Here is a 57,671-nt window from a genome sequence, read left to right as displayed (position 1 = left end):
GTCGCACGCCTCGCCGATGGCCCGGCACAGCTGCTCGGAGGAGGTGAAGCCGGTGCGTGTCCGCCAGTCACGGTCCACGGTGACGGCCATGACATGGACCGCGGTCTCCGGGATCATCCAGGACGCGGCGATCGGCAGGCCCTTCTCGCGCAGATAGTGGGTCCAGCGGGCGGAGTGGGTCAGCCCGATGAGCGTGTGGTCCTCGTCCACCGGCTTGCCCGCGCACACCACCGGCATGATCGGGTCGTCACGGTGGGTGATGGCGGTGACGGTGTACGCGGGCAGCTCCACCGACCAGTCGGGGATGTAGCCCGCGAACTCGCCCATCGGGCCTTCCGGTATCCGCTCGTCGTGGTTGATGTACCCCTCGATGACGATCTCGGCGGTGGCGGGCACCTCCAGGTCGACGGTCCGGCAGCGGACCAGCTCCACCGGCCGCCCGTAGTAGGCGCCGAGGTAGGCGGCCTCGTCCACCTCCTCCGGCAGCGACATGGTGGACACGAACGGGACGGCGGGCTCGGCGCCGAGGACCAGCGCGAAGGGGGTGCGCTCGCCGCGTTCGCGCCACATGTCGTCGATGAGGCCGATGTGCTGCGGCGAACCGGTGAAGGTGGCCATGCGGTGCGCGTCGTGCAGCATGGCCCGCGCGATGCCCCAGTTGGTCCAGCGGCGGTCGGGGCTGCGCAGCACGAAAGTGCCGATGGTGTTCACGTACCGTCCGCCGTCGCCGCGGTGCAGCAGCGGGAACGGGAAGCGGGTCAGGTCGGCGTCCGCGCCGAGCAGGACGTTCTCCTGGCAGGGCCCCGATGCCACCGTGACGGGCGGGACGGGGTCGGCGGCCTGGGCGGCGACCAGCCCGTCCAGCAGCTCCAGCGGCCGGGTGGCCGGGTCGAGCCCGAGGGAGAGCGCGACCCGGGCGTACGGGCTCTCGGGCACGCTGCTGTACGCGGCGGGCGCCGTGAGCACCCGGAAGCCGGGCGTGAACCCCCGGACGCGGGACAGCAGATGGGCCGGGGCCCGGTGCTCGGTGGCGTAGCGGGCGATGGCGCCGATCTCCAGTTCGGCGTCCACCTCGTCGTCGACGACCCGCAGGTCGTCCAGCTTGGCCAGGGCTCCCAGGTAATCGCGCAGACTGGTCAGGTGGTTCATGACTGTTCGTCCTCGCCTCGGGGTCGGGGTCGGGCGTGTTGCCGGGCGTCGCGCATCCCGTTCCAGCGGTACGCCTTGGGCGTGTCGATGCCGAACTGGTCGAGCACCCGGGTCACGGTGTGGTCGACGATGTCGTCCGCCGTGGCCGGATGCTGGTAGAAGGCGGGCATCGGCGGCAGTACCACCGAGCCCATGCGGGACAGCGCGAGCATGTTCTCCAGATGGATCTCGCTCAGCGGGGTCTCCCTGGGCACCAGCACCAGCCTGCGGCGCTCCTTCAGGGTGACGTCGGCGGCGCGGGCCACCAGGCCGTCGGCGAAGCCCATGCGGATCGCCGCGAGGGTCTTCATGCTGCACGGGACGATGACCATGCCGTCCGTGCGGAAGGAGCCCGAGGAGATGGCCGCGCCCTGGTCTTCCGGGTGGTGGGTGACGTCGGCGAGCGCGGCCACCTCGCGGACGCTCATCGAGGTCTCGTACTCGATGGTGGAGCGCGCCCAGCGGCTGATCACCAGGTGGGTTTCCACCCCGCCGTGCTCGCGCAGCCGCTCCAGCAGCCGCACGCCCAGCACGGCCCCGGTGGCGCCGGTGATGCCCACCACGATCCTGGCGGGTGCGGGGTCGTCCATCGGCAGCGCCATCACGCCTCCTGGCCGCGTCGGAGCACGAGGGCGTCCACGCGGTCGCGGTAGGTGTCGAGGAAGTGGGCGGACAGCTCGTCCACCGATTCGGCGTCGAAGAGGAGGGTCGGCGAGACGTCGTCGAAGTCCTCGCGCAGCGCGTTGGCGAGTTGCAGGACGAGGATCGAGTCCATGCCGTAGTGGATGAGCGACACCGACGGATCGACCTTCTCCGCCGGGATCTTGAGCGTGGCCGCGGCCTTCTCCCGGAGGTACGCCACCATCGTCTCGGCGCGGGCCTCGTCGGAGGGACCGGCAGGCTCGGGCTCATCGGCAGGCGCGGACGCGGTGGCCAAGGGCTGATCGGGAGCGGGGGCGGGCGCGGGCACCGGCCGCCGGGCGATGCCGTCGCTCTCGGCCGCGATGATCTGCTGCCCGAGCGCCCGGGCCTGCGGCAGTACGAGGACCACCGACGGGAACCCCTCGCCGTGCAGGACGTCCCGCCAGCTCTCGGGCGACAGGGCGGGCGAGCCGGGGATGCGCAGCGGCGCGTCCTCGAACAGCCACCAGCCCTCCAGCAGCCCGAAGGTGAGGTGGCTGAACACATCGAACGAGCACAGTTCGTTCAGCAGCAGCCAACCGCCGTCGCGCAGCGCCGACTTGGCGTTGCGCAGGGTGGTGCGGGTGTCCCGGGTGGCGTGCAGGACGTTGGCGGCGACGACGAGGTCGTAGCCGCCGACCTCGATGCCCTGCGCGGCGAGCGGCTGTTCGGCGTCGAGGCGGGCGGTGTCGAGGTACGGCACGTCCGGCCCGTACTCGCTCTGCGCGTGGTTCAGGAACGCCTTCGACAGGTCGGTGTACGTGTACGTCTCGATGTGGTCCTGGTAGGGCCGCAGCGCCGCGAACAGCCCCACGCTCGTGCCACCGGTACCGGCGCCGATCTCCAGGACGCGCAGCCGCGCGCCGGGGTCGCGGCGCAGCCGCTCGGACACGACGCCGACGGCGGCGTCCGCCATGGCGCGGTTGAAGGTGTCCGCCACGCGGTTGTTCTTGTAGCAGCCCTCCACGAGTTCGACGGAGCCGCGCGGGAACATGATGTCGGTCGGCCGGGTGCGGCCGGTCAGGATGTCCGGCAGGGCGCCGAGCGTGGCGTCGACCAGCCGCAGTTCGGCCCGCTTGTCGGGGTCGGCGGACCACTCGGCGCAGCGCTCCTTCCACTCGCGGTTCAGCGCGTCGAGCGGCGGTGCCTCGTCGGGCATCGTCCGCAGCGCGTGGTCCAGCCAGGTGGTGTAGCGGTCGAGGATGCCGCCGCGTTCCCGGAGCGCGGTGAGGTCGGCGGCGGTGTCGTAGGTCTCGCCGTCCCGTACGACGCCCATGGCCGTCAGGTGGCCGCGGGTCATGCGGCCGAGGAGGGCGTCGCGTTCGGCGCGCCAGTCGGCCACCGTGCGCAGGATCTCCTGGCTGTCGGCGAGGCCGGAGCGGGCCATCAGGGCGTCGGCGGGGATGCGGGTGGCCGGGTCGCGTTCGTAGACGGTCAGGCGGGTGGCCGGGTCGATCGGCTGAAGCGCGGCCGGGTCGGTGAGCTTGACGAAGCTGAGCTGCTGCTGCGGGCCGCCGACCAGGGTGTCGAGCGCGGCCATCCCCTCCGGCGGTTCGATGGAGAGCAGCCCCCAGCGGGCCATGCGCTCGCGGTGGAAGTCGGAGGCGACGCTGCCGATGCTGCCCCACCAGCCCCAGTTCATCACCTTCACCGGTCCCCGCCACTGCCCGGACAGGGCGTGGGCGTACGCGTCGGCGAAGGTGCAGCCGGACGCGTAGTTGCTCTGCCCGGCCGCGGTCGTGAACGACTGGATCGAGGAGAAGAAGAGAACGAAGTCGAGGTCGTCGTCGGCGAACACCGCCGCCATGGCCGCGCTCGCGTCGACCTTGGCCGCCAGGCTCGCGCGGAACGTGCCCTCGTCCATGTTGGCCAGGCTCTGGTCGCGGAGCACCAGGGCCGCCTGCACGACACCGTCGATACGCCCGTACCGGTCGATGATCTCGGCGCGGGCGCGGGCCAGCGCCGCGGGGTCCGTGGCGTCCGCGGCGAGGTAACTCACCTCGCCCCGGCCCCGGATGGCACGCAGCTTGGCGTCGATCTCCGCGTCGCGTCCGCGGCGTCCGATCCACACGACCCGCGCGCCGTAGCGCTCGGCCACATGCGCGGTCCAGGCCGCTCCCAGGCCGCCCGCACCGCCGATCACGACGTAGACGCCGCCCTCGCGGTAGCACTCGGTGCCGGTGGCCGCCGCGTCGCACGGGGCCAGTCGGCGGCCGAGCCACTGGCCCGCGCGGCGCACCCAGGTGTCGCCGTGGGAATGCGCGGGCAGCGCGGTGAGATCCGTGGGCCACTCGGTGTCGCCGTCCAGGTCGAGGCGGCGGACGGTCCAGTTCGGGTACTCCTGCCCCAGCGATCCGAAGAGGCCGTGCAGCCCGGCGTGGACGGGCCGGATCTCATCGGTGGCATGGGCCGGGACGGCGCGCCGGGTGACCAGGGTCAGGCCGAGCGGCCGGGTGTCGTGCTCCGTCCGCAGCAGCGCCTTGACCATGCGGAAGGCCGCGAGGACACCGTCCTGCTGGGCGGCGACGAGACCGGCGGCGTCGGTGGTTTCCAGCCCGGTGTCGGGTGCGATCCACACGAGGTGGCCGAGCGGTCCCGCGGCCCGCAACGCGCTGGTGACCTCGTCGGTCGACGCGTCCGGTGCGAGGCTCCACACGGTGGTGTGCGGGCTCTGTGCGCTGATGGCCGTCCGCTGTCCGGCGGTGCCGCCGACGACCAGGACGCGGTCCGCGGCGGACGGTACGGGGGCGCCGAACGCGGTGGCCGCCAGCGGCTCCCATACGGGCGCGTACAGCGACGGCACCGGCTCGGGCACGCGGCGCGAGGTGTAGCCGGTCATGGCCACGCACACCGCGCCGGTGTCGTCCACGAGATCGATGTCGAGCCTGCTGAGCGCGGTCACCGGCTGCGCGCCGTCCGCGACGCGGACGACGGCCCACATCGCCGGGGTGCACGGGGCGAAGAGTTCGAGCCGGTCGAGCGCGAAGGGGATCGCGGTGTCCCGGGGGCCCTCCCCCTCGGCCAGATGCAGCGCCATCGATGCCTGGATGGCCGAGTCCATCATGGCCGGGTGCAGGACGTACGGCCCGTCGTTCGCGTGGTCGGCCGCGTCGGGGAGGGCGAGGCGGGCGACGACGACGCCGGGGCCGACGTACGCCTCCTCGATCGCGCGCAGCGACGCGCCGTGCACGATGCCCATGCCCCGCAGCGCGTCGGCGACGCGTGCCGCGGACACCGTGGCCGGGCAGTTGGCGCGCAGGGCCGCGAGGTCGAGGGGCGCCGGGCGCGGGGTGTCCGACCGCGCGACGCGGCCTTCGCTGTGGACGGATGCCTCGGAGGTGTGGGAGGTGGCATCGAAGGAGACACCGCCGTCCCGGACCGGCCTCACCCGGACCTCGACGTCCACGGGCGCGCCCTCGACGGCGAGCGCCTGCACCCAGGTGACGTTGCGCATCCGCAGCGGGGTGGTGGCGTCGGCGCCGAGCGCATGGGCCGCGGTCGCCCGCGCCATTTCGAGGTGCGCCACCCCGGGCAGGATCCGGCGGCCGTGGACCGTGTGGTCGCGCAGATAGGACTCGTCGCCGGTCAGCGTGGCCGTGGCACGGTGGCCTCCGTCCGCGTCGGCCGAGGGCTCGGGGATCATCGGGTGGCGTACGGCGGGGACTTCGGGGGCGGTCGGCGCCGCCTCGGGCATCGTCGGCCAGTGGCGCTCGCGGGCGAACGGGTACGTCGGCAGCGGCACCCGGCGCCGCGCGCTCTCGGGGAACACCGCGGCGTAGTCGAGCGCCGCGCCCTGGACGAACAGCTCGGCGAGCAGTTCGAGATCCGTGCGGTACGCGAGCGGCGCGTCGGTGTGCTCCGTGCCGCCGGAGCAGCGGCGCAGCGTCTCCTCGCCGAGCCGGGTGCCGTCCGTGCCGTCCGCTTCACCGCCCCGCGCCACCGTCTCCCCGGTGAACGCGCGCGGCCCGCCGAGCCCTTCGTCCAGCACCCGGACCAGTTCCTCGCGGTCGCGGACGACGCAGGCGAAGCGGTGCGCGAAGTGTTCGCGCCCGGCGAGGAGCGTGTGCGCGATGTCGCCGCAGTCGAGCCCGGGTTCGCGCCGGAGGTGGGCGGCCAGCCGGGTCAGCTGCTGGGCGAGCTGGTCGCGCGAGTGTGCCGAGAGGGCGACGAGATACGCGGGCCGCGGCGCCGGAACGCGGACGGGAGCGGGCCCCTCGTCGATGACGAGATGCGCGTTGGTGCCGCTCGCGCCGAACGAGCTGACGACGGCGCGGCGCGGCATCCCCGGGGCCGTCTCCCAGCGGTGGGTGCGCGTGCTCAGGTAGAACGGGCTGCCGTCGAGCGCCACCGCCTCATTCGCGGTCTCGAAGTGCAGCGACGCGGGAATCTGTCGGTGCTTCAGTGCAAGCAGCACCTTGAAGACACCCGCGACACCCGCCGCGTGCTGGGTGTGGCCGAGGTTGGTCTTCACCGAACCCAGCGCGCAGTAGCCCGACTTGTCCGTGCCCTCGCGGAACGCCCGGGTGAGCGCCTGGAACTCGATCGGATCGCCCAGCCTGGTGCCCGTGCCGTGCGCCTCGACCAGCTGGATGTGCTCCACGTCGATGCCGTACGCGTCGTACACCTCGCGCAGCAGGCTCTCCTGGGACGCGGAGCTGGGCGCGGTGATGCCGTTGGTCGCGCCGTCGTGGTTGACGCCCGACGCGCGGATCACGCCGTGGACGTGGTCCCCGTCGGCGAGGGCGTCGTCCAGCCGCTTCAGCACCAGCGCGCCGACCGCCTCACCGGGGACGAAACCGTCGGCGCGCTGGTCGAAGGTGTGGCAGCGGCCGGTCGGCGAGAGCATCCCGGCGCGCCCGGCCAGGTCGTACAGCCGGGGTGTCGACTGGACGTACACCCCGCCCGCGAGCGCCATCGTGGTCTCGCCCGACGCCAGGTCCTTGCAGGCCAGGTCGATGGCGACGAGGGAGCTGGAGCAGGAGGTGTCCACCGCGATGGCGGGACCCTTGAGGTTCAGGAAGTAGGAGATCCGGCTGGGGATGAACGACGCCGTGTTGCCCCAGAATGCCTGGGCGGGGGCGTCCTCGCCCAGCAGCTCCTGGTAGTCGCCGTCCCAGCAGCCGACGTAGACGCCGCAGCGGACGTCGTTCATCCGGTGGCCCGCGTATCCCGCGTCTTCCAGGGCCTTCCAGGACTCTTCGAGGAGCAGCCGCTGCTGCGGATCCATGAGGGCGGCCTCGACGCCGGAGATGTTGAAGAACAGCGGATCGAACGCGTCGATGTGGTCGAGGAAACCGCCGCGTGTGCAGCGCTTCGCGCCGCCGTTCCGCGTGCTCTTCAGATCCCAGCGGGTGGCCTCGCCGACGAGGTCATGGCCCGCCGCGAGGTGTTCCCACAGGTCGGCCGGGGAGTCGGACCCGGCGAACCGGCCGCTGATCCCGACGATGGCGATCGGCGGCCGCGGGGTCGCGGGGGCGGTGCCGCTCGGAACCGGCCGGGGCTCGGTGCGGGTGACGACGGGGCGGTGGGCGCCCAGGATGTGGGCGATGAGGCGGTCCGCCGTGCTGTGGTCGTAGATGACGCTCGTCGGGAGGTCGAGCGCCAGGGTCTCGTTGAGTTCATGGACGAGGCGGACACCGAGGATGGAGTCGAGCCCGTAGTCGGCGAAGGCGTGGCCGCCCTCGACCTCGTTCTCCCGCATCGCGAGCGCCTTGCCGAGCTTGTCGCGCACCACGCGGGCCACCTGGGCGTCGGGGGATGCGTCGGCCACGGTGGCCTGTGGCACGGGCGGCGCCGGGGTTACGGACGGCACGGTGCCGCGTGGCGCGTCCGCCACCGGTACCGGATCGAGGTCCCCGATCCAGTACCGGTCCTTGGCGAACGGATACGTGGGCAGCGCGATCCGCCGCCGCGCCGCCGGTGCGTGCAGCACATGCCAGTCGGGCTCCACGCCCTCGGCCCACAGGGCCGCGAGCTTGGCCGCCTTCCCGGCCCGGGCCCAGCGCTGGACCAGCAGTTCCCGCAGGTCGTCGTCGGCGGCGAGCTCGGCGAGGGCGCCTTGCGCACGGCCCGCGGTGGCCCGGTACACGCCCGGAATCCCCTCGGCGTAGCCGCCGTCCGCGTACGCACGCAGCGCCTCGCGCAGTTCGGGCACGGATGCCGCCACCACCGCGAGCCGTTCCTTCATTGCCTCGCGCCCGACCTGGAGGGTGAAGGCGAGATCGGCCAGCCGGACGTCCTGGGTGTCGAGGAACGTGGCGAGGCGTGCGGCCGAGGTGTGCAGCTGCTCCGGCGTACGGGCCGAGAGGACGACGATGTGCTCGGCGCCGTCGGCCGCGCCCGTGGGAGGCGGCTGCTCGGTGGCGTACTCCTCCACGATCACATGCGCGTTGGAGCCGCCCGCGCCGAACGACGAGACGGACGCGATGCGTGGCCCGTCCGGCTCCCACGCGCCCAGCTCGCGCTGGACGAAGAACGGGGTCCGCTCGAAGGCGATGTTGGGGTTCGGCTCCTCGGCGTGGAGGCTCGGCGCGAGCTGTCCGTGGCGGAGCTGGAGCACGGCCTTCGTCAGCCCGGCGATGCCCGCCGCGGCCTCCAAGTGGCCGATGGACGACTTCACCGAGCCGAGCGCGCAGTACCGCGTGTCCGCCGTGTCCTCTTGGAAGGCGAGGGTCAGGCCCTTCACCTCGATCGGGTCGCCCAGCTCCGTTCCGGTGCCGTGCGCCTCGACGTAGCTCACCTCGCGGGCGGACACACCCGCGCGGGTCATCGCGTCCCGGATCAGCTCGGCCTGGGCGCCCGGGTTCGGCACGGTGTAGCCGTTGGAGCGGCCACCGTGGTTGATGCTCGTCCCGCGGATCACCGCGAGCACCCGGTCGCCGTCCGCGACGGCGCGCGAGAGCGGCTTCAGCAGGACGCAGCCAACGCCCTCACCGGGTACGAAGCCGTCGCCACCGCTGCCGAAGCTCCGGCAGTGCGCGTCGGCCGACAGCATGGTGGAGCCGCACAGTTCGATGTAGTCCCGCGGATGCAGATAGAGGTTGACGCCACCGGCGATGGCCACTTCGCACGCGCCCTGGTGCAGATGCTCGCACGCCTCGTGGATGGCGGTGAGCGACGCGGAACACATCGTGTCGAGCGTCAGGCTCGGCCCGCGCAGATCGAGAACGTACGAGGTACGGGCGCTGAGGGAGGCGAAGGAGACCACGGGGGCCGCCGTCTCCCCCGAGGGCAGCCGCGCCACGCCGTGCCGGGCGTGGCCCGTCTTGGTGACGCCCGCGAACACCCCGACCCGGCGCTGGTGGCGGCGCGCCAGCTCCTCGCGTGCGTACCCGGCGTCCTCCAGCACTTCCCACGACGCCTGGAGGAACAGGCGCTCCTGCGGATCCATGGCGTACGCGTCGCGCGGCGCGATCTGGAAGTGGAGCGGGTCGAACGCCGCGAAGTCCTCCAGGAAACCGCCCCACTTGCTGTAGCTGCGGCCGGTGGCGACGGCGGTCGCGCGGTCCGGCTCGTAGAAGCCGTCCAGCGGCCAGCGGTCGGCCGGGATCTCGCTGACGCAGTCGCGGCCCGCCTTCAGGTTCTCCCAGAAGGCGGTCAGGTTCTCGGCCCGCGGGTAGCGGCCGCTCATGCCGATGATGGCGATGGGCTCACGCGCCCCGGGCGAGGGGGCGGCCGAGAGGTCGGGCCGGCGTGCGGGGTCGGGTGGTGTCACGGTGGTCTCCACGGGGGCTGTGTCCACAGGGGCGGTGTCCTCGGGGGCCGGTGACGCATGCTCCGTCGCGAGGTGTCCGGCGACCGCGCGCAGCGTCGGGTGTTCGTAGAAGAGGGTCTTGGAGACATCGCCGTACACGGCGGAGAGCTCCTTGTTCAGCTGCACGACCATGATGGAGTCGAGTCCCGTCGCACCGATCGGCTCATCGGCGTCCACGGCATCGCGCGGAACCTTGGTGACGCGGGCGAAGAGGTCGAGGAGGTGGTGCAGCGCCTCGCGCCCGGCGCGCTGGGCGTGTCCGGCGCGCCTCGGCAGTGGCCGCAGGACGGGGGTGGTGGCGGTGTCCGGGGTGCCGGGGGTGGTGTCCGGGGTGCGGAACGTGGCCGAGTACAGCGCCTTGTCCGGGTCGCCGTGGTGCACCCACACCCGCTCCGCGCCGAGCCGCCAGGCGCGGACGAGGGCGGCGAGCCCGTCGACCGACTCCATGGGGACGAGGCCGCGGCTGTGCCAGAGGTACGCGCGCGTCGCCTCGTCCACCGCCATCCCGCCGTCCTTCCACAGCGGCCACGCGATCGACAGGGTGCGCCCGGAGCGCTCCCCGGCGGCGACGCGGGCGGTGCGGAGCGTGGCGTAGGCGTCCAGGAAGGCGTTGGCGGTGGCGTAGTCCGCCTGGCCGGGATTTCCGGTGAGGGCGGAGCCGGAGGAGAAGGTGAGGAGGAAGTCGAGCGGTTCGCCCGCGGTGGCGCGGTCGAGGTGGATGAGGCCGTCGACCTTGGGCGCGAGGACGTCTTCCCACTCCTGTGCCGTCTTCTTCGCGAGCCTGGCGTCGCGGATGACACCCGCGGAGTGCACGATGCCGTGCACCTCGCCGATGTCCTCACGGACGCGTGCGACCAGGTGACGGACCTCTTCCCAGCGCGAGATGTCGGCGCGTGCGTAGCGGGCCACGGCACCGGCGGAGCGCAGTTCGTCGAGGAGCGTGTCGATGTGGCCGTCCCTCGCCCGCCTGCCGACCAGGACGAGGGTCGGGCGCTCCACACCGTGGGCGATGTGGCGGGCGACGATGGCGCCGATGCCGCTCGCCCCGCCCGTGATGAGGTACGTGCCGCCCGCGCGCCACGGGATGCCCGCCGCCGCGTTCGGGGCCGGGACATCCCAGGTCTGGACGGTGCGTACGCCGTCGTCGTAGCGGATGACATCGCCGTCCGTACCGCGTGCGTTGTCCGCGACGGCGGTGGCCGTGGCGTCGTCCGTGGCGGCGCCGTCCAGGCCGATCACCTGGCCCATGAACCGGGGGGTTTCGAGCGCCGCCGTGCGCAGCAGGCTCGCCAGCGCCAGCTGGGTCGAGTCGTCGCCGTCCGTCGGGACCACGACCTGCACGAGGGTGGCGCCGGGGCCTTCGGCAGGCTCGGCGGCCAGTTCGCGCACCGCCTCGAAGACCTGCCGTGAGAGGTCCCTGAAGCGGCTGTCGAGGCGCTGCTTGGCCGTGGTGACGGTGTGGCAGCGGGCGCCCGGGACACGTCGCTCGACGGCGGCCCGCGCGGTGGCCGTCGCCCCGCACAGGATCACCAGGTGGCGGGCGTAGGTGTGCTCGGTGCCGGCGCCGTCGTCATCGCCCGGGGACGCGGGCTGCGGGGTCCACATCGGGACGAGCAGGGTCGTCCCGATGACGGGCAGGAGGCTCTGCGCCGAGGTGTCGGTGTCGGTGTCGTCCTCGGAGGGCTTGTTGCCGGGGGCTTCGGTGCCGGGGATCCAGTAGCGCTCGCGGGCGAAGGGGTACGTGGGCAGGCGGGCGCGGAGCGGGGTGTCCGCCCCGTACAGCGTGCGCCACTCGACGGTGTCGCCCTCGGTCCAGCGGGTGAGCAACCCACCGAGGTCACCGCCCGGCGCGCCGCCGCGCTCACCGTTCTCCACGAACACCCTTAGCCTGTCGGCGAGTTCCTCCCGCGAGGCCACCACCCAGCCGGCGCGCCGCTCCATCGCCTCGCGCCCGGTTTGCAGCGTCCAGGCGATGGAGGGCAGTGCGTCCGACCGGCCGGGGTCGCCGAGGTGCGCGAGGAGCCGGCCCGCGACCTGCCGGAGCTGTTCGTCCGTACGGGCCGAGATCGGGACGATGACGCGCGCGCCCTCCTCCGACGGTCCGCCATCGCCGCGTGTGACGGCCTTCGGCACGTACTCCTCCACCACCACATGGCAGTTGGAGCCGCCGAAGCCGAAGCTGCTGACGCCCGCGCGGCGCGGCGCGGCCACGGGGCGCGGCCACGGCTCGTTCTCGCGCACGATGTGGAAGGGGCCGTCGTCCAGCTGGATGAACGGGTTGATCTCCGCGCAGTGGCGGGTTGCCGGGAGCACTCCGTGGCGCAGGGACAGGATCACCTTCAGCAGCCCGGCGATGCCCGCGGCGGCCTCCAGATGGCCGATGTTCGACTTCACGGATCCGAGTCCGCAGGTGGCCGAATCGCCGCCGCCCGCCCGCCGGAACGCGGACTGCAGCGCCCGCACCTCGACGGGATCGCCGAGCGCGGTCCCGGTGCCGTGCGTCTCGACGTAGCCGATGGTGTCCGGGTCGAGGCCGCCCAGCGCGGCCGTCACCAGCTCGGTCTGGGCATCGGCGTTGGGCGCGGTGAGCGAGTTGGCCCGGCCGCCGTGGTTCTCGGCGCTGCCGCGCAGCACCGCGAGGATCGCGTCGCCGTCGCGTTCCGCGGCGGCCAGGGGCTTGAGGACGACGGCGCCGACGCCCTCGCCGCGTACGTAGCCGTCCGCGTCCCGGGCGAAGGTCTTGCACCGGCCGTCCGGGCTGAGCATGCCCGCGCGCTGCGCGCTCACGAACGTGTCGACGCTGAGCAGCAGGTTCACCCCGCCCGCTATCGCCACGTCGCACACGCCGGTGCGCAGGGCGTCGAGGGCGCGGTGGACCGCGATGAGCGAACTGGAGCAGGCGGTGTCGACCGGCTGGCTCGGACCGCGGATGTCAAGCACGTACGACACGCGGTTGACCAGCATCGAGTGCGCGTTGCCGGTGGAGGTGAACGCGTCCGGCTGCACGCCGTACGTGGTGAGCAGCGTGGCGTAGTCCGTCCCCGACACGCCCAGGAACAGCCCGGTGTTACGGGGGAGGTCCGCGCGGGTGTGCCCGCTGTCCTCCAGTGCGCCCCACACCGTTTCGAGGGCCAGCCGGTGCTGCGGGTCCATCAGCTCGGCCTCGCGCGGGTAGATCCGGAAGAACCCGGCGTCGAACGCGTCCACGTCGTCGAGAACGCCCGCGTGGCGCGGGAAGTCGGCCTCGTCCACGACGCGTTGGTAGGTCGCGTCGTAGCGGTGGGCCGGGAACTCCGCGACCGAGTCCTTGCCCTCGATGAGGTTCGCCCAGTACGTGTCGAGGTCGGGCGCGCCGGGGAAGCGTCCCGCCGCGCCGATGACGGCGATGGGTACGGGGCCGTCGTCTTCGCCGGACGGGACGGGGGTCGCCGCCTCGGATCGGGGCTGCTGTGCGGCGTGTGATGGCTTTGGCGTTTCGTGTGCCGCGCGGACCGGCTCCTCGTACTCGGCGGCGAGGTGGCGGCCCAGCGCGTCGAAGGTGCGGACGTCGAAGAAGACCGCCGGGCTGACGTCGATGCCGAACCGGTCGTGGATGCGCTTGGAGAAGGTGACCAGCGAGATCGAGTCGAAGCCGAAGGCGTCGAAGCCCGTGTGCACGTCCAGTTCGTCGGCGTCGAACTTGAGGATGTCCGAGGCCATGCCACGCAGTTCGTCCACCACGAAGGCGACGGTCCCGCCGTTGCTCGGTGTGTCGCGCCGGGGTGCCTCGTGCTGGGGTGCCTCGTGCCGGGGTGTGTCCTGCCCGGGTGTGTCGTGGTCCCCGTAGCGCACGCCCGTCAGCTCCATCGCGACCTCGCCGCCCGCCCCGAGCAGCGTGACGCTCCCGGCCAGGGCGCCCGCTTCGGCGGCCAGGTCGAGCACGGCGTACGCCACCTCCGGGGCAGCGGCGTGCAGGCGGACGTCGGCGGTGTGCCGCCAGGTCTGCCGCTCCCAGTGCGGCATCCCCGCGCTCTTCGCCACGAGGTGCGCGCCCTGGTCGAGGGCCGCGAGAACGTGCGGGGGCAGGGTGACGTGGGGCTTGGTGTGATCCCGCTGAAGCTCGGGCGCGGTGACCGCGAGCACCAGCCGTCCGTCCCGCAGCCAGCTCGCGCTGTCGATCCCGCACAGCATGGGCTCGTAGTCGAGCCCGCCCTCGGCGAGTTCGGCCAGCGTCTGCGGCTGGTCGAGGGTGCGTACGGCGTCGAAGCGGACAGCTGCGCGGGGCGGCACCGGGCCCGGCGTGCCGTCCGTGGTGAGGTCGAATTCGATGACCGGTGTACGCGTCCCCGACGCGTCCTCGGTGAAGACCGCTCCCCGAGCCGCCTCGGGGCGTGTCGTGTCCAACGTGGTGATCAGGCGCTCGGTGGCGGTCCACTCGATGGCCCCGACGACGCGGAAGTCCCGTACCCGCGAGGTCTGGAATCCGGAGATGCGTGCGGTGGCGAGCGCTACATCCAAGGCGAACGCCGGGACGATGTCCCGTTCCCCGCTTCGCTGGAATCCGTAGTCGAGCAGGTCGTCGAGGTGGACGTCGAGGGTGTAGCGCAGCCCGTCGACATCGGATTCGTTGCGGCCCAGGAACGGGTGGAGCTTGTCGCGCAGGGCGAGCGGGGCGAGCACGCTCGGCGCGCCGGGCTCCGGGGTCACCCAGCACGACACGCGGTCGAAGGGGTAGGCGGGGAGCGAGACACGCCGCAGCCGGCGCGGGTCGCCGAGCCGCGCCCAGTCGACCCGCTTGCCGCCCGCCCAGACCGTGCCGAGGTCGCGCGCGGCCGCCGCTCGCGGGTCGTCGCAGCTCAGCGCGGTGGTGAGGTCGCGGTCGCCCGCCAGATAGCGGTCGATGGCCTCGATGGCGCCGTGCGTGTCGGAGGCGAAGAAGGCCCACCGCCGCGGGAGTTCGTTCTTGCCCACGCGCAGCGTGAACGCGATCGACGGCAGCTCGGACTCGTCCGCCTCGGTCAGATACGCGCGGAAGCGGGCGAGGGAGGTGTCCAGCGCGGCGTCGGTCATCGCCGAGAAGACGAACAACTCGTCGCGTCCGTCGCGGACATCGTGCGCGTCGCCGGTCCGTCCCGCGTACTCCTCCAGGATGATGTGCGAGTTCATCCCGCCCGCGCCGATCGAGGTGATTCCGGCGCGCCGGGGCTGGGTGACGACACGCCCGTCGGCCTCCCTGACCGCGACCGGATCCCAGGGGGCGAGTGCGCGCTGCACGCGGAAGGGCGTCCCGCTGAAGTCGATGTCCGGGTTGAGTTCGTCGCTGTGCAGCGAGGGCGCCAGCTTGCCCTTGCGGAGCTGCAGGATCACCTTCGCGAAGCCGATCATTCCGGCCGCGTGCAGCAGATGCCCCAGGTTGGACTTGGCCGAGCCGAGGGCGCAGAACTGGGTGTCCTCGGTGTGCTTGCGGAACGCGTCGGTGAGCGCCTTGACCTCGATCGGGTCGCCCAGCGACGTACCCGAGCCGTGCCCCTCGACGTAGCTGATCGTCCGCGGGTCCACGCCCGCGTCGTCGATCGCCTTCTCGACCGCCCGCGTCTGCGCTTGGGGGCTGGGCACGGTGAAGCCGTTGCGTACGCCCGCGTTCGTGAGCGCGGTGCCCTTGATGACCGCGTACACCTGGTCGCCGTCGCGCTCGGCCTCGACCAGCGGCTTGAGGACGACGGCCCCCACGCCCTCCCCCAGGATCGTCCCGTCCGCGCCGAGCCCGAAGCTGCGGATCACATCGGAGGTCGCGGTGGTGAAGTGTTCCTGCGAGGAGGAGATGAGGTTGTACGGGTGGAGGAGAAGGTTCACCCCACCGGCCACGACCATCTTGCACTCACGGGCGCGCAGCATCTGCACGGCCTGGTGTACGCAGGCCGAGGACCCGGAGCACATGGTGTCGAGGAAGATCGACGGCCCGGTGAGCCCGTAGAAGTACGAGAGCATGTTGGGGAGCGTGCCGGTGTAGCTGCCGCTGGCCGAGGAACCCCGGGTCAGGCTGTTCTGGAAGCCGTAGAGGCCGTAGTGGTTGCTCATCGCCCCGACGAGCACACCGACGTCGCCCTCGTACTGCCGCTGAATGGTTTCCCGCGAATACCCCGCGTCCTCCAGCGCCTCCACCCCGGTCCGCAGGAACAGCCGGACCTCCGGCGACATGTGCTCGGCGTCGCGCTTGGAGACACGGAAGTAGCGGGGGTCGAAGGCGTCGATGCCGCGCAGGAACGTGCCCGTGCGGATGGAGCTCTTGCCGAGGACGGCACGGTCGCGGCTGTAGATCGCGTCGTGGTCCCAGCGGTCGCGCGGGACCTCTTCGAAGGCGTGCCGCCCCTCTTCGAGCAGCGACCACAGCTCGTCCATGGTGTCGGCGCCGGGGTAGGTTCCGGAGATGCCGATGATGGCGATGTCGTGGTAGTCGTCCTCTTCCCGGCGCGGGTGCGACGCGGAAGCCTCGGCCACCACGGCCGTGGAGACGGCCTCGGTCGAAGTTTCCGTGGGCGCTTCGACGGGGGCCTCCCCGCCCAGGATCGTGTCCAGCGTCGCGCGGTGCGAGGCGAGGAAGTAGCCCGCGACGCCTTCGATGGTGACGTACTCGAAGAAGACCGTCTTCGGCAGCGGGCCGAAGAGCTCTTCGAGGCGCGCGGTGGTCTCCAGGATGGCGAGCGAGTCGATGCCGTACTCGACCAGGTTGACGGTGGTGTCCATCGCGTCGGGGTCGTGGTGCAGCACCTCGCCGAGGATGCGCTTCAGCAGCGCCTCGGTCGGCTCCGTCAGATCGCCACTGGTCGTGACGGGCGGGGGCGCGGCGGGGGCGGCCGGTCGCTCGTCGCGGCGCGCGAGCGAGAGCGTGGGGTCCGCGCCGTACGCGACGACGACATGCCCGGGCGCGTCGCCCAGCACGCGGCCGAACACGCGCAGTCCGTCCTCCGTCGGCAGTGGTTCCCAGCCGCGCTGTGTGCGCATCGCTTCGCGGGTCACGGCGTCGGCCGTCATCCCGCCGTCCGCCCACAGCGGCCAGCTGACGGCGACGGTCCGCCCGGTCCGCTCCCCGACGTCCACCAGCGCCTGCCGATGGTGCGCGAAGGCGTCCAGAAAGGCGTTCGCCGCCGCGTAGTCGGCCTGTCCGGAGTTGCCGTACACCCCGGCGACGGACGAGAAGACGGCGAAGAAGTCGAGCGCGAGGTCGCGCGTGGCGGCGTCGAGGTTCACCGCGCCGCGCACCTTCGGCTCCAGTACGGCGGGCAGCTCGGCCGCGTCCTTGGTGAGCAGGTAGCCGTCCCGCAACACTCCTGCGGCGTGCACGATCCCGTCGAGCGAGCCGTGGTCGCGGGTGATGGCGCGGACGGCCTGCTCCACGTCCTCCCTGCGGCCGACGTCGACGGCCCGGTAGTGCGCGTCCACGCCCGCGGCCCGCAGTTCGTGCAGGGCCGCGTCGCTCGCGGCCCCGGCCGCCGACCGGCCGCTCAGGACGACGGTCACCCGGCCGGAGCGCGCGAGGTACCGCGCGAAGTGCCGTCCGAGCCCGCCGAGTCCGCCCGTCAGCCAGTACACCCCGCCGTCCTTGAGCGGCGGTGCCTGCGGCCCCTCGCCCAGCTCGACGTCCACGGGCCGCCACTCCTGGCGGGTGCCGTCGTCGGCGTACCGGACCTCGCCGACACCCACGGGGGCGGCGGCTTCGGCGGCCATGACGGCGGCGACACGCTCGGGGGCGGCCGTGTCGAGCCCGGCGATACGTACGACACGCCCGGAGACCAGGGGGTTCTCGGTGGCGGCGGTCTGGAGAAGACCGGCGAGCGGGGCGTGGAAGTGGCGGGGTACGCGGTCGTCGACGAGGACGAGGACGCGGTGTGCGTGCTGGGGACGCGACCGCATCAGCTCCTGAACGCGGGCGAAGACGACGCCCAGGGCGGCGTCGATGCCGTCGGCGACGCGAACGCGGGTGACGTCGGGCAGGCGCGTGAGCAAGCCGTCGGCCACGCGCGCGGCCGGGCTGTCCCCGACGACGAAGCCGTGCACGGTCGTCCCCTGCCCGGCGGGGCCGCCTTCGCTCTGGCCCGACGCCGTCACCAGCGGGGTGTCCACCCATCGGCAGGTGGCCGTGACGACACGGCCCTCGCCGGGGGCGGCCGAGCGTGCCGCGCCCGGCGTCTGCGCGCTGTCGGGCGCGACAGGGGCCCGGCGCTGGACCAGGCCGCGCAGCCGTACGGCGACGGCGCCCTCCGCGTCGCACAGGTCGATGTCGAACGTGTCCAAGGCCCCGCCACCGGCGCGGCGCCGGACCCACGCCCAGGTGTCCTCCGGGCAGGGGCGGTGGACCTCCACGGCCTCCACGGCGAACGGGAGCGCCGGGCCCTGAGGCCGTACGCCACCGCCGCCCGCCTCCCGCAGCAACAGCACCGATCCCTGAAACGCCGCGTCCAGGACGCTCGGCGGCAGGACGAGGTCCGTCGCCGCGCCCGACGGGGCGATGCGGGCGACGAGTTCGTCCGTGCCGACGTGGATCTCGGCCAGGCCGCGCATCGCGGCGCCGTACTCCAACCCCTGGTCATGAAAGGCGGCGTAGACGTCGTCAGGGGCGCGCCGCGTGGGGCACGCCGTGCGCCGCGCCGCCAGATCGACCGGCTCCGGCGTGTCGAGCGCGCCCACCTCGGCGGTGCCACGGCTGTGCATCACGTACGCCGGGTCCTGGGGGGACGCGCCCGTGTAGAGCTGGTAGCCGAAGCTGCGCCCATCCCCCGCGGCGAGGCCCACATGGACGTCGAGCGACGGGCCGTCCGCCACCACGGGGCGCAGGAAGGTGACATCGCGCAGCCGAAGGCCCGTCGCCGCCCCGGCTCCCGCGGCCTGCGCCACCGCCGCTCGGGCCATCTCCAGATGGGCGGCGGCGGGCAGCACCCGGGCGCCCCGCACCTGGTGTGCGGCGAGGAAGGGCTCATCTCCGGTGAACGTGGCGCTGTAGCGCTGCTCGCGCGCATCGGAGGTGTTCCGCCGGACGAGCGAAGCAGGCGGCTGCGGCGCACCGCCGTCACCCTCCGCCGACGCCTCACCGGCCCGGAACCAGTGGCGCTCGCGCGCGAACGGGTACGTGGGAAGCCGTACGCGCCGCCCGTCCCCGTACCCGCCACGCACCGCGGCCACGTCGACCGTCTCCGTCTCGCCCTCGGCCCAGCGCGCCGCCGCGCGCAGCAGCTCGGGCGTGTCGTGGGCATCCCCGTGCACGGCCGGCTCGGCGAGTGCGCCGTCCACGAACGCGGCGAGCGACGCGCCGAGTTCGGACAGGCTCGCGACGACGAACGCGACACGCGCGGCCATCGGCTCGCGGCCGGTCCGCAGCGTGTAGGCGATGTCGGCGAGCCGCCGCGCCGCGCCGTCACCGGTGTGCGGGGTGCGCAGATGCGCCAGCAGCTCCCGGGCGACGTCGCGCAGCTGGTCGGGCGTCCGGGCGGAGAGCGGCACGACTTCCGGGGCCGCTACGTGGTCGACACGCTCGTGCTCGTCGTCGGTTACGCCTACGTACTCCTCCAGGACCACATGGGCGTTCGTACCGCCGAAGCCGAACGAGCTGACGCCCGCCCGCAGCGGCCCGTCCTGCCGGTCCGGATCGCCCCAGGGCTGGGTGTCGCCCACGATGAAGAAGGGGCTGCCGTCCAGCTTGATGAGCTTGTTCCGCGTCTCGAACCCGGCGGTGGCGGGCAGCGTCCGGCCCGCCAGGGAGGCGATCACCTTGGCCATTCCGGCGACGCCCGCGGCGCCTTCCAGATGTCCGATGTTGCTCTTGACCGAGCCGACTCCGCAAGTCGCCGGGAGCGCCTCGGTGCCCTGCGCCGCATGCAGGTTCTGGAACGCCCGCTTGAGCGCGATGATCTCGATCGGGTCGCCGACCGGGGTACCGGGCCCGTGCGCCTCGATATACGTGACGGTCTCCGGGCGGATTCCGGCGCGGGTGTACAGCCCCTCGATCAGCTGCGCCTGCGCGACGGGGTTGGTGACAGTGAGGGAGCTGGTCCGGCCGCCGTGGTTGGTCGCGATGCCCTTGATCACGGCGTGGACGGGATCCCCGTCCTCGACGGCCCGGGCGAGGGGCTTCAGCAGCAGGACGGCGCCGCCCTCGCCGCGCACATAGCCGTCCGCGTTCTGGTCGAAGGCGCGGCTGCGGCCGGTGCGGGAGAGCATCCCGGCCTGGCTGAAGGCGACGAAGTGCTTGGGCGACCAGCACAGGTTGACGCCCCCGGCGAGGGCGAGCCCGCATTCGCCGCGCTGGAGGGCGGACACGGCCTCGTACACGGACACCAGCGAGCTGGAGCAGGCGGTGTCGTTGGTGATGCTCGGGCCCTGGAAGTCGAAGAAGTAGGAGACCCGGTTGGAGATGATGGAATAGGCGGTGCCGGTGGGGAAATAGGCGTCGGTCTTCGCGCGGTCGCGTTCCATCAGCTCCGCGTAATCCGCGTGGCACACGCCCATGAAGACGCCGGTACTGGTCCCGGCGAACTCGCTCGCCCGGTATCCGGCGTCCTCGATGGCCTTCCAGGCGAGTTCGAGCGCGAACCGCTGCTGCGGGTCCATGCTCTCCGCCTCGCGCGGGGAGATGCGGAAGAAGGCGGCGTCGAAGCAGTCGGCGTTGTCGAGGAAGCCGCCCCAGACGCTGCTGGTCTTTTCGGCACCGCGCCTCGGGTCGCCGAAGTAGCGCTCCTTCGACCACCGCTCGGGCGGCACCTCGGAGATGAGCGAGCGGCCCGCGGTCAGATGCCCGAACAGCTCGTCGAGGGTGTCGGCGCCGGGAAGCCGCAGCGCGAGCCCGATAACGGCGATGTCATCGGCAACGGGGTTCGGCGTGGCAGAAATCGGCTTGGCGGCGGAATTCATCGCGTACCTCCGACGGACAGCCGGGACAGACGGTGGTCGACAACGGTCCGTATCTCCATGCGCGCATCGGGCTCCGCGCCCCCACGGTCCTCCGTGTTCCGCACGTACTGGTGATGGAGGACCGCGGTGGAGAGCAGATAGACGAACGCCTGATCCTCTTTGGTGCTGATCTCGGGATCGGGCGTCGACATGACCTTGTTGACGAGCTTGCGCGCGAAAACCGGGTCGACGCAGTCGAGATGGGCGAGTTCGGCGTCGGAGAGCAGCAGTTCCATGTACTCGGGGCGCCGGTCCTTGAACGCGGCGGCACCCGGTGCGCGATACGGCTGTTTGGGCCGGGTGAGGCTGGATTGGGGCAGTTCGCCGCGGAACGCCTTCTTGAGGATGGCCTTCTCCTGGAATCCGTCGTCGTACTGGAGGTTCACGGACGCGGCCGCCCGCACCACGGCCGGGTCGAGGAACGGGCAGCGGTTCTCCACGCTGTGCGCGAGGCTCATCCGCTCGCCCTGGGTGGACAGCAGATAACCCGCGAGGAGGGTCTTGTATTCGAGCCACTGCGCCTTCTGGGTCGGCGACAGCGCGTCGTAGCCGGGGGTGGACCCGACGAGATCGAGGACGTCCCCGAACGGCTCGTCGCGCTCCTTGAGCAGCCGCACCGCGAACCGCCCGTTCTGGTAGCGGAGTTCGTGCGAGAAGAGCCCCTGCAGCCGCTCGGTGGAGAACTGGCTGAAGAGTCCGGTCAGATGCTTCCGGTGACCGGGTCCGAAATGGCCGAGTTCGGGGTAGAGGCCGCCGAGCTTGGCCGCCTTCTCCTCGTCCGACAGCTCGTGCCACGACGTACGCAGCAGGGTCTCGCGGAACAGCGAATAGCCGAGGAACGCCTCATCGGCCCCCTCGCCGCTCAGAATCACCTTGATCCCGGCATCCCGCACATGGCGCGACAGCAGATACATCGGAACGAACGCGGTGCGGAACGCGGGGACTTCGGCGTGATAGACCGCCGAGGGGAAGTTCTCCACGATGTCGGCGCTCGATATGGCGAGCGACGAGTGGAGCGTCCCGAGGTGCGAGGCGACGCTGCGCTGACTGCCCGACTCGTCGAAGGTCTTGTCCTCGAACTCGACCGAGAAGGTGCGCACCTGGTTGCGGGAGAGGTCGGTGGCGAGCTTGGTGACGATGGACGAGTCGAGCCCGCCGCTCAGGTAGACGCCGACCTCGACATCGCTGCGCAGCCGCAGCTCGACGCTTCTGCGCAGCTCCTCGCGGACGAAGGCGGCCGCGTCCTCCTCGGTTCCGGTGAACGGCGGCGCGTCGACGCGGAGCTGTTCGTATGTGCTCAGCGTGCGCCGCTCCCCGCGGAGGGCGAGGAGGCCGCCCGGCGGGATCTGGCGGATGTCCCGGAACGGGGTGCGGTCGGGCAGCGGCGTCCAGACGGCGAAGATCGACGCCAGCTCCCGGGGGTCCAGCTCGAAGCGGAAGCCGGGGAACGCGCGGAACGCCTTCATCTCGGACGCGAAGAGGAACGCGTCGGGGCGGTCGGCGTAGAAGAGCGGGCGCTTGCCGTACCGGTCGCGGGCGAGGAAGAGTTCGCCCGTGGCCGCGTCCCGGACGGCCAGGCCGAAGGCGCCGTTGAAGCGGGTGAGGCAGGCCGGTCCCCACTGGATCCACGCCTGCAGCACGACCTCGGTGTCGGAGTGGGTGCGGAACCTCCGGCCGAGCCCGCGTAACTCGTCGCGCAGCTCGATGTGGTTGTACAGCTCGCCGTTGAAGCAGATCCAGTACCGCCCCGAGCGGTCCGACATCGGCTGTGAGCCCGCCGCGATATCGATGATCGACAGGCGGACGGCCCCCATCGCGATGCCGTCGTCGAGGTAGTACCCCGCCTCGTCCGGACCGCGGTGGTGAATGAGTGACAGCATCGAGGTGATGACCTGGGGGGCGGCATCACCCTGGAGTTCAGCGGAAAGGAAACCGGCAAGTCCGCACATGGGAGTAAGTCCTCTTACGGGGTGTCGGGCTCGGCGAGTTGTCGGGGTTACCGGGATTACCGGGGGTTCGGCTCGGCGAGTTTGCGGGCCACGAAGTCGTCGATCGAGGAGAGCGAGACGAAGACATCGGTGAGGATGTCGGCCTCGTCCATGTGGAAAGCGAACTCGTCCTCCAGGAAGTTCATGAGCTGGATGTAGCCGAAGGAGTCGATGACCCCGGCCTTGAAGAGGTCGGTGTCGGCGGTCATATCGCCGCCGAACTCGACAAGGAAGCGTTCCTCGATGTACTGCTGGATCTTCTCTGTCCTGCTCATATCAGAACCCTGTTTTCTCGGTCGGAGACAGGAACTGCGGCCGCACGGATCTTTTCCACCATGCGCCCGAGGGATTTACCGCCCACTTCCTCGCAGGCGAACCGCGGGTCACGGGCGAGCAGATGACGGACGCTGTCCGTCCAGCGCACCGGTTCGACCAGCTGTTGGCTCAGCGTCGCCACGATCGCGCCCTTTTCGTAGGGGCGCCCGGTGACGTTCGCGACCACATCGGCGGCGGGCTCGGCGAAGGAGAATTCCTTGAGATATCGCTCGAACTCCGCGCGGACGGGCTCCATGTACCGGGAGTGGAACGGCGCGCTGACCCGCAGCGGCGCGAACCGGATGCCGCGTTCCTTGAACGAGGCGTGGGCGGCGCGCAGCGCCCCGTCCGGACCGGCGACGACGAGCTGCGCGTCGGTGTTGAAGCCCGCGATGTCCAGCCCTTCGACGCCGTCCCGCCCGAGGATGTCGAACAGCCGGGGCGCCGGCGTATCCATCACGGCCGTCATTCCACCACCGGAGGCCGCCGCCATCAGCTCACCGCGCTTCTTGACCAGCCTGAGCCCGGTTTCGAAGTCGAACACTCCGGCGGCCAGTAGCGCGTTGTATTCGCCGAGACTGTGCCCGAGATAGCAGTCGGCGGGCCGGCCCTCGCGCCGTAAGCGCTCGAACATCTGCAAGGCGTTGACGGTATAGAGGGCGGGCTGGGTGTATTCCGTGCGGGACAGTGCGTCGTCCGGATTGTCGCGGCACAGGGCGACGAGGTCGTAGCCCAGTACGTCACAGGCGAATTGAGTGAGTCCGGGATACCGCTCGAAGGCGTCAGTACCCATTCCCCGGAATTGCGAACCCTGCCCGGGGAAAAGTATCGCGAAAACCATGGCGCCTTTCAGGTGGACACCAGAAGAAGGGCCGGTTAATCGACCCGGCCCTAAATCAGCATCAAGGAAACGCACCGACGCATGCAAGGGGCACCCATGTGGCGAACGTTACACTGTCGCATTTTGCCAAACTAGTGATGCCCCTAGTGCTTCCTGGACAGCGACGAAAATAAGACCGCCGTGACCAATTCGCATGCTTGACAGCATCAACGGGCCCCGGGATTACTGAATTTCATGAGCGCTCCGATTACCGACCCCTGGCTTCAGCCACTGCGGTCCGCCGATCAGTCCGCCGCCGTGACACCGGAGCACCGGGACCGGCTGGTGTGCTGGCCGCCCGCGGGCGGCTCCGCCACCTTCTTCCACCCCTTCGCCGCCGCGCTCCCGGAGGCCGACGTCTGGGCCGTCCAGCCTCCGGGCCGGGCCAACCGCCGCCGTACGCCGCCCGTCACCGAGCCCGAGGAGGCCGTGGACAGCGTCCTCGCCGCGCTCGACAAGCTCCCGCCCACCGACGGGCGACTCGTCTTCATGGGCCACAGCATGGGCGCGGCCATGACCCACCTCCTGGCCACCCGCGCGCCCGCACCCCCGGATCTCGTCGTGCTCTCCGCATGGCCGGTTCCCGGCCAGTTCGTACGGCACCCGCTCGGCAAGCCGACCGCCGAACTCGGCACCGACGATCTCTTCGCCTTCCTGCGCTCACTGGACACCCCGGGGCTGGCCGACCTGGACGAGGCCCTGGTGGCCGAATACCTTCTCCCGCCCCTGCGGTCCGACCTCCTCCTCGGCGACGGGCTCGCCGCCATGACCGACCGCGTCTGGACCAAGTCCCCGGTCCTCCTCGTCGCCGCGGACGACGACCAGGTCTTCTCCCCCGCCGAGGTCGCCGCCTGGGGCGATGTCGTGGACGTACGCGACCGGGTCCACCTCACCGGCGGGCATTTCGCGCTCGCCGCGCACTTCGGCACGGTGGCCGAGGCCATCCGGCGCGCGCTGTAGCCCGGGGGCCGGCTCCCGATCCGTGCCCCTGACACCGCATCAGGGTGTGTCCCCGGGACGCGTCAGGGAGCCTCCCGATGGCCAGGGACACCGATGGTGTCCAGGGTCGAGGACATGAAGAGATTCAGGACCGCACTCCGCCGCCGCCTCGCGTATGGAGTCGGCGCCGTCGCCGCCGCCCTCGCCCTGACCGCCGCCGCCCAGCCCCCGGCCTCCGCCGGGTCCGCCGCCCCCGCGCCCGTCCCCACCCCCGAGTCGCTCGCCCCCGCCTACGCCGACTGCCCGAAGGACCTGCCCACGGGCGCCGACCGCGCGAAGTGGCGCTGCGAGGTGTCGGTCGCGTACGGGCGGATCAAGCTCGGCGGGATCGATCTCCCCGACATCAAGCCCATCACCCTTGTCCATGCCGAGGGCCCGCTGCCCGACGGCACGTTCGGCCAGGTATTCGGCTCCGTACGCGCCGAGCCGACACCGGTGCCGGGCGCTCCGGGGCTGTCCGTCCGGGCCGAGTACGGGGGGTACGCCGACTTCCTCACCAGCGGCGCCGTCGATCTGAAGTTCCGGCTGGCTTCCCCGCTCCTCAACCGGGCGTGCTCCATCGGCACGGACGGGCAACCAGTGAAGCTCCGCCTCACGAAGGACGCGCCGAGCACCTGGCTGTCCCAGGACCCGCCGCTGATCCGCTTCCCCGCGCACGACGACACCTTCACCACGCCCGAGGCCACCGGCTGCGGTCCCCTCGGCCGTGCGCTCAACCACCGTTTCGCCCTGCCCGCCGCATCCGGCGAAAACCGGGTCACATATACGGCGTACTACACCTTCAGGACGTACGACCGTCTCCCATCCGCCTGAGCGAACTCGCCGACCGACGGCCGAGATAGTACGCACCGCCCCCGGAGCCGGGCTGCCAAGATGAGCGAATGATCTACCCAGCCGATACACCACGGTCGACTGCGGATCAGACACGGCTGTTACTGGTCGAGGACGACCGGGAGACCGCAGACATGCTGGCCGAATTATTCGTCTCAGAGGGCTACGACGTCGATGTGGCATTCGACGGCCACCGGGGGCTCCATCTCGGTCTCGGCCGACGCCATCAGGTGATGGTCATCGACCGGATGCTGCCCGGCATCGACGGCCTGGACCTGGTGAAACGATTACGGCGGGTCGGTGTCACCACCCGGGTCCTGGTGCTGACCGCGCTGGGCGAACTGGGCGATCGGGTCACCGGCCTCGACTCCGGCGCGGACGACTACCTGGTCAAGCCGTTCGAGGTGGACGAACTGCTGGCCAGGGTGCGGGCGTTGCACCGGCGCGACCTCGCGGACGCCGAAGTCCTTCCGCTCGGCGACGGGGACGGGCAACTGGACCTGCGGCGTCACGAGGTCTGTCTGGCCGACGGCAGCCGGGTCGAGCTGTCCTTGCGCGAGTTCGGCCTGCTGCACGCGCTCGCGGACGGCCCCAAGCGGGTGCACGACCGCTCGCATCTGCGCGAGCGCGTGTTCCCCGATACCTCGGCCGAGTCCATCGTCGACACCTATGTCTACTATCTGCGGCGGAAACTGGGCCGTGACGTCGTCCGTACCGTGCGGGGGCGCGGCTACCAGATGGGCACGCTGTGATCTCCCTTCCGGTCCGCGTTCCGCGCCGCCCGGCTGCCAGCCCCGAGCGGCGGCGGCTCGCCTCCGCCCAGTGGTCGATCACCCTGCGCATCTCTCTGGTGATGTCGGTGATCATGCTGCTGGTCGTGGCCATCGTCTACTCCGTCGTGCTGTTCGCCCAGCGCGCCGACGCGGAGCGCGAGACGCAGTGGGGCATCCGGCACAACACCGTCGACAGCCCTCCCGTCTGCATGTGGATCACCGTGGAGCGGGACGGAGTGCTCCGCAGCACCCGCGGCATCCCGGACGGCCTGCCCGTGATGTCCAGCCTGAAGGCGGTCCGGGCGGGCGCTCCCCCGGTGCTGGAGCGGGTGAAGCGCGGCGGGGAGCAGTTCACGGTGCGTACGGGGCGGCGCGGCGGCGAGGTCGTACAGGCGGCGTACGGCGAACGCTTCCAGCGCACGGACCGCGAGCATCTGCTGCTGGCCTTCGCGACGGCCGAGTCGATCGGTCTGCTGCTCGTCGCCGCGGCGAGCGGGATGCTCGCGCGGCGGGCGATGACGCCGCTGTCCGAGGCACTGGACCGGCAGCGGCGGTTCGTCGCGGACGCCAGTCATGAACTGCGCACCCCGCTCACCCAGTTGCACACCCGCGCCCAGCTGCTCGCCCGGCGCTCCGGCTCGGAGCGGCCCGAGCAGCTGACCGCCGACCTCCAGCGCCTGGTGACCGGGACCCGGCAGCTCGGCGACGTCATCGACGACCTGCTGCTGTCCGCGCGGCTGTCCCGGTCGCCGGGCTCGTGCGATCCGGTGGACCTCGCCGCGCTCGCCGAGGAGGCGGTGGCCGCCGAGGACGCCCGGGCCCAGTCGCTGGGGCTGGCCGTACGGCTGCGGCAGGGGCCGGGGCGGCATGTGGTGATGGGCACCGCCCCTGCGTTGCGCCGGGTGATCGCCGCGCTGGTCGACAACGGGATGGGGCACACGCCGCCCGGCGGGGAGGTCGTGGTGTCCGTGGACGCCCCGCGTCCCGGTGTCGTGTCGCTGTCCGTACGCGACACGGGGGTCGGGTTCGCGCCGGAGGAGGCCGACCGCCTCTTCGAGCGGTTCGCCCGGGGGACGTCCGGCCGGGGCAGGCGGTTCGGGCTCGGTCTGGCGCTGACCAGGGAGGTGGTCGAAAGCCACCGGGGGCGGATCACCGCCGGGGGACGCCCGGGACACGGCGCACTGTTCACCGTCGAGCTTCCGGCGGCGCGGACGGCAGACGCGATTCCGCGGCAGCGGACGATCGCGGCGTGCCTGTCCGTAGTAGCCCGCCAGCCGAGCGACCCCAGCCGCTGAACCCCCGCCCGGCTCCGCCACGTGGCCACGCAGCGGTATCCCCCTTGCCGCCCGGCGCTCACGACGCCCGTGAGCGGCGCCAGTCGAAGGCTTCGGCGTCGATGTCCTCGGCCAGCCCCGCCAGGGGCGAGTCCGCTGGCCATACCAGCCGGGTCCGGCGCCACAGGCGGCCGTTGGCCAGCCGTTTCAGGGCGATGCCCGGGCAGCGGTCGCCCGGTGCGGCGAAGACGCCTACCGCGTTCCCGGCGCCGACGATGGCCGCCGCGGTGGTCTGGTCGGCGCCGAAGTACCGGAACCGGGGGGTGAACCCGGCGCGCTCGCAGGCGATCCGCAGGCTCAGACCGAGGCCGTCGGAGCGGTCTCCGGGGGCTACCCAGATCTCCTCGGCCAGCTCTTCGAGGGTGATCCGCTGCCGGTGGGCCAGCCGGTGGCCGGGGGCCAGGCCGATCAGCACGGGTTCGGTGCCGAGGTCTCGTACGGTGAACTCCCGGACCGCGGGCGGCCCGACGTCCGGGAACTCGCTGACGACCGCGAGCGCGATCTTCTCCATGCGCAGCAGCTCCAGCACGGCCTGGGAGGAGGGCTCCAGATAGGTCAGCTGTTCGTGGTGCGGCAGCCGCTCCCGGATGAGCGCGGCGATCAGCGGCACCCAGGGGTTGTCCACGCCGCCCAGCGCGACGGCCTGCGGCGGTTCGGCGGGCTGGGCGAGCCTGCGGGCCGTGGCGATCAGATCGCCGAACTCGTCCAGCAGCTCCCGGGCCCGGCCCACCACATGGACGCCCAGCTCGGTCGGTACGACGCCCTGCGCACGCCGGCGGAACAGCGGGCCGCCCAACTCCTGCTCAATACGCCTGAGTTGAGTGGAGAGGCCGGATTGCGCGATGTTCAGCGTGGCGGCGGCCCGGCTGATGCTGCCGGATTCAGCCACGGTGAGCACGATCCGCAGGTGGCGCAGACCCATATCCACTTCCTGCCTCCGTCGGTGAGGGGCGTGGCCGGAAATAGCCGATGACGAGCACGGCACCCGCCAGGGACAGCAGCGCGGTCCAGCCGGCGGTGACGTACAGGGCGTGCAGATAGGCCCGGTCGGCGGCGGCGAGCAGATCGGGCCGGTGCAGCGACGCGGCCACCGCCCGGGTGGCCTCCGCGGAGTCCAGGGCCCGGTCCCGTGCCCCGGGGGCCAGCCCGGCGAGCGCGGGCCGGATCTCGCCGCGATACGAGGTGGCGAGCACCGAGCCGAGGACCGCGACCCCGAGGGTGCTGCCCACGGGCCGGGTGGCGGCGCTGATGGCGGCGCCCGCTCCGGTGTACCGCGCGGGCAGAACGGCCATCATCTCCGCCGTCATCGGCGCGACCACCAGCCCGATACCGGCGCCCTGCACGAACAGCACCACGGCGATCGAGGCCACCGGGGTGTCCGCGTCGAAGAACACGTAGGCGCCGAAGGTGGCGCTCGAAAGCAGGATTCCGGCGACCGCGCACCAGCGGACGGTGAGCCACCGGGTCAGCCCCGGCGAGATCTGGTTGCCGAGCACGATGCCGCCCGCGGCGGCGGCCATCACGACCCCGGCGGCCAGCGCCGAGAGGCCGTGCACGCCTTGCAGATAGAAGGCGCAGTAGAAGAGCTGCCCGGCCAGGCCGAAGAAGAGCAGCAGGAGGGTCACGCTGCCGCCCGCGAAGCGCGGTTCGGTGAACAGGCGCACGTCGAATCCCGGCGTCTCCCGGCGGCCCTGCGTCGTGGCGAACATCGCCAGCAGCGCGAGCCCGCCCGCCAGTGGCAGCAGCGCGGCCGGGCTCGACCAGCCGGACGGGCGGCCGCCCTCGATGACGCCGTACACCACCAGGCCCAGCCCCAGCACGGACAGCAGCAGCGCCGCCGGGTCGAGCACCCGGCGCTCGGCGTAGCGCAGCTCGGGCACCAGCAGCGCCGCACCGGCCAGGCATACGGCCACCACCGGCAGATTGACGAGGAACACCGAGCCCCACCAGAACCGGGTCAGCAGCGCACCGCCCACCACCGGTCCGAGCGCGACGGCCGCGCCGCCCGCCGAGGCCCACACCGCGATGGCGCGGGTGCGGTGGGCGGGCGCGGTGCCGCGGGTGACGATGGCCAGCGTCGCCGGGGTGACGAGCGCACCGCCCGCGCCCATGAACCCACGGGTGACGATGAGTTCGGTGGCGCCGGGCGAGAACGCGGCCAGCGTGGAGGCGACGGCCAGGAGCAGCAGCCCGGCGGTCAGGGTGCGGCGCGGCCCGTAGCGGTCGGCGAGGGCGCCACCGGCGAAGCTGCCCGCGGCGAACACCAGCGAGTACGAGGCGTTGGCCCACGCCAGCTCCGCGGAGTCGGCACCGAGCCCGCGTACGGGATCGGCCAGGGTTTCCATCGCCACGTTGAGGACCGTGTTGTCCAGCAGGACCAGCGTCTGCGCCAGGACCGCCACGGCCACGGCCCACCACGGCCGCCGTGTCACGGAGTCGGCGCCTTCACCGCGTCAGCGCTTCTCTGCCCGCGACGACGGTCCTGGCGACTTCCGCCACCCGCTGGCCGAGGTGTTCCGCGGTGGCGAGGTCGGACGGGTGCACCGTGCCCGACCGGTCGTCCACCGGGGACTGCGCCCCGGCGCCCTGGAAGAACCCGAGCCGGTTCAGGTCGGATTCGCTGCCACGGGTGGAGTTCCAGCCGGGGGCCAGGCCGAGGGTGACCCAGAGCATGCCGTGCTGTGCGGCGAGGGCGGCGAAGTAGCCGAGGGTGCCCGCCTTGTCCCCGGCCATGGAGCCGGAGTTGGTGAATCCCGCCGCCACCTTGTCCTGCCAGCGGCGGGTGAGCCAGCGCCGGGCGCTCGCCTCGGCGAAGGTGTGGAAGGCGGCGGAGGCGGTGCCCATGTACGTGGGCGCGCCGAAGACGATCGCGTGGGCGTCGTCGAGCACGCCCCAGTCCACGTCCGTGATCCGGTCGACCCGGACGAGGGTGACCTTGGCGTCCGGGGCCCGGCTCGCTCCCGCTCGTACGGCCTCCCCCAGCTTGGCGGTGTGGCCACGCCCGCCGTGACAGGCGATGGCGATGTGTACCGGGTCGGTCAGGGCGGTCAAGCCGGCCTCCTCGAAAACGCTGTTCCGTGGTCCGGTTCTTGCGGCGCAGAGCTGTCGGCCACCCTGCCACAGGAGTCTCAGAGGTTTCTCAGAGCCCCATAACCGCGGAGTGATGGAGATTCGATATCGGCTCGCCTTCGTACGGGCGTGCCATTCTGACCCGGCAGTCCCGAAGGCCCCCGAGGGACCCTCGAAGCAATCCCGAAGAACCCCCGTAGCACCGTCCACCCGTTGGAAGAGGTGTGCCCGGCGCATGACCGATTTGGGTAAATCACTCCGGATGCGGAGACTCTCCGCCGTGGGGGACGGGAGATATCTCTTCGTCCCGCTCGACCACAGTGTGTCCGACGGGCCGGTGGTGTCCCAGGCCCGCTGGAACGGGCTGCTCGGCGCGCTGGTGGACGGCGGCGCGGACGCGGTCGTCGTCCACAAGGGCCGGGCGCGCGCGATCGCCCCGGGCATCCTGCGCCACTGCGCGCTGGTGGTGCACTTGAGCGCCGGCACCGTGTACGCGGCGGACACCGACGCCAAGGTGCTCGTCGGCGAGGTGGAAGAGGCGGTACGGCTGGGCGCGGACGCGGTGAGCGTGCACGTGAACCTCGGCTCGGACACCGAACACCGGCAGCTCACCGACCTCGGGACCGTCGCGGCCTCGTGCGACACGTGGAACATGCCACTGCTCGCCATGATCTATCCGAGGGGCCCGCGGATCGCCGATCCGCACGACCCGGCGCTGCTCGCCCACGCCGTCAACATCGCCGCGGATCTCGGCGCCGACCTCGTAAAGACGTCGGTCGCGCTGCCGCTGGACCGGATGGCCGAGGTGGTGGACAGCTGCCCGCTGCCGGTGCTCGCCGCGGGCGGCCCGCCCGACGGCACGGATCTGATCGGCCACGGGACCTCGTTGATGCTCGCCGGTTGCCGTGGCCTCGCGGTCGGCCGCCGGATCTTCTCCTCGCCGTCCCCCGCGTCGCTGGTGAAGCGGCTCGCGGCCGTCGTCCACGCCGTCGACACCACGGACACCGCCGACGCCGGAACGGCCCCCCATCCCCCGACGATTGCGACAGGTGCCGCATGAAGTTCGCCTGGATCGACCTCCGAGCCGTTCCGCAGAACAAGCTGGAGTCCGTCGTGGACGCCGCCATCCACACCCGGATGCAGGGGGTCCTCTGCGACGACGAAGCCGTCCTCAAGGCGCTGCCCCCGACCATCACCGGCGTCACCACCACCCCGGTGACCGATGAGAAGCAGCTCTACGACCTCGACGCCGACACCGCGGGCTGGGTCGACGTCCACGACGAACCGTCGCTGCGGCTCGCGTGCACCGCCGCCGTCGCGCTGCCCCTCACCGTGGTCCGCTTCGCCGACCCGACGAAGATCCCGCTGGAGATCGTGCTCGCCGCCGCGGACCGCTCCGAGGGCAAGCTGATCACCGTCTGCGCGGATCTGGAAGAGGCCGCCACCGTCCTCGACGTGCTGGAACGCGGCTCCGACGGCATCCTGCTGGCCCCCTCGGCCGCCGACGAGGTGTTCGCGCTGGCCCGGCTGCTGGAGGCCGGTACGGAGCCGCTGAACCTGACCACGCTGACCGTCGAGGGCATCGAGCACCACGGCCTCGGCGACCGGGTGTGCGTGGACACCTGCAGCCACTTCGCCGAGGACGAGGGCATCCTCGTCGGCTCGTACTCGACCGGCTTCATCCTGTGCTGCAGCGAGACCCACCCGCTGCCGTACATGCCGACCCGCCCCTTCCGGGTCAACGCGGGCGCCCTGCACTCCTACGTACTCGGCCCGGACAACCGCACCAACTACCTGAGCGAGCTGCGCGCGGGCCGCACCACCCTCGCGGTCGACGCCGAGGGACGCACGCGACCGGTCATGGTCGGCCGCGCCAAGCTGGAGTCCCGGCCGCTGCTGACCATCACCGCGCGCTCCCCCGAGGGCGTCGAGGTGAGCCTGACCGTCCAGGACGACTGGCACGTACGAGTGCTCGGGCCCGGCGCAAAGGTTCACAACGTCACCGAGCTGCGGCCCGGCGACGAACTGCTCGGCTATCTGGCCACGGACCAGCGCCATGTGGGCTTCCCCATCGGCGAGTTCTGCAGGGAACAGTGATGAGCGGCGAAATCGGCATGCGGACCCTCGTCGAGACGCTGTTCGACGCCCACCCCGGCGAGCTGCCCTGCCTCGTGCACGGCGACCACCCGGTGAGCCGCGCCGAGGTACGTACCGCCGCGGCCACCGAGGCGGAGGTGTTCGCCGAGTACGGCATCGGCGAGGGCACCACGGTGATGCTGCGGATACCGCCCAGCTTCACCCAGATCGAGGTGCTGCTCGCGCTGTGGCGGCTCGGCGCCCAGGTGATGCTCATCGACCACCGGCTCAAGCCGTCCGAAGTGGACGCCCTGCGCGCGCTGTGCCACCCGCAGTTCCTGGTCGGCGCGGGTACGGCGGGCCGCGCACCGCTGCGGTTCGAGCCCCGGTACGAGGTGGTCACCTCCCGCTACCCGGACGGCCGCCCCGCGACGACCGGCCACCGGCTGGTGCAGTTCAGCTCGGGCTCCACCGGGCTGCCCAAGGTGATCGGACGGACCCCGGCGTCCCTCGCGGCCGAGATCGAACGGTTCACCCGGATCGACGGCATGCCGACCCGGGGCGAACGGGTGCTGCTGCTCAGCTCGACCGCGCACAGCTTCGGGCTGATCGCCGGGGTGCTGCACTCGCTGCTCGCGGGCGTCTCGGCCGTGTTCGCCCGCCGGGTGTCGGCCAAGGACATCCTCGCCGCGGCCGGACACCACGATGTCCACGCGATATTCGGCACCCCCTTCCACTACGAACTCCTCGCCACCGCACGGGAGTTGCCACCCCTCCCCGCGCTGCGTGCGGCGGTCTCCGGCGGCGAGATCATGCCCCCGGAGACGGCCGCCCGGTTCGCCGAGCGGTACGGCATCGGCGTCGGCGAATCGTACGGAACCACCGAGACGGGCGTCGTCGCGATGGAGGTCAGCGGCGCCTCGCGCCCCACGGTCGGGCGGGCGGCCCCCGGGGTGCGCTTGCGCGTCCACGAGGGCGAGTTGGACGTCTGGATGCCGGACGGTTCCCCGTATCTGCACGCCTCCGGCGGCGGCCGGTACACCGACGGCTGGCTGCACACCCGCGACCGGGCCGAGCTGGACGCCACCGGCGGCGTGCGGCTGCTGGGCCGCGGCGACTCCCTCGTGGTCATCGGCGGCCTCAAGGTCGATCTGACCGAGGTCGAGGACGTGTTGCGCGGCCACCCCGGGGTCAGCGGGGCCGTGGTCGTCCACGCCGGTGCCACCGAGGCGTACGTGTCCACCGAACCGGACGGCCCCTCGGCCGGGGAACTGCTCCGCTGGTGCCGGGACCGGCTGGCCGACTACAAGGTGCCGCGCGTCATCCAGGTCCTCCCGGACCTGCCCCGCACCTCCAACGGCAAGCTCATCCGCCGCCGCGACACCCTGCTCGCCCGCTCCTCCCCGGCCCGCTGACCTCGTTTCACATCCGCTGCCATCCCCTGCCACAGAAGGGTTTCGCACCATGCAGACGGCGTTGGAGAAGGAGATCCGCCAGTTCGTGCTCAGCACGATCAGCGACGACATGAACCACCCGCTCGACGCGGACGAGATCACGAGCGACAGCCCCCTGGGCACCGGCGGCATCGACATCGACTCGCTCAGCCTGATCGAGCTGGTCCTGCGGATCGAGCGCCGGTTCGGCGTGAAGTTCCCGGACACCGATATCGAACCGGTCGGCGCGATGAACCTCGGCGACCTGGTCGACGACGTCATCAAGCGGGGCGCCACGGCATGATGATCACCACCGACGTGGTGCGGGAGCTGCTGTCCGACCCCAAGATCTTCGCCGCCCTGCCGACCGAACTGGACGACGACGCCGACCTGGCGCTGGACTCGCTGGGCCTGGTGTGGTTCCTGCACCAACTGGAGCTGCGCCACGGGCTGGAGATCGAACCGGCCGAGGCGTTCCTCGCCGAGTTCACCTCGATACGCCGGATCACCGCGTACCTGAACGATCACCACCTGGTGGACCGCCCATGAGCCATGAGGTGCTGCTGACCGGCTTCGGCGTCCATACGGCCTTCGGCACGGGGGCCGACGCGCTGCGGGAGGGCGTGTTCGACGGGAACCCCGCGTTCACCCCGATCACCCGCTTCAACCCCGCCCCCTACCGCACGAACCTGGCCGCGACGACCGGCGGCCCCGCCGTCCCGCTGCGCGAGGTACTGGCCGAGGTAGCCGGGGCGGCGACCGCGATGGCGGGCCTGCGGAGAGGCACGGAGGCGACGGTCCTGGTGGGCACCGCGGGCGACTTCACGGCCCTGACCCACTTCTGGCGCACCACGACAACCGATGAAGCCCCCTCCCCCGGCTCGCCCAGCGGCACGGCGACCCCAGGACCGCCAGGCGAGGCGGGCTCTCCTGGCTCGCCCAGCGGCGTGGGATTGCCGGGATCCGCCAGCGGTGCGGCGTTCCCCGGCGACGCGGTGTCCCCCGGCCCACCAGGGAACCCGACGCCCTCCGGCCTGCCCGGCGGCGCAAGGCCCCCCGGCCACCCCGGCGGCGCGGCGACACTCGGCTCCCCCGGCGGCCCGCAGTCCCCTGGCTCGCCCAGCGGCCTGGCGTCCCCGGGATCGCCCGGCGAGGCGGGGTTCCCCGGCTCCCGCGGCGGAACGGCGTCTCCCGGTCTGCACGGCGACGCAACGCCCACTGGCCACCCCAGCGGCCCGGTGACACCCGGCTCGTCCGGCGAGGCGGTGTCCGCCGACGTCCCCGGCGGCGGCGCGCAAGGCCACCCCCACGGCGGCGCGCAGAGCATCGTCGACCGCGCCGTCGAGACCGTCCCCGCCTGGCAGGCCGAGGCGCTTGCCGATGGGCTCGGGGTGCGCGGGTCCCGGTTGGCGTTCACCAACGCGTGCGTCGCCTCCGCCAGTGCCGTCGCGCACGGGTGTCAGCTCATCGCCTCCGGTCGGGCCGACATCGTGATCTGCGCGGGGGCCTACCTCGTGGAGGAGGAGAACCTCGCCAAGTTCGGCTCGGGGTTCGCCCTCTCCCGCGACGGGGCCGTGCGGCCCTTCTGCGCCGACCGCAGTGGGCTGCTGCTCGGCGACGGGGCCGCCGCCGTCGTGCTCGAATCGGCCGCGAGCGCCCGGCGCAGAGGCGCGCGGGTGCTCGGCGCGGTGACCGGGTGGGGCGTCGCCTCCGACGCGCATCACATCGCGCGCCCGCACCCCGACGGCGCCGGGCTGGTCAGCGCCGCCCGGCGGGCGCTGCGGCGGGCGGGCGGGCCGCGCGTCGAGTACGTGAACGCGCACGGCACCGCGACCAAGACCAACGACCCCGCCGAGACGCGCGGGCTGCGCACGCTCTTCGGCGCGGACGCGCCCCACGTGCCGGTCAGCTCGACCAAGAGCACGACGGGCCATCTGCTGGAGGCGTCCGGAGTGGTGGAACTCGTCATCACCCTGCTCGCCCTGCGGGACGGAATCCTGCCGCCCACCGCCGGGTTCACCGAACCGGACCCGCACTGCGACCTCGACTACGTACCGAACCGGCCCCACAAGGCCGACATCCGGCGGGCGCTCACGCTCAACGCCGCCTTCGGTGGCGCCAACACCGCGCTCGTCCTGGAGCGCGCATGATCGCCACAAGCTCGGGCCCGACCGCACCGCCCGTCTCCGGTTTCGTGGAGTCCCCCTTCAGTCCGCTCGTGCACCGGGCCGTCGAGCAAGCCCTGAACGCCCACCCCGGCGACGGCTCCCGGACCGCGATGGTCCTGGCCAGCACGATGGGCGACGCCACCACCCTCGACCTCGGCAGCCGCCGGCTCGTCGCCGGGCAGGTGCACAATCCGCTGCTGTTCATGCAGAGCACCGCCAACGCGATCCTCGGCCAGCTCTGCCGTGACTTCGCCATCACCGGCCCGCTGCTGTGCCTGTCCACCGTGGCGGATCTGGCCACGGAACTGCTGGCCACCGCCGAACTCCTCCTAATGGACGACGAGTTGGACCGCGTCGTCCTCATCGGCGTCGAGCTGGCCGCCACCGAGCGCACCACCGCCGCGTACGACCGACTCGGCCACGTCGGCCCGCCCGCCGAGGACCGGGCCGTGGCGATCGTGCTCGACCGCGACGACGACCCGCCACGCCCCCGTCCCCCGTACGACACCCCGCCCACCGAGTACGGCACCCTCCGCGGCCTGGTCGAGCTGGCCGCCCGAATCCAAGGGACCGACCACCCATGATCACCAAGGAAGAACGCGCGCGGATCAGCGAGGACGCCGCCTTGGGGGCCGGAAACGTGATCCACCGGCTCAAGGCGTACGGCAGACCACTCGACGAGCAGGTGCTGTGGACCGACACCGCCTGGCAGGCCCCGGACGGCACCCGCCCCGAGGTGCTGACCCTGGGCGAACTGCACGAGGTCGTCGCCCGCTACGCGAGCTGGTACCACGCACACGGGGTCCGGCCCCGCGACCCGGTGGCGATCCAGACGTACTCCAGCACCGAGTTCGCCATCAACTTCCTCGCGCTCACCTCCCTCGGCGCGATCCCGTCCTTCGTCAACGGCAACCTCCGCCCCGAGATCGCCCGCGAGTACGTACGCCGCCAGGGCGCCGTGGGCGCCCTCACCGACCAGGCCCACCACCCCGTCCTGGCCGCCCCCCACCAGGCCGGACTGGGCCTCGCCTTCTGCGCCACCGCGGCCGACATCCGCGCGGACACGGCCCGCGGCCCGCTCCCGGCGCCGTACCCGTACGCCCACCACCCCACCGACCCGATCATCATTTCCCACTCCTCGGGCACCACCGGCATGCCCAAGGCCGTCCCGCACACCCACGAGACGTTGCTGTACGCCCAGTTGCACCGGCTGAAGCTGTCGGTCGGCTCCTCGATGGGCAGGCTGCTGGTCGCGATGCCGGGCTCGCACAACGCCTCCATCTCGGTCATGCTGTTCGGCTTCCTGCTGCGCTCGCCCGTCCTGCTGCTGTCCAGCCAGCGCGGCGGCGACGTCCTGGACGCGATGGAGTCGTTCCGCCCGACCACGGTGTTCGCGTTCGCCGGAACGTACGGGGAGATGGCGGCCCAGGACCTGGCCGCGCGCGATCTGTCCAGCGTCGAAGCCTGGTACAACACCGGCGACGCCGCACACGAGACACACATCAGGGCGCTCATCGCCCAGGGCAGCCACGACACGGTCGGCCGCGACCTCAAGCGCTACCGGGCCACCGGCTCCGTCTTCACCGACGGACTCGGCTCCTCCGAGACCGGCTACTCGCTCTTCCACAACGGCCACAAGCCCGGCCGGTCGTCGTTCTCCCGCTGCGTCGGCAAACCGATGAGCTTCGCCGAGGCCGCGGTGCTCTCCGAGGACGGCACCCCGCTGCCACCCGGCGAGGTGGGGCGCCTCGGCGTACGCTCCCCCACCCTCACCCCCGGCTACTGGAACGACTCGCTGACCTTCCACCGGCTACGGCTCGGCGGCTACTGGCTCACCGGCGACCTCTCCTACCGCGACGAGGACGGCAACTTCTACCACCTCGACCGCGTCCCCGACGCCATCCGCACCGCCGCGGGCCTGGTATTCAGCACCCGCACCGAGGAGTTGCTGCTGCGCGAGCTGCCCGAACTCGACGACTGCACGGTGGTGGCCGTCGCCCCCGAGGGCGTACGCGCCGACTGGGACGGCGGCGGCACGGCCGACGCGTACGTCCTGCTCCAGGTGCGCCCGGGCGCGGCGGACGCGGACGACTGGACGGGCCGGGTCAACCAGGCGCTCACCGCCGAGGGCTTCCCGCCCCTGTCCGGAGCGCTCCGGATGGACGCCGACGACGTGGTGAAGGGCGCCACCGGCAAGGTGCTCAAGCGCGAGATGCGCGAACGCTTCCGGGCCCGCCTGACGGGCGGGCGCGAGCTGGACGGGACCGCGCGATGACGCCGAACCCCAGGCCCATGGACGTGTACCGCCAGTGGTGGCTGCACGACGCCCGCTGGTACCAGGGCGTGGCGAAGCGGTTCGGCCACGCGGCGGCCAACGAGATCAACGCCGAGGCGCTGCGCTACGTGGCCGTCCAGGTGGGCAAGCGCATCGCCCGCCAGTACGGCGGAAAACCCGCCGCCGACCTCGAAGAACTCCGTTGCCGGTACGACGCCTGCTCCGAGTGGATGTTCCCGAGCGAACTCCGCGACGGCGGCACGGCGGTGCTCCCGGACGGCGAGATCGAGCTGACCATGCGGCAGAACTTCGCCGTGGCCATGGTCCGGATGGCCGGTTCGCTGGACGGCTACGACTGCCCGTGTACGGACATCCACGCGGGCTGGTCGGAGGGGCTCGGCGTCGAACTCACCCGCAACTGCGCCACGGCGTGTCTGCGCGACGGCGACCCGGCGTGCCGTCTGCTGATGCGGCCCGGCTGACGCCACCCCACGGCCCGCCACGGCCCGCCACGGCCCGCTACGGTTCTCCGACCATCATCCGGGCGATGCCCTGGGGGCTGAAGACCTCCCGGGTGGCGAGGGCGATGCCGCCGTGGATCCCGGAGCTCTCGCCGAGCCGGGGCGCGATGATGGTCATCTTGCTGGTGGCCAGGGCGGGCGCGCGCCGGTAGACCACGGCGCGGACCCCGGAGAGCAGGTCGTCGCGGAGTTCGCTCAGCGGGCCGCCGACGACCAGCGTGCGGGGGTTGTACATGGAGACCAGCATGGCCGCTATCTCGCCGACGTCGGCGCCCGCCTGGCGCAGGGCGCGCACGGCGCGCGGTTCGTTGTCGGCCACGCGTTCCGCCAGCACGCGCACACCGTGCAGCGGATCCTCTCCGGTCGACTCGGGGATGCCGAGGCTGCGCAGAACGGCCGGGCGGGAGGCCAGCGCGCTGAGGCAGCCGACGTTGCCGCAGGAGCACAGGACGTCGCCGCCACCGGCGGCCCGGATGTGTCCGACGTCGCCCGCGGCTCCGTCCGCCCCGCGGTACAGCTCGCGTTTCGCGGTGACGATCCCGGCTCCCACCCCCGCGGAGATCTTGATGCCCAGCAGCGGAGTCTCCGCCTGCTCCTGGCACGCCTCGCCGAGGGCCATGAGGTTGGCGTCGTTGTCCACCAGGGCGGGGCACCGAAACCTCTTCCGCAGTTCTTCGGCCACCGGATAGCCGCCCCAGCCGGGCATGGCGCGCGGCCGCACCGTGCAGCCGCGCTGGCTGTCCACCGGCGCGGGCAGGCCCATCACCACCGCGCGCACCCGGCCGGGGTCACGGCCGCACCGCGTCAACAGGCCCACCAGGTGTTCGGTCACCGTCTCCAGCACGATTTCCGGCCCGGTCTCGATCCGAAGGCCCACGGTTTCCCGCGCGAGCACCCGCCCCGTGAGATCGGCGATCGCGACGTGTGACGCCAGGGTGTCGACGTCCGCCACGGCGACGGTCCCCGCCCGCGGGCTGAGCGCCAGCACCCTCGGTGGCCGGCCCCGCCCCGATTCGCTCGATTCGATCTCCTCCAGGATGCCGTGCGCGACGAGATGGTCGACCTGCTTCCCGACCGTCGTCCGGACCAGTCCGCTGCGCCGCGCGATCTCGGCACGGCTGGTCGCCTCGCCCGACACCACGAGATCCAGCACCCTTCGCAGCCCCACGGGGACGGAGGGCAGAAGGACCGGATCGGACTGAAAGCCCTCGCCTTTATGCACGTCCATGACAGTAATTTCGGCCCCAGAGGCCGTCAATGAGCGCGTCGTAGGTCCCTCGTTGGCCCATCTTTAGTCCATATAAAAAATTAAAAGTGGCATCTTGTTCCCGCGACGCGCACTAAACGATGGTGATGCGCACCCACAACGTTCAGGCCATGGCCGGTTCGTTTCGCTTCCCCGAGAGGACCCCACGGCATGGCCAGGCAAACGCATCGCATCGGCATCCTGGGCAGCGGAAACATCTTCGGCCGGTACGTCACCGGCCTGGCCCGCCACCCGGAGCTGGAGATCGTGCGGGTGGGCGACATCGATGTGGCCCGGGCCAAGCAGGCCGCCGCCGATCACGCCATTCCGGCCTGGGGCGACGACGCGGATCTGTACGCCGACGAGTCGGTGGACATCATCGTAAACCTCACCCCGCCGGTGCACCACGCGCGCACCATCATCACGGCCCTGGAGGCCGGAAAACACGTCTACGTCGAAAAGCCCCTGGCCACGACGGTCGAGGAGGGCCGGGCCGTGCTCGCGGCGGCCGACAAGAGCGGGCGCTTCCTGGGCTCGGCGCCGGACACCTTCCTCGGCGGCGCGAGCCAGACGGCGCGCAAGGCCGTCGACGACGGACTCATCGGCGCGCCGATAGGCGCCTCGGCCTTCATCGGCCACAGCAAGGCGGAGACCTGGCATCCGGACCCGCGCTTCCTCTTCCAGCAGGGCGGCGGCCCGGTGATGGACATGGGGCCGTACTACGTCGCCATCCTCGTGAACTGTCTGGGCCCGATCCAGGCCATCAGCGCGGCGAGCCGGATCGGCGCGCCGCACCGGGCGGTGACCTCGCCCGGCCGGGCCGTCGACTCCATCGAGGTCACGGTTCCCACGCATACCGCGGCCGTGCTGACGTTCGCCTCGGGAGTCCTCGGGACGGCGCAGATGAGCTTCGACGTATGGGACTCGGATCTGCCCTTCATGGAGATCTACGGCACCGAGGGCACGCTGTCGCTGGGCAACCCGAACCACTTCGACGGCGAGGTGCGGCTGAAGCGGCACGGCGACGCCGAGTGGTCCGTACTGGAGCCGGTGGTCGAGCCGTTCGGCGCCGTCGGCACCAAGGAGCAGGCCCGGCGCGGCCTCGGCGTCCGCGACCTCGCGGACGCGATCGAGGGCGGCCCGCACCGCGCGACCGCCTCGTTCGCCTTCCACGTACTCGAAGCACTGTGCGCGGTGGAGGAAGCCTCCCGGCAGACCCGCGTCGTGCACCTGAGCAGCACCTGTGAGCGCCCGCAGCCGCGCTACCCCGCTTGAGCTCGACCCCCCGTACAACCCTCAAGGAGCACCGATGTCGCCGAGAACGCCGGTCTGGCGAACCCGACTGATGGCAGCAGCCGCGGGCATGGCGCTGCTCACCACCGCCGCATGCAGCGCCGCGACCGATTCCGACCCCAACGGCGGGAAGAACACGGCCGCCGGTCCGGTGCGCGACGGCGGCACCCTCACCGTCGCGCAGGCGAGCGACGCCGACCCCGGCTCGTTCCTCAAGACCTCGGTCGGCAACATCCTGTCCGAGTACACGGTCCTGGAGACGCTGACCCTCATGGACGCCAAGACGGGCAAGCCCAAGGGCGTCCTGGCGAAGTCGTGGAAGCTCGCCCCCGACGCCAAGAGCATCGACATCACGCTCCGCGACGATGTCACCTTCCACAGCGGCCGCAAGCTGACGGCGCGCGATGTCATCTTCACTCTGAAGAAGGCGCAGGACCCGGCGACGGGCGCGGCGGGCCAGGCAATCGCCGAGCAGATCACCTCCATGCGGGCCAAGGGCGACCACGCGCTCACGCTCACCTTCAGCAAGCCGACGCCGAACGTCTTCGACCTGTTCGAGACGGCGCCGATCCTCAACCCCGCCACCTACGCCGACTACGCGGCGGGCAAGGTCGTCGACGGCACCGGCCGTTTCGTCTGGAAGTCGTGGACGCCCGGCGGCCGCATCGTGCTCACCAAGTACGCGAAGTACCGGGACGCCAAGAACACCCATCTCGACAAGATCAACATCGAGGACATCAACGACCCGACCGCCATCGTCTCGGCGATCCGCAGCGGTCGCGCCCAGTACGGCGTCGGTGCGGCCGCCCTCGACGCCCGCAGCCTGAGCAAGCAGCCGGGCTACGCCCTCCTGTCGTCGGGCGGTTCGGCGATCCCGCTCTCCCTGGACGTGACGAAGGCGCCATTCGACAAGAAGGAGGTGCGCCAGGCGGTCCAGTACGCGATCGACCGCCGCCGCATCGTGCAGCAGGTCGAGGGCGGTCACGCGGACGCGACGAGCCTGCCGTGGAAGAAGACCGCCGTCGGCTACGACGCCAAACAGGCGGAGCACTACAGCTATCAACCGGGCAAGGCCAAGAAGCTGCTCGCCAAGGCGGGAGGGGTGAAGGGCGCCACGTTCAAGGTCGTCACCCTCAACACTCCCGAGGCCACCAGCGTCTTCCAGATCGTCAAGAACAACCTCGCGGCCGTCGGGCTGAATGCCAAGCCCGAAGTACTGAGCGCGACCGAGTACGACGGGCGGATCGCGAAGCGGGACATGGGTACGCCCGCGGTCCTGATGATGAACAGCAACGCCCTGCTTCCGGCGAGCGCGGTCGCCAGCAGGCCCGAGTTCGTCCCGAAGGGCAACCTCCTGCACGTCCAGAGCCCCGCGTACACGAAGCTCGTCAAGGCCGTCACCGATGCCAGCACGCCCGCCGCGCAGAAGAAGGCGCTGCACGACTACAACGCCTACTTCCTCGACCAGGCCTTCGCGGTTCCGCTGATCACCCGCCCGACCCTGTCGGTCCGGTCGACCTCCGTCGGCGGCATCGCGCCCACCCAGGCGGGCTTCCTGAACCTCGGCCAGGCGTGGCTGTCCGAGCCGAAGGGGTAGCGAAGCAATGATCCGGTTCGTGGCGCGCAAGGCGCCATCAGTCCTCTTCGCCCTTCTCGCCAGCTCGGTCGTCGCCTTCGCCCTGCCGCGGCTCGCCCCCGGAGACGTCGCGGTCAGCCTCGCCGGTACGGATCCGAGCGCCGCCAACGTCGCCGCCATCCGGAAGGAGCTGGGGCTGGACCGGTCCCCCGTCGTGCAGTACTGGGACTGGATCTCCGGGCTGTTCCACGGCGACCTGGGCCAGTCCTACCGCCTCCACCGCAGCGTCGCGAGCCTCATCGGCGACCGGCTGGAGAGCACGGTGGAGCTGGCCGTGTTCGCCACGCTGCTCGTCGTCGTCATCGGCACCGCGCTCGGGGTGCTCGCCGGTTCCACCCGGCGCCAGTGGACGCGGGCGGCCCTCGACCTGGGCAACAGCCTCCTGGTCGCCGTCCCGCCGTTCCTCACGGGCCTGGCCCTGATCCTGGTCTTCGGCGTGTACCACCGCTGGCTGCCCGTCAGCGGCGAGGTGAGCCTGCTGGAGAACCCCTCGATCGGCATCCAGTATCTGGCCCTTCCCGCCGTCGCGCTGGCGCTGTCGTCCTCCGGCATCGTGGCCCGGCTGCTCCAGTCGGAGATGGCCAAGGTCCGCACCGAGGACTACGTCGATCTGGCCCTGGCCAAGGGAACCCCGCCCGGGCGGATCACCCGGCGCCACGTCCTGCGCAACAGCTTCGGCACCGCGGTCGTCGCGATCGGACTGCAGATCGGCACCCTGCTCGCCGGTGCGGTGATCATCGAGTCGATCTTCAACCGCAACGGCCTCGGCCAGCTCGCCGTCTCCAGCGTGCAGTCCCGCGACTTCACCGTCCTCCAAGTGCTGATCCTCGGTGTGGTCTTCGTGGCGGTGATCTGCCAGATCGTCACCGAGATGGTCCTCGCGACACTCGATCCGCGGATCAGGTTGGGAGCCCGGACATGACCGACGTACCCCTGTCGGCGCCCGGCGCGGCGGCCACGGCCACGCGCCGCAGGCTCAACCCGACGCTGGCCCGCTATCTGTCCGCCTTCCGCACCCCGAGGGGCGTGGTCGGGCTGTCGGTCCTCGGGATCCTGATGCTCGCCGCCCTGCTCGCCCCCGTCCTGTTCCCCGGCGGCTACGACCAGCAGGGCTCGAACGCCCTGACCGGGCCCTCGGGCGCGCACATCTTCGGCGTGGACGAATTCGGCCGCGACATCTTCGTCCGCAGCATCTACGGCCTCCGTGTCGACCTGAGCCTCATCCTCACCGCCGTCCCCCTCAGCATGGCCGTCGGCACGCTGATCGGCCTCTCCGGCGCGATCTCCGAATGGCTCGGCGCCGGGTTGCAACGGGTACTCGACGTCATCATCGGCTTCCCCGGACTGATCCTCGGCATCTGCCTGGTGGCCATCCTCGGCCCCGGATGGTTCCCGCTGTTCCTCACCATCCTCATCGGCGGCCTGCCCACCGCCGGCCGCCTGGCCCGCGGCGCCTGGCTCACCCAGCAGGGCCGGGAATACGTCCTGGCCGCCCGGGTGCTCGGCGTCCCGCGCCGGAAACTGCTCGTCCGCCACGTCCTGCCGAACGCGATGGACGCCATCGTCGTCAACGGCGCCGTCTGGATGGTCATCGGCGTCTACATCGAGGCAGGACTGTCCATCGTCGGCCTCGGCGTGCAGCCGCCCACACCGTCGATCGGCGTGCTGCTCAACAACGGACTCCGGTTCGTGACCCAGTCCCCCACGTACATCATCGGCCCTGGAGTGGTGCTTCTGCTGCTCTCGGTGGGCTTCAGCCTGATATCGGACGCGCTCAACGAGGCGGTGAACCGTCGATGACGTCGATGACCCCAGTGACGCCGACGACGAGCAAGGACGTACCACTGCTGCGTGTCGAGGGCCTGCGCACGGAATTCAAGCTGAAGACCGGCGACGTCAGGGCCGTCAACGACGTCAGCTTCGACATCCACCCCGGCGACGTCCTCGGCATCGTAGGCGAATCCGGCTCCGGCAAGTCGGTCACCGCGCGGTCCATCATGCGGATGCTGCGCCCGCCGGGCGACATCACCGCCGGGTCGGTGCGGTTCGAGGGCGAGGACCTCCTCGCGCTGCCGGAACGCGAGATGCGGCGGCGGCGCGGAGCGAAGGTGGCGATGGTCTTCCAGGACCCGCAGGCCGCGCTCAACCCCGTCCTCAAGGTCGGCGACCAGATCATGGAGGCCATGACGGTCCACGGCGTCGACAAGAAGACGGCGCGCGCCCGGGCGGTCGAACTGCTGGAGCAGGTCGGCATCCCCGACGTACCGACGAAGATCGACCATTACCCGCATCAGTTCTCCGGCGGGATGCGCCAGCGCGTCGTCATCGCGATCGCCCTGGCGAACGATCCCGCGCTGCTCATCGCCGACGAGCCGACGACGGCCCTCGACGTCACGATCCAGGCCCAGATCCTGCGGTTGCTGGCCAGACTCCGTACCGAGCTGGGCATCGCCATCGCCCTCATCACCCACGACATGGGCGTGGTCGCCGAGCTGTGTACGGACGTCGTGGTGATGTACGGCGGGCGTACGGTCGAGAAGGGCACCGTCGAGCAGGTCTTCCAGCAGCCACGCCACCCCTACACGGCGGCGCTGCTGGAGGCCATGCCACGCCTTGACGACGACCGGATCGGCCAGCCGCTGCCCGCCATCCCCGGCAGCCCGCCCGACCCCGCCGCGCCCCCGCCCGGCTGCGCGTTCGCGCCACGCTGCCGGTACGCCGAGGACGTATGCACCCAGGAACCGCCGACCCTGCTGGAGATCGGGGACGCGGGGCAGACCGCGGCGTGCTTCGTCGCCCAGCGCGGCGTGGGCCTGTCCGCGGGCGGCGACGTTCCCGCCGCGCCGCGTGCCGAGGCCGTGCCCCCGGTGCCGCCGACCGCACCCGTGCTGGAGATCCGCGACCTCAGGGTCGATGTCGGATCGCGCAGTCGCGGGCTCTTCCGCCGTGAACCCCCGGTGTACGCCGTCGACTCGGTGAGCCTGGCCGTACACCCGGGCCGCACCCTCGGGCTCGTGGGCGAGAGCGGCTGCGGCAAGTCGACGCTGTCCCGCGGCGTCGTCGGCATCAACCCGATCGCGGGCGGGTCGGTCCTGGTGGACGGAACCGACGTGAGCGCGATGCGCGAGGACGACCTCAAACGGGTCCGGTCATCCGTGCAGTACCTGTTCCAGGATCCGTACGCGTCCCTGAACCCACGGCGTACGATCCGGCAGTCCCTCGCCGAGGCGCTCGCGTTCCGGGGCATCGGCGGACGCGCCCTCGAAACGGCGGCGCGCGAGCTGATGGCCCAAGTCGGGCTGCGCCCCGAACACCTCGACCGCTACCCGCACGCCTTCTCGGGCGGACAGCGCCAGCGGATCGGCATCGCGCGGGCGCTGGCCCGCCGGCCGCGGACGCTGATCCTGGACGAACCGGTCTCCGCGCTGGACATGTCGATCCAGGCGCAGATCATCAACCTGCTGGAACGACTGCAGAACGAACTCGGCCTCGCCTATCTGTTCATCGCTCACGACCTGTCGGTCGTGCGCCACCTCAGCGACACGGTCGCCGTCATGTACCTCGGCAGGATCGTCGAACACGGCGACGTCGCCGAGGTCTACGGCAACCCGCAGCACCCGTACACCGCTTCGCTGCTCTCGTCGTCGCCGGTACCGAGCGTCTCGGCGCGTACGCGGGAACGCATCGTCCTGCGGGGCGACCTCCCGAGCCCCGCGAACCCGCCCTCGGGCTGCCGGTTCCGCACCCGGTGCCCCATCGGCCCGCTCACCCACCCGGAGCGGACGATCTGCGCCGAGACCTCCCCGCCCCTCTCCCTGACCCCCGCCGGTCAGCGCGCCGCCTGCCACTTCGCGGGCGAACTCGCGCCCTGAACCCACCCCATCGAAGGGACCACACGTGCGTATCGCACTCAACCCGATCCAGTGGATGGCCAGCGACGACGGCTGGCTCGACCCGTCCAAAGCACCCGAGCGGAAGCAACTGCTGACGCTGATCAAGCAGTCCGGTTTCGACGCGGTGATGGCCGAGGTCCCCGCCGACTGGACCGTCGACCGCTACCGGGCGACCCTGGACGAGGTCGGCCTGACCCTGGCCCCCGGCTACTTCGTATGCCGCTCGGACGGCCGGGACGGGACGGAGGCCGACGTTCTCGCGGCCGCTGCCGCTGTCGCGCGCCAGCACGCCGAACTCGGAATGACGGAAATCGGCCTCGGCCTGGCGATGGGCAAGGACAAGCCGCGCGTGGCCCATCCGGGACAGGCGTACGACGCGGATACGTCGCGCGTCGAGGCCGTGACGGCGCTGATCGGGCAGATCGCCGACGCGATGGTCGCCGAAGGCGTCCGGCCCAATCTTCACCCGCACATCGGCACGTGGATCGAGACCGAGGAGGAGGGCCGGGCGGTGCTCGACGCCCTTCCGGACTCCCGGCTCGGCTTCCTGCCCGACACGGGGCACTTGGCGTGGGCGGGCTCGGACGTGGGCACGTTCATCAAGGACTACGCGGACCGGATCCCGTTCGTGCACGTCAAGGACTGCCGCCTCAGCGTCGCGGCGCAGGGCCGCGAGGAGGACTGGGGCTACCAGCGGACCGTCATGGCCGGGCTCTGGGTCGAACCCGGCCGCGGCGAACTGGACCTCAAGGGGATCCTCGGCAACCTGCCGAGTGCGTTCGACGGCTGGCTGATGGTCGAGGTCGACCGCCCGGACATCACCGACCCGTACGAGAGCGCGGTCGCGTCAGCCCGCTGGATGCGGGCCGAGTACGGCGCCTGACGCTCAACCGCGCGCGGCGGTCGGGGTGGACTCCCGTCAGGTGTCGGACGGATAGAACTGGGCGTACCAGCGGCGCAGCGCCCTGATGCCCTTCTCGTGCGGGAGCAGGACGGGGCGCGGCTGGTGGATCTTGTGGTCCCAGATCCGGACCTCTTCCCTCACCTCCCCCAGGGCCTCGGCCCGGAATACCAGCTTGAGCAGTGGCGCCAGGAACGGCACCCGGGCCGGTTTGCGGAGGTAGTACAGCATCCGCATCTCGCTCGTACGGTCGTCCACGGGCGTGGTCAGAGCGACGGCGGTGAGCGACAGGACGGGGCCGAGGACCCGTACCACCATCACACCCGGCCCGTACATGAACACATCGAAGGTGTTCTTGATGTCCCGGCCGAGTACCCGCCGGTGGATGCCGCCACGGACCTCGGCGAAGGGGCCGTCCGGCCGCAGCTCCTGGACCGGGGGTTCGCTCTGGCCGTGGATGAAGTGGAAGTGGGACTCGTCCACGATGTTCTCGCGCATCTCCTGGATGTGGATGCGCGCGCGGCACACGTCGTCGATCGGCGACGCGAAATCCCCGGAGCCCGTCTCCGGGATGTCCGGCACCTCCCACGAGGGCGCGTCCGGGCCGTGGTACACGAAGATGAGCCCGCTGTGCTCGCGTACCGGGAACCCGCCGAGGGACACCTTGGGGGTATGGACCGCGAAGGGGGCATGCGTACAACGCCCGTCCGCCCCGAACCGCCACCCGTGGAACGGACACTCCACGGCCCCGTCGACAACCTTCCCCCCGGCCCCCAGATGTGCGCCGTAGTGCGGACAGTGCGCGTCCCGCACGCCCGCCTGCCCGTCCGCGCCGCGGAAGGCGATCAGCGCCCGCCCGAAGTAGTGCAGGCTGACGACCCGCCCAGGCCGCAGCTCACCGCTGCGGAGCACGGCGTACCAGCCGTAGGGCACGGGCGGCATCGGGTACGCGTCGGCTCGCGGATCGCGCGGCAAGTCGGCGAGCTTGTCATGACTACGACGTAATGGCATGCGCCGATGCTAGCCACACCGGCTCAGCGCCCGGCGCCACTGCTCGGTGACCGCGTGCCGCAGCCGTTCGGTGTCGACGGCCTCGTGGTCGAGAAGCCGTTGCAGCCCGATGCCACGCAGCTGCCCGACGATGGCGATCGCGGCCTCGCCGGGTACGACGTCGGCGCGGATGGTGCCGTCCGCGAGACCGGCGGCCACGTCCTCGCGCAGATCGGTGCGGAACGCCTCGTCCCGCTCGCGGAAGATCGGGGCCAGTTCCGAGGCCGTGGCGGCCTCGGCCCAGAGCAGCAGGAACGCCCGGTTCCACACGCCCACCCGACCGAGCGCTCCGACGTAACCGTCGATCAGCCTCAGCAGACGGTCCAGACCGGGCGGCAGGCTGTCGAGCCCGGGGACGAACCCGGCCTGGGTGGCGCGGGCCAGGCGTTCGAGGAGCGACTGCTTGGACCCGAAGTGGTGGCTGACGAGACCGCGGCTGTACCCGGCCCGCTCGCTGACGCGCGCCAGCGACAGCGAGCGCACCCCCTGTTCGACGACCAACTCGGCGGCGGCGTTGAGCAATGCGGCCTCGGCCTGGTCACGGCGCTGCTGCTGGGTGCGGCGGGTGGCGTTCATGGAAGGAAACCTACAACAAACTTGTTATTCGACCAACAAGTACGCAAGGATCACGGCGTCGACCGACTGTCGACCGACTGGAGGATTCCCGATGATCGAGATTGACGACCGCGCGCTGGACACCCTGCTGTCCGAGGATCCGGGTGGTTCCGTGGTGATGCTGAACCTGCTGCGGTTCCGTCCGGACGGTGGCCGCGAGAGCTACCGGCGCTACGCCGAGGCGCTCGGCCCGGCGATCAACGCGCGGTACGGGGTGCGGGTGGAGTACCTGGGAGACGGCGGGCGGGCGCTGGTAGCCGAGGACGGGCAGACCTGGGACATGGTGTTACTCGTGCGCTACCCGAACCGGCAGGCGTTCGCCGACATGATCCGTGACCCTCAATACCAGGCGGTGTCCCACCTCCGCAGCGAGGCGCTGGTGGAATCCGTCTTGCAGCCGACCGCACCCCTGAAGGGACTGGCCTGATGCCCACCGTCTTCGTACACGGCAACCCCGAGACGGCAGCGGTCTGGGATCCGCTGCTCTCCGAACTGGAGCGCACCGGCGCGGCCCGCGGCAGCCTGGTGTGCCTGTCCCCGCCCGGGTTCGGCGCACCCCTACCGGCCGGGTTCGGCGCGACCGTCGGCGACTACCGCGACTGGCTGATCGGCGAGCTGTCCCGCTTCGCCGAACCCGTCCACCTGGTGGGCCACGACTGGGGCGGCGGGCACGTCCTGAACGCGGTGATGAACCGCCCGGACCTCGTACGCAGTTGGGTCAGCGACACCGTCGGCGTCTTCGAGCCCGACTACGTCTGGCACGAGCTGGCCCAGCGGTGGCAGACACCGGGAGCCGGTGAGGCCGATGTGACCGCACGATTCGGTGCGCCCCTCGCCGAACGGGTCGCGACGCTCGCCGCGCGCGGGATGAGCGAGGCGGTGGCCGAGCAGGTCGCCCGGGGTCAGGACGAGGCGATGGGCCGGGCCGTGATCGCCCTCTACACCTCCGCCGCGCAACCGGTGATGGCCGAGCTGGGCCGGGACCTGGAACGCGCGTCGCAACGCCCGGGACTCGCCGTGCTCGCCACCGAGGACCACGCGGTCGGGACCGCGGAACAGCGGCGCCGCGCCGCTCGCCGGGCCGGTGCCGAGGTCGCGACCCTCGACGGCCTGGGCCACTGGTGGATGACGCAGGACCCCGAGCGTGGCGCCCGCGCCCTCGCCCACTTCTGGGCGTCGCTGGACCACGCGTAGGTCACCCCATGATGTCCCTGACAGCGGCCCCCGCGTCCTCCCCCAGCACCGAGCGCACGGCCATGCCCGGCAGGGCGGGCAACTCGGCCCAATGCGTGACGGGTTCGGCGCAGGGGCGGCCGTAGGGCAGGCGGACGACACGGTCGGAGTCGACGAAGCAATTCCGATACTCGGCCCCGTCTTCACCGATGTGCCGAGCGGCGAAACGCATCGGCAGCACCAACCAGAACTCCTCCCCCTCCGCCTCGCCCGGCCCCGGCGGATACCGCCCCGCCACAGCCCCCGCCACGGGCACCCCATCCCCCGGCAACCCCTCCCGCGCGTCCACCCACTCCACGACAGCGTCCATGCCCACTCCTCCCGACTCCGGCGCTACGCCAGGCGACCATTCTCACCGCTTCAGGCGCCTGGCGGCCGTCTGTTCAGTGCCGGAACAGATCTCTAACGTGTCCTCACGGGCAGGGCGTTGGAGTCCTGCACAGCCGGAGAGGACACGCGAATGGCCAGCTCCGAGAACGGGTTACCCCTCGACCGGCGGTTCTTCCTGACCGGCACCGGCTCGCTGGGCCTGGCGGCGGCGCTGCCCGCGACCGCCGCGCAGGCGGCGCCCTCGCGCGGAGGGCGGCATCCGTCGAACTGGCCCGATCCCGAGCCGTACGGCCTCGCCGACACCCGGCAGGATCTGTGGCCACGGGAGGACAACTCCTTCGTCCTCCCGCTCGAACCGCGCCCCCGCGACAAGGCGCTTGGCCGGGTCTGGATGCGGGACACGTACGTCAACTGCTTTGTGGTCGACGGCCGTCCGCTGTACGTCGCCACGGGCACCACCCGGGTCCCCGGACTCACCTCCGCCGCCCCATGGAACGACGGCATCTTCGTATGGGTGGCCCGGTCCCTCCGGGGGCCATGGAAGCTGGCCGACACGACCGGCGTCCGGCCCGGGGCCGAGCGGGGGAAGGTGTGGTCGCCGGAGTTCACCGGCGAGAACCGGCCCGGCCGCACGGTCGTCGCTCCGTGGCAGGAGTACTGGCACGACGACCGGTTCGGCAAGCGCGGCCAGGCGTGGGCGCCGGAGGTGCACCACTTCCGCGGCAGGTGGTACATCGTCGCGTGCATGGGCGACCACTCGCGGAAGGTGGGCTCGTTCCTGCTGGTGAGCGAGGGCGGGGTCGAGGGGCCGTACCGGCTCGCCGAGGGCAATCTCGACAAGCCCTTCGGCGATCTGGCCCCCGGCGGACCGGACTTCATCGAGCCCGGCGCGTACCACCACATCGACGGCAGCCTCTACGCCGAGGGCGACGACGCGTGGCTCGTCCTGCACAACGACCTGTACGCGAGGTTCCGGGACGACATGGAGGACATCGTCCCGACGACGCGCCTCCCCCGGTTCCGTCAGTCGCCCTACGCACCCGAGCCGTACCTCGAAGGCGCGTACGTGTTCAAGCACCGGGGCACGTACTACCTCCTCCACGCCGCGTGGAACCGCACCTCGGTCAACCCCGACGGCACCACCCGGCACGCCTACGACCCACCCGGCCCCGGCCGCGTGCAGTACCAGTACGACGCGATCGTCGCCGCCTCGGACCGCTTCGAGGGCCCGTACTCCCCGCGCTGGACCGCGGGCGTCGGCGCGGGCCACAACAACTTCTTCGCGGACCACCACGGCGGCCTGTGGGCCACGTTCTTCCGCAACCCGGCCTTCGGCTACTGGTCCCATCCCTCACGCGTCGCCGACGCCGCCGTGCCGGGTGTCGTCCGCCTGGAATGGACCGGCCCGGCGGGCAACCGCCTGTACGTCCAACGCCGGAGCCGGTTCCGGCCCTCGGGGCCTTCGCACCGCGCTCCGGATGCGATCAGTGAGTGACGAAGATAGCATCAATTACATATAAATCGTTTGTTTTTTGAGGGCCGTGAGTGCACACCATGCGCCTGAAACTGGAGTGGCCGGAGGACCTGGAGCAGGCCGTAGCGCTTGCCTCCTGGCTGGGCCGCCCATCCGTCCACGAGGTCGTCGTACTCGTTCCGTGGCTCGACGCCGACGAACAGCGCCGGTCGGCCGCGTCGATCCGGCAGCTGTTCAACGACTGCGGCTGCGCCGCCGGGATGGCGGCCTTCGTGGTGACGGTGGGTGTCGCGCTGGGGTACCGGCTCGCCGTCGGGGGTTGGTCCTGGTCGTCGCTGGGGTTCGCCTTGCTCGCCGGTGTCGCGGGGGCCGTTGCCGGCAAGCTGATGGGCCTGGCCTGGAGCCGCCACCGGCTGCGCTCCCTACTGCTGCGCATGGGACGGTCAAAGCCGACCGTCCCTGCGCCGTGATCCCTGAATGATCCCTTGACCAGCTCGACCAGCTGGGTGTGAGGCAAGGGAGGAACAGCCATGGCTGTCGTCTGTAGCCAAGTGCAGGAATGGGTCGAGGAGAAAGTCTCGAAGCCCGTCGAGGTGTGGGAATCGCGCAACGAGAAGAAGTGCAAGGACTACCCGTGGTACGACCCGCGAGGCTGGGTCTGCTGGTTCGTCACCGTGTTGGTGAAGGTCGTCAGGATCGTCGTGGTCACGGTGGGCAAGTTGGTGACACGGACGGTCTGCAAGGTCGTCCAGGTCGCCGTTGATTTCGGCAGGGACATCATCAGCGGCGGCTGGGACATCTTCACCGGGACGTTCACCTTCAACTGGCGCCGAGTCGTTGACGGGTTCATACGTATGGTCGTCGGATTCACGCTGGGTGTCATGCGGTTCGGCCGCATCGCCCTCGGCGGTGAACTGGTCGCGTTCTTCATAGACCAGGCCAATGACGCATCGATACGAGCCCACGTCCGTGGACTGCTGGAGCGGAAGTACACGGGCGAGACCCTTGAGCAGATCAAGAATGCGATCAACCTCGATCACGGGCCTTTCCGATTGCAGCTGCACGGCACCGTGTACCGCACCGTCATGGACTCACAGGTGTCCTCGACCACCGACCCGAAGGTGCCCAACCTGATAGCGCTCCATGAGTCCACCGAAATCGATCTGCGTGAGCTGTGCGGCTTCACGTTCCCTCAGGGGTTCTTCTACCGCAAGCGCTACACGACCCTGAAGAAGGGGGATGTCATCGCTGGTGGCGGCGGCGTCGGAGACTTCGAGAACCCGCTCACCGAGGACGAGCTGAACGAATACATCGACTCTCGCGGCGAGCGCGGCCCGGACTTTCTGGTCTTTCCCATGAGCGAGGATGACCTGGACACCAAGATCGGCGCGGCGGAGGACAAGGGGCGTGAACTCTGGCTGAAGTTCAGCTTCGACAAAGCCACCGTGCCGATAACCAAAGCGGAGCACATTGTCCAGCCCGGCACCTCCACGACACAGAGTGATTTCCTCGTCGAGGTGATCGGCCGCGCACGCAAGAGCCTGATGCCGAGAAACCCCGTTGCCGCACGGTTCGAGCTCTGCCATCCCGCCGTCGTTGGCATATTCCGGTACACAGCGCACGACCTGCACGGATTGACCAGTGTCTTCGGGCCGAGGGAATGTGACAAGAATCCGTCGGATGATGCCTCGGGCGTGACCCTCACCGACAACTTTCCCGACTCCATCTGGAAGTTCGTGATGGTCCACGAGCTCGGCCACTATGTCGGCCTCTGCCATACCGACGGCCTGGACCGGATCATGTACTCGGCGAAGGAGAAGTCCTGGCACGCCAACGGGGCCATTTGGCGCACCCTGTTCTGGAGCACCTATCGGAGCGGCGAACCCGACTTCACCCTCGCTGAGGCCAAGACGGCGTGGACGTACATCGTGGACAACTTCGACCCCACATGCCTGGGAGCCGCCTCCACGCCGCCTCCTCTGATCCCTCCCGGCCCCATTCCCCCGCCGCCTACCCCGCCACCCACTCCGCCGGCTGGCCCGCCTGAGCCACCCCCCAAGCCGCCGCCGAGCGGGCCGATTGTGAAGTGACGCCGCTGGTATCAACCTCACGCCCCGCCGTAAACGACACATCCCCACGGTCGGCGACCGTGGGGATGTGATCTGTGTCCGAGGGGGGACTTGAACCCCCACGCCCGATAAAGGGCACTAGCACCTCAAGCTAGCGCGTCTGCCATTCCGCCACCCGGACAGGGTGTGCACCGCGGTTCCCCGCGGCGACATGGACAACGATACCAAGGTTTTGGGGTGCGTTTCACCCGCGTATGCGTGCCGCCCGACCCCGCGCCGACCTGCGGTGATGTGGGGCCTGGGCGGACCGCGGACATGGGGCGTCACGGAGGGTGACGGGCGCCGGGTGAGGGGGCCGGAGAGGCCGGGGGGGGGCGGGGCAACACGGCGCGGCTCGGGGGTAGTTCCGCGTCGGCAGCGGTCGCGGCGACTTGATCGAACGATTGACGTACGCCCCCTGGACATCGGTCGGGCGATGCGGGATAACGGGTTTCATACAGGATAACGTCGACTGTATGCAATCCACGCGGGACCCGACCCCTACGAAGGGACGCGATTCGCCATGCCCGACGACAGCCAGGACCTCATCTCCGGCGGGCACTTGGTCGCCAAGGCGCTCAAAGCGGAGGGGGTTGACGTCATCTACACCCTCTGCGGCGGCCACATCATCGACATCTACGACGGGTGCGTCGACGAGGGCATCGACGTCATCGACGTACGCCATGAACAGGTGGCCGCGCATGCCGCCGATGGGCATGCCCGGATCACCGGGAAGCCCGGGTGTGCGGTGGTCACCGCCGGGCCGGGGACCACCGATGCGGTGACCGGGGTGGCCAATGCCTTCCGGGCCGAGTCGCCCATGCTGCTGATCGGCGGGCAGGGGGCTCATACGCAGCACAAGATGGGGTCGCTCCAGGACCTTCCGCACGTCGACATGATGGCGCCGATCACGAAGTTCGCGGCGACCGTGCCGGACACTGCGCGGGCCGCGGATATGGTCTCGATGGCGTTCCGGGAGTGCTTCCACGGGGCGCCGGGGCCGTCGTTCCTGGAGATTCCGCGCGATGTGCTGGACGCCAAGGTGCCGGTCGAGAAGGCGCGGGTGCCGAGGGCGGGGGCGTATCGGGCGTCGACGCGGAGCGCGGGGGATCCGGAGGCGGTCGAGAAGCTGGCCGATCTGCTGGTGCACGCGGAGAAACCGGCGATTCTGCTGGGGAGCCAGGTGTGGACGTGCCGGGCGACCGACGCGGCGGCCGAGCTGGTGCGGACGCTCAATGTGCCCGCGTACATGAACGGCGCGGGACGGGGGACGCTGCCGCCGGGCGATCCGCATCACTTCCAGCTGTCGCGCAGGTACGCGTTCTCGAATGCCGACCTCATCGTGATCGTCGGGACGCCGTTCGACTTCCGGATGGGGTACGGGAAGCGGCTGTCCCCCGAGGCGACGGTGGTCCAGATCGATCTGGATTACCGGACGGTCGGGAAGAACCGGGATATTGATCTCGGGATAGTGGGTGACAGTCATCAGATTCTGTCAGCCGTCACCCAGGCGGCGTCCGGCCGTCTCAATGGCGGGGCGGGCCAGCGCAAGGAGTGGCTGGACGAGCTGCGCGCGGCCGAGCAGACGGCGATCGAGAAGCGGCTGCCGCAGCTGCGGTCCGACGCCTCCCCCATTCATCCGTACCGCCTGGTCAGCGAGATCAACGACTTTCTGACCGAGGACTCCATCTATATAGGTGACGGCGGCGACATCGTCACGTTCTCCGGGCAGGTCGTGCAGCCCCGTACGCCCGGCCACTGGATGGACCCGGGGCCGCTGGGGACGCTCGGCGTCGGCGTGCCGTTCGTGATGGCCGCCAAGCAGGCCCGCCCCGACAAGGAGGTGGTGGCGCTCTTCGGCGACGGCGCGTTCTCGCTGACCGGCTGGGACTTCGAGACGCTGGTCCGCTTCAATCTGCCGTTCGTCGGCATCGTCGGCAACAACTCGTCGATGAACCAGATCCGTTACGGCCAGAAGGCCAAGTACGGCGACGCCCGCGAGCGGATCGGCAACACCCTCGGCGACGTTCCGTACGACCAGTTCGCGCGGATGCTGGGCGGTTACGGCGAGGAGGTACGGGACCCCGCCGACATCGCGCCCGCGCTGCGGCGCGCCCGCGAGTCCGGCAAGCCGTCGCTCATCAACGTCTGGGTCGACCCGGACGCGTACGCCCCCGGAACGATGAACCAGACCATGTACAAGTAAGGGGCCCGCCAACCATGACCAAGGCTCTGGAGGGCGTCCGCGTCCTCGACATGACCCACGTGCAGTCCGGTCCGTCCGCCACCCAGCTGCTGGCCTGGCTCGGCGCGGACGTCATCAAGCTGGAGTCCCCGACCGGTGACATCACGCGCAAGCAGCTGCGCGACCTCCCGGACGTCGACTCGCTCTACTTCACGATGCTCAACTGCAACAAGCGGAGCATCACCCTCAACACCAAGTCCGAGCGCGGCAAGGAGATCCTGACCGAGCTGATCCGCCGCAGCGACGTCATGGTGGAGAACTTCGGGCCGGGTGCGGTGGACCGGATGGGCTTCACCTGGGAGCGCATCCAGGAGATCAACCCGCGGATCGTGTACGCCTCGATCAAGGGGTTCGGCGAGGGTCCGTACACCAAGTTCAAGGCGTACGAGGTGGTCGCGCAGGCCATGGGCGGGTCGATGTCCACGACCGGCTTCGAGGACGGG

Annotated in this window: 39 protein-coding genes and 1 tRNA gene (2 of these 40 cut by a window edge); 26 read left to right on the top strand and 14 right to left on the bottom strand. The window is 71.2% G+C overall.

The genetic code is table 11. The annotated features are described in order from the left end of the window. The 6 genes in view from ACZ59A_RS20985 to ACZ59A_RS20960 are tightly spaced (at most 56 nt apart) and all read right to left on the bottom strand, a layout consistent with a single transcriptional unit that may run on beyond the window. Window positions 1-1,149, bottom strand: the 5' portion of a protein-coding gene (locus ACZ59A_RS20985; protein WP_470960588.1) for a UbiD family decarboxylase. 333 nt of this gene lie to the left of the window's left edge; only the first 1,149 of its 1,482 coding nucleotides appear in the window; it begins with the start codon at window positions 1,147-1,149; its stop codon lies off the left edge, out of view. Next, complete coding sequence (locus tag ACZ59A_RS20980; RefSeq protein ID WP_470960587.1) at window positions 1,146-1,790, bottom strand: non-oxidative hydroxyarylic acid decarboxylases subunit B; 645 nt, start codon at window positions 1,788-1,790, stop codon at window positions 1,146-1,148. The genes ACZ59A_RS20985 and ACZ59A_RS20980 overlap by 4 nt, the downstream gene beginning before the upstream one ends. Beyond that, a complete protein-coding gene (locus tag ACZ59A_RS20975; protein WP_470960586.1) occupies window positions 1,790-20,503 on the bottom strand; it encodes an SDR family NAD(P)-dependent oxidoreductase in 18,714 nt (6,237 codons plus the stop codon). Before ACZ59A_RS20975 ends, ACZ59A_RS20980 begins: the two co-directional genes overlap by 1 nt. After that, window positions 20,500-22,491, bottom strand: a complete 1,992-nt coding sequence (gene asnB / locus ACZ59A_RS20970) for an asparagine synthase (glutamine-hydrolyzing) (RefSeq protein ID WP_470960585.1) — start codon at window positions 22,489-22,491, stop codon at window positions 20,500-20,502. Before asnB ends, ACZ59A_RS20975 begins: the two co-directional genes overlap by 4 nt. A 56-nt stretch (window positions 22,492-22,547) precedes the next feature. After that, a complete protein-coding gene (locus ACZ59A_RS20965) occupies window positions 22,548-22,805 on the bottom strand; it encodes an acyl carrier protein (protein ID WP_470960584.1) in 258 nt (85 codons plus the stop codon). Beyond that, window positions 22,802-23,686 (bottom strand): ACP S-malonyltransferase, encoded by an 885-nt coding sequence (locus ACZ59A_RS20960; protein ID WP_470960648.1) that lies wholly within the window; start codon window positions 23,684-23,686, stop codon window positions 22,802-22,804. Before ACZ59A_RS20960 ends, ACZ59A_RS20965 begins: the two co-directional genes overlap by 4 nt. Window positions 23,687-23,920: 234 nt before the next feature. Here ACZ59A_RS20960 and ACZ59A_RS20955 point away from each other — a divergent pair, with 234 nt between their 5' ends. The 4 genes from ACZ59A_RS20955 (at window position 23,921) to ACZ59A_RS20940 (ending at window position 27,623) form a co-directional block, all read left to right on the top strand. Continuing rightward, window positions 23,921-24,685, top strand: a complete 765-nt coding sequence (locus ACZ59A_RS20955) for a thioesterase II family protein (protein ID WP_470960583.1) — start codon at window positions 23,921-23,923, stop codon at window positions 24,683-24,685. Between the two features lie 114 nt (window positions 24,686-24,799). Continuing rightward, on the top strand, window positions 24,800-25,537 hold the full coding sequence (locus ACZ59A_RS20950) for a hypothetical protein (protein WP_470960582.1): 738 nt from the start codon (window positions 24,800-24,802) through the stop codon (window positions 25,535-25,537). A gap of 68 nt (window positions 25,538-25,605) precedes the next feature. Then, entirely contained in the window at window positions 25,606-26,307 is a 702-nt protein-coding gene (locus ACZ59A_RS20945; protein ID WP_468046121.1) for a response regulator transcription factor, read from the top strand. After that, window positions 26,304-27,623 (top strand): sensor histidine kinase, encoded by a 1,320-nt coding sequence (locus tag ACZ59A_RS20940; RefSeq protein ID WP_470960581.1) that lies wholly within the window; start codon window positions 26,304-26,306, stop codon window positions 27,621-27,623. The genes ACZ59A_RS20945 and ACZ59A_RS20940 overlap by 4 nt, the downstream gene beginning before the upstream one ends. Window positions 27,624-27,681: 58 nt before the next feature. On the opposite strand, the gene ACZ59A_RS20935 is transcribed toward ACZ59A_RS20940, so the two are convergent. The 3 genes from ACZ59A_RS20935 to ACZ59A_RS20925 are packed head-to-tail and all read right to left on the bottom strand — an operon-like array spanning window position 27,682 to window position 30,704. Next, window positions 27,682-28,584: a LysR family transcriptional regulator gene (locus ACZ59A_RS20935; RefSeq protein ID WP_470960580.1), complete on the bottom strand. Its 903-nt coding sequence runs from the start codon at window positions 28,582-28,584 to the stop codon at window positions 27,682-27,684. Then, the gene (locus ACZ59A_RS20930) at window positions 28,544-30,094 is read right to left on the bottom strand and encodes an MFS transporter (RefSeq protein WP_470960579.1); all 1,551 of its coding nucleotides are present in this window, start codon (window positions 30,092-30,094) and stop codon (window positions 28,544-28,546) included. The genes ACZ59A_RS20935 and ACZ59A_RS20930 overlap by 41 nt, the downstream gene beginning before the upstream one ends. Window positions 30,095-30,107: 13 nt before the next feature. Beyond that, window positions 30,108-30,704, bottom strand: coding sequence for a flavodoxin family protein (locus tag ACZ59A_RS20925; RefSeq protein WP_470960647.1), 597 nt, complete (start codon window positions 30,702-30,704; stop codon window positions 30,108-30,110). Window positions 30,705-30,966: 262 nt separating this feature from the next. Between ACZ59A_RS20925 and ACZ59A_RS20920 the strand changes: the two genes are divergently transcribed. The 9 genes from ACZ59A_RS20920 to ACZ59A_RS20880 are packed head-to-tail and all read left to right on the top strand — an operon-like array spanning window position 30,967 to window position 39,165. Further along, the gene (locus tag ACZ59A_RS20920) at window positions 30,967-31,791 is read left to right on the top strand and encodes a 2-amino-3,7-dideoxy-D-threo-hept-6-ulosonate synthase (protein WP_470960578.1); all 825 of its coding nucleotides are present in this window, start codon (window positions 30,967-30,969) and stop codon (window positions 31,789-31,791) included. Next, window positions 31,788-32,828, top strand: a complete 1,041-nt coding sequence (locus ACZ59A_RS20915; RefSeq protein ID WP_470960577.1) for a 3-dehydroquinate synthase II — start codon at window positions 31,788-31,790, stop codon at window positions 32,826-32,828. Before ACZ59A_RS20920 ends, ACZ59A_RS20915 begins: the two co-directional genes overlap by 4 nt. Further along, entirely contained in the window at window positions 32,828-34,222 is a 1,395-nt protein-coding gene (locus tag ACZ59A_RS20910; RefSeq protein WP_470960576.1) for a class I adenylate-forming enzyme family protein, read from the top strand. Before ACZ59A_RS20915 ends, ACZ59A_RS20910 begins: the two co-directional genes overlap by 1 nt. Before the next feature lie 49 nt (window positions 34,223-34,271). After that, on the top strand, window positions 34,272-34,544 hold the full coding sequence (locus ACZ59A_RS20905; protein ID WP_468046107.1) for an acyl carrier protein: 273 nt from the start codon (window positions 34,272-34,274) through the stop codon (window positions 34,542-34,544). Beyond that, on the top strand, window positions 34,541-34,789 hold the full coding sequence (locus ACZ59A_RS20900) for a phosphopantetheine-binding protein (protein ID WP_470960575.1): 249 nt from the start codon (window positions 34,541-34,543) through the stop codon (window positions 34,787-34,789). The genes ACZ59A_RS20905 and ACZ59A_RS20900 overlap by 4 nt, the downstream gene beginning before the upstream one ends. Continuing rightward, on the top strand, window positions 34,786-36,390 hold the full coding sequence (locus ACZ59A_RS20895) for a beta-ketoacyl-[acyl-carrier-protein] synthase family protein (RefSeq protein WP_470960574.1): 1,605 nt from the start codon (window positions 34,786-34,788) through the stop codon (window positions 36,388-36,390). Before ACZ59A_RS20900 ends, ACZ59A_RS20895 begins: the two co-directional genes overlap by 4 nt. Next, window positions 36,387-36,992 (top strand): hypothetical protein, encoded by a 606-nt coding sequence (locus ACZ59A_RS20890; RefSeq protein ID WP_470960573.1) that lies wholly within the window; start codon window positions 36,387-36,389, stop codon window positions 36,990-36,992. The genes ACZ59A_RS20895 and ACZ59A_RS20890 overlap by 4 nt, the downstream gene beginning before the upstream one ends. Next, complete coding sequence (locus tag ACZ59A_RS20885) at window positions 36,989-38,683, top strand: class I adenylate-forming enzyme family protein (protein WP_470960572.1); 1,695 nt, start codon at window positions 36,989-36,991, stop codon at window positions 38,681-38,683. The genes ACZ59A_RS20890 and ACZ59A_RS20885 overlap by 4 nt, the downstream gene beginning before the upstream one ends. Continuing rightward, the gene (locus tag ACZ59A_RS20880; protein WP_470960571.1) at window positions 38,680-39,165 is read left to right on the top strand and encodes a hypothetical protein; all 486 of its coding nucleotides are present in this window, start codon (window positions 38,680-38,682) and stop codon (window positions 39,163-39,165) included. Before ACZ59A_RS20885 ends, ACZ59A_RS20880 begins: the two co-directional genes overlap by 4 nt. A gap of 37 nt (window positions 39,166-39,202) precedes the next feature. Here the strand turns inward: ACZ59A_RS20880 and ACZ59A_RS20875 are convergent, their stop codons facing one another. Then, window positions 39,203-40,432 (bottom strand): ROK family transcriptional regulator, encoded by a 1,230-nt coding sequence (locus ACZ59A_RS20875; RefSeq protein WP_470960570.1) that lies wholly within the window; start codon window positions 40,430-40,432, stop codon window positions 39,203-39,205. 189 nt (window positions 40,433-40,621) lie between these two features. On the opposite strand from ACZ59A_RS20875, the gene ACZ59A_RS20870 reads away from it, so the two are divergent. From ACZ59A_RS20870 to ACZ59A_RS20845, 6 genes are read left to right on the top strand one after another with little or no spacing between them, the layout of a single operon-like run. Beyond that, window positions 40,622-41,725, top strand: coding sequence for a Gfo/Idh/MocA family protein (locus ACZ59A_RS20870; protein WP_470960569.1), 1,104 nt, complete (start codon window positions 40,622-40,624; stop codon window positions 41,723-41,725). Between the two features lie 34 nt (window positions 41,726-41,759). Continuing rightward, window positions 41,760-43,340: an ABC transporter substrate-binding protein gene (locus ACZ59A_RS20865; protein ID WP_470960568.1), complete on the top strand. Its 1,581-nt coding sequence runs from the start codon at window positions 41,760-41,762 to the stop codon at window positions 43,338-43,340. 7 nt (window positions 43,341-43,347) lie between these two features. After that, window positions 43,348-44,301, top strand: a complete 954-nt coding sequence (locus tag ACZ59A_RS20860) for an ABC transporter permease (RefSeq protein ID WP_470960567.1) — start codon at window positions 43,348-43,350, stop codon at window positions 44,299-44,301. Then, window positions 44,298-45,179, top strand: a complete 882-nt coding sequence (locus ACZ59A_RS20855; protein ID WP_470960566.1) for an ABC transporter permease — start codon at window positions 44,298-44,300, stop codon at window positions 45,177-45,179. Before ACZ59A_RS20860 ends, ACZ59A_RS20855 begins: the two co-directional genes overlap by 4 nt. 5 nt (window positions 45,180-45,184) lie before the next feature. Next, the gene (locus tag ACZ59A_RS20850; protein ID WP_470960565.1) at window positions 45,185-47,251 is read left to right on the top strand and encodes a dipeptide ABC transporter ATP-binding protein; all 2,067 of its coding nucleotides are present in this window, start codon (window positions 45,185-45,187) and stop codon (window positions 47,249-47,251) included. Between the two features lie 25 nt (window positions 47,252-47,276). Further along, complete coding sequence (locus ACZ59A_RS20845) at window positions 47,277-48,155, top strand: sugar phosphate isomerase/epimerase family protein (protein ID WP_470960564.1); 879 nt, start codon at window positions 47,277-47,279, stop codon at window positions 48,153-48,155. Window positions 48,156-48,191: 36 nt separating this feature from the next. Here ACZ59A_RS20845 and ACZ59A_RS20840 read toward each other — a convergent pair whose 3' ends face one another. Next, window positions 48,192-49,184: a Rieske 2Fe-2S domain-containing protein gene (locus ACZ59A_RS20840; protein ID WP_470960563.1), complete on the bottom strand. Its 993-nt coding sequence runs from the start codon at window positions 49,182-49,184 to the stop codon at window positions 48,192-48,194. 9 nt (window positions 49,185-49,193) lie between these two features. Beyond that, on the bottom strand, window positions 49,194-49,799 hold the full coding sequence (locus tag ACZ59A_RS20835; protein ID WP_470960562.1) for a TetR/AcrR family transcriptional regulator: 606 nt from the start codon (window positions 49,797-49,799) through the stop codon (window positions 49,194-49,196). A gap of 91 nt (window positions 49,800-49,890) precedes the next feature. Between ACZ59A_RS20835 and ACZ59A_RS20830 the strand changes: the two genes are divergently transcribed. Both ACZ59A_RS20830 and ACZ59A_RS20825 read left to right on the top strand, forming a co-directional pair. After that, a complete protein-coding gene (locus tag ACZ59A_RS20830; RefSeq protein ID WP_470960561.1) occupies window positions 49,891-50,265 on the top strand; it encodes a DUF1330 domain-containing protein in 375 nt (124 codons plus the stop codon). Next, entirely contained in the window at window positions 50,265-51,032 is a 768-nt protein-coding gene (locus tag ACZ59A_RS20825) for an alpha/beta fold hydrolase (RefSeq protein ID WP_470960560.1), read from the top strand. Before ACZ59A_RS20830 ends, ACZ59A_RS20825 begins: the two co-directional genes overlap by 1 nt. Before the next feature lies 1 nt (window position 51,033). Here the strand turns inward: ACZ59A_RS20825 and ACZ59A_RS20820 are convergent, their stop codons facing one another. Beyond that, the gene (locus ACZ59A_RS20820) at window positions 51,034-51,381 is read right to left on the bottom strand and encodes an AQJ64_40280 family protein (RefSeq protein WP_470960559.1); all 348 of its coding nucleotides are present in this window, start codon (window positions 51,379-51,381) and stop codon (window positions 51,034-51,036) included. A 150-nt stretch (window positions 51,382-51,531) separates the two neighbouring features. Between ACZ59A_RS20820 and ACZ59A_RS20815 the strand changes: the two genes are divergently transcribed. From ACZ59A_RS20815 to ACZ59A_RS20805, 3 genes are read left to right on the top strand one after another with little or no spacing between them, the layout of a single operon-like run. Continuing rightward, window positions 51,532-52,896: a family 43 glycosylhydrolase gene (locus ACZ59A_RS20815; RefSeq protein WP_470960558.1), complete on the top strand. Its 1,365-nt coding sequence runs from the start codon at window positions 51,532-51,534 to the stop codon at window positions 52,894-52,896. Window positions 52,897-52,955: 59 nt separating this feature from the next. Continuing rightward, a complete protein-coding gene (locus ACZ59A_RS20810; protein WP_470960557.1) occupies window positions 52,956-53,345 on the top strand; it encodes a hypothetical protein in 390 nt (129 codons plus the stop codon). Between the two features lie 60 nt (window positions 53,346-53,405). Continuing rightward, window positions 53,406-54,965 carry a hypothetical protein gene (locus ACZ59A_RS20805; RefSeq protein ID WP_470960556.1) on the top strand — a complete coding sequence of 520 codons (1,560 nt, stop codon included), beginning with the start codon at window positions 53,406-53,408 and terminating at the stop codon, window positions 54,963-54,965. Window positions 54,966-55,040: 75 nt separating this feature from the next. On the opposite strand, the gene ACZ59A_RS20800 is transcribed toward ACZ59A_RS20805, so the two are convergent. After that, window positions 55,041-55,125 (bottom strand) — tRNA-Leu (locus ACZ59A_RS20800). A 381-nt stretch (window positions 55,126-55,506) separates the two neighbouring features. Here ACZ59A_RS20800 and ACZ59A_RS20795 point away from each other — a divergent pair. Together ACZ59A_RS20795 and frc are read left to right on the top strand one after the other, a co-directional pair. Further along, window positions 55,507-57,189, top strand: a complete 1,683-nt coding sequence (locus ACZ59A_RS20795) for a thiamine pyrophosphate-binding protein (protein WP_470960555.1) — start codon at window positions 55,507-55,509, stop codon at window positions 57,187-57,189. Between the two features lie 14 nt (window positions 57,190-57,203). Beyond that, window positions 57,204-57,671, top strand: partial view of a formyl-CoA transferase gene (gene frc, locus ACZ59A_RS20790; RefSeq protein ID WP_470960554.1) — the 5' portion only. 759 nt of this gene lie beyond the right edge of the window; only the first 468 of its 1,227 coding nucleotides appear in the window; its start codon is at window positions 57,204-57,206; its stop codon lies beyond the right edge, outside the window.

Source organism: Streptomyces sp. NPDC040405, from assembly GCF_055595765.1.
Note: the sequence above shows the minus strand (reverse complement) of the source record. Positions and strands in the feature narration are given on the sequence as shown.

Bases quoted from the DNA above. Each gene is read 5' to 3' on its own strand.
- ACZ59A_RS20805 (WP_470960556.1), top strand. From the start codon at position 53,406: ATGGCTGTCGTCTGTAGCCAAGTGCAGGAATGGGTCGAGGAGAAAGTC.
- ACZ59A_RS20920 (WP_470960578.1), top strand. From the start codon at position 30,967: ATGACCGATTTGGGTAAATCACTCCGGATGCGGAGACTCTCCGCCGTG.
- ACZ59A_RS20825 (WP_470960560.1), top strand. From the start codon at position 50,265: ATGCCCACCGTCTTCGTACACGGCAACCCCGAGACGGCAGCGGTCTGG.
- ACZ59A_RS20850 (WP_470960565.1), top strand. From the start codon at position 45,185: ATGACCCCAGTGACGCCGACGACGAGCAAGGACGTACCACTGCTGCGT.
- ACZ59A_RS20840 (WP_470960563.1), bottom strand. From the start codon at position 49,184: ATGCCATTACGTCGTAGTCATGACAAGCTCGCCGACTTGCCGCGCGAT.
- ACZ59A_RS20900 (WP_470960575.1), top strand. From the start codon at position 34,541: ATGATGATCACCACCGACGTGGTGCGGGAGCTGCTGTCCGACCCCAAG.
- ACZ59A_RS20955 (WP_470960583.1), top strand. From the start codon at position 23,921: ATGAGCGCTCCGATTACCGACCCCTGGCTTCAGCCACTGCGGTCCGCC.
- ACZ59A_RS20865 (WP_470960568.1), top strand. From the start codon at position 41,760: ATGTCGCCGAGAACGCCGGTCTGGCGAACCCGACTGATGGCAGCAGCC.
- ACZ59A_RS20980 (WP_470960587.1), bottom strand. From the start codon at position 1,790: ATGGCGCTGCCGATGGACGACCCCGCACCCGCCAGGATCGTGGTGGGC.
- ACZ59A_RS20910 (WP_470960576.1), top strand. From the start codon at position 32,828: ATGAGCGGCGAAATCGGCATGCGGACCCTCGTCGAGACGCTGTTCGAC.
- ACZ59A_RS20890 (WP_470960573.1), top strand. From the start codon at position 36,387: ATGATCGCCACAAGCTCGGGCCCGACCGCACCGCCCGTCTCCGGTTTC.
- ACZ59A_RS20935 (WP_470960580.1), bottom strand. From the start codon at position 28,584: ATGGGTCTGCGCCACCTGCGGATCGTGCTCACCGTGGCTGAATCCGGC.
- ACZ59A_RS20965 (WP_470960584.1), bottom strand. From the start codon at position 22,805: ATGAGCAGGACAGAGAAGATCCAGCAGTACATCGAGGAACGCTTCCTT.
- ACZ59A_RS20815 (WP_470960558.1), top strand. From the start codon at position 51,532: ATGGCCAGCTCCGAGAACGGGTTACCCCTCGACCGGCGGTTCTTCCTG.
- ACZ59A_RS20975 (WP_470960586.1), bottom strand. From the start codon at position 20,503: ATGAATTCCGCCGCCAAGCCGATTTCTGCCACGCCGAACCCCGTTGCC.
- ACZ59A_RS20820 (WP_470960559.1), bottom strand. From the start codon at position 51,381: ATGGACGCTGTCGTGGAGTGGGTGGACGCGCGGGAGGGGTTGCCGGGG.
- ACZ59A_RS20915 (WP_470960577.1), top strand. From the start codon at position 31,788: ATGAAGTTCGCCTGGATCGACCTCCGAGCCGTTCCGCAGAACAAGCTG.
- ACZ59A_RS20870 (WP_470960569.1), top strand. From the start codon at position 40,622: ATGGCCAGGCAAACGCATCGCATCGGCATCCTGGGCAGCGGAAACATC.
- ACZ59A_RS20860 (WP_470960567.1), top strand. From the start codon at position 43,348: ATGATCCGGTTCGTGGCGCGCAAGGCGCCATCAGTCCTCTTCGCCCTT.
- ACZ59A_RS20855 (WP_470960566.1), top strand. From the start codon at position 44,298: ATGACCGACGTACCCCTGTCGGCGCCCGGCGCGGCGGCCACGGCCACG.
- asnB (WP_470960585.1), bottom strand. From the start codon at position 22,491: ATGTGCGGACTTGCCGGTTTCCTTTCCGCTGAACTCCAGGGTGATGCC.
- ACZ59A_RS20875 (WP_470960570.1), bottom strand. From the start codon at position 40,432: ATGGACGTGCATAAAGGCGAGGGCTTTCAGTCCGATCCGGTCCTTCTG.
- ACZ59A_RS20905 (WP_468046107.1), top strand. From the start codon at position 34,272: ATGCAGACGGCGTTGGAGAAGGAGATCCGCCAGTTCGTGCTCAGCACG.
- ACZ59A_RS20960 (WP_470960648.1), bottom strand. From the start codon at position 23,686: ATGGTTTTCGCGATACTTTTCCCCGGGCAGGGTTCGCAATTCCGGGGA.
- ACZ59A_RS20835 (WP_470960562.1), bottom strand. From the start codon at position 49,799: ATGAACGCCACCCGCCGCACCCAGCAGCAGCGCCGTGACCAGGCCGAG.
- ACZ59A_RS20830 (WP_470960561.1), top strand. From the start codon at position 49,891: ATGATCGAGATTGACGACCGCGCGCTGGACACCCTGCTGTCCGAGGAT.
- ACZ59A_RS20945 (WP_468046121.1), top strand. From the start codon at position 25,606: ATGATCTACCCAGCCGATACACCACGGTCGACTGCGGATCAGACACGG.
- ACZ59A_RS20795 (WP_470960555.1), top strand. From the start codon at position 55,507: ATGCCCGACGACAGCCAGGACCTCATCTCCGGCGGGCACTTGGTCGCC.
- ACZ59A_RS20950 (WP_470960582.1), top strand. From the start codon at position 24,800: ATGAAGAGATTCAGGACCGCACTCCGCCGCCGCCTCGCGTATGGAGTC.
- ACZ59A_RS20880 (WP_470960571.1), top strand. From the start codon at position 38,680: ATGACGCCGAACCCCAGGCCCATGGACGTGTACCGCCAGTGGTGGCTG.
- ACZ59A_RS20885 (WP_470960572.1), top strand. From the start codon at position 36,989: ATGATCACCAAGGAAGAACGCGCGCGGATCAGCGAGGACGCCGCCTTG.
- ACZ59A_RS20895 (WP_470960574.1), top strand. From the start codon at position 34,786: ATGAGCCATGAGGTGCTGCTGACCGGCTTCGGCGTCCATACGGCCTTC.
- ACZ59A_RS20810 (WP_470960557.1), top strand. From the start codon at position 52,956: ATGCGCCTGAAACTGGAGTGGCCGGAGGACCTGGAGCAGGCCGTAGCG.